The 48,660-nt window shown below is 58.8% G+C and carries 44 protein-coding genes and 3 tRNA genes; 28 read left to right on the forward strand and 19 right to left on the reverse strand.

Going from position 1 to position 48,660, the window contains the following annotated elements; all coding sequences use genetic code 11:
- Nucleotides 1-49: 49 nt before the first annotated feature.
- Nucleotides 50-121: transfer RNA gene (locus MHX65_RS09215), tRNA-Val, on the reverse strand.
- Between the two features lie 53 nt (nt 122-174).
- A tRNA-Gly gene (locus tag MHX65_RS09220) sits at nt 175-250 on the reverse strand.
- 257 nt (nt 251-507) lie between these two features.
- Here MHX65_RS09220 and MHX65_RS09225 point away from each other — a divergent pair.
- The 5 genes from MHX65_RS09225 to msrB all read left to right on the forward strand — a co-directional run bounded on the left by MHX65_RS09225 (nt 508) and on the right by msrB (nt 3,901).
- Nucleotides 508-582, forward strand: a tRNA-Val gene (locus MHX65_RS09225).
- Between the two features lie 87 nt (nt 583-669).
- A complete protein-coding gene (locus tag MHX65_RS09230; protein ID WP_239269816.1) occupies nt 670-1,572 on the forward strand; it encodes a DMT family transporter in 903 nt (300 codons plus the stop codon).
- A 45-nt stretch (nt 1,573-1,617) separates the two neighbouring features.
- Nucleotides 1,618-2,316 carry a pyrimidine reductase family protein gene (locus tag MHX65_RS09235; RefSeq protein WP_239269817.1) on the forward strand — a complete coding sequence of 233 codons (699 nt, stop codon included), beginning with the start codon at nt 1,618-1,620 and terminating at the stop codon, nt 2,314-2,316.
- 6 nt (nt 2,317-2,322) lie between these two features.
- On the forward strand, nt 2,323-3,474 hold the full coding sequence (locus MHX65_RS09240; protein WP_239269818.1) for a glycosyltransferase family 87 protein: 1,152 nt from the start codon (nt 2,323-2,325) through the stop codon (nt 3,472-3,474).
- A gap of 10 nt (nt 3,475-3,484) precedes the next feature.
- Nucleotides 3,485-3,901, forward strand: a complete 417-nt coding sequence (msrB, locus tag MHX65_RS09245) for a peptide-methionine (R)-S-oxide reductase MsrB (RefSeq protein WP_005283348.1) — start codon at nt 3,485-3,487, stop codon at nt 3,899-3,901.
- Nucleotides 3,902-3,992: 91 nt separating this feature from the next.
- Here msrB and hemQ read toward each other — a convergent pair whose 3' ends face one another.
- Nucleotides 3,993-4,694 carry a hydrogen peroxide-dependent heme synthase gene (gene hemQ / locus MHX65_RS09250; RefSeq protein WP_239269819.1) on the reverse strand — a complete coding sequence of 234 codons (702 nt, stop codon included), beginning with the start codon at nt 4,692-4,694 and terminating at the stop codon, nt 3,993-3,995.
- A gap of 150 nt (nt 4,695-4,844) precedes the next feature.
- On the opposite strand from hemQ, the gene MHX65_RS09255 reads away from it, so the two are divergent.
- Together MHX65_RS09255 and MHX65_RS09260 are read left to right on the forward strand one after the other, a co-directional pair.
- Nucleotides 4,845-5,519, forward strand: a complete 675-nt coding sequence (locus MHX65_RS09255; RefSeq protein ID WP_239269820.1) for a DUF3000 domain-containing protein — start codon at nt 4,845-4,847, stop codon at nt 5,517-5,519.
- A 1-nt stretch (nt 5,520) separates the two neighbouring features.
- Complete coding sequence (locus MHX65_RS09260) at nt 5,521-6,741, forward strand: HRDC domain-containing protein (RefSeq protein WP_239269821.1); 1,221 nt, start codon at nt 5,521-5,523, stop codon at nt 6,739-6,741.
- On the opposite strand, the gene dxs is transcribed toward MHX65_RS09260, so the two are convergent.
- The 5 genes from dxs to dut all read right to left on the reverse strand — a co-directional run bounded on the left by dxs (nt 6,738) and on the right by dut (nt 12,188).
- Nucleotides 6,738-8,636, reverse strand: coding sequence for a 1-deoxy-D-xylulose-5-phosphate synthase (gene dxs / locus MHX65_RS09265; protein ID WP_239269822.1), 1,899 nt, complete (start codon nt 8,634-8,636; stop codon nt 6,738-6,740). The two genes, MHX65_RS09260 and dxs, sit on opposite strands and share 4 nt — an antisense overlap.
- Nucleotides 8,637-8,742: 106 nt before the next feature.
- Nucleotides 8,743-9,999, reverse strand: coding sequence for a class I SAM-dependent RNA methyltransferase (locus tag MHX65_RS09270; protein WP_239269823.1), 1,257 nt, complete (start codon nt 9,997-9,999; stop codon nt 8,743-8,745).
- Nucleotides 9,992-10,699 carry a DUF3159 domain-containing protein gene (locus MHX65_RS09275; RefSeq protein WP_005278951.1) on the reverse strand — a complete coding sequence of 236 codons (708 nt, stop codon included), beginning with the start codon at nt 10,697-10,699 and terminating at the stop codon, nt 9,992-9,994. Before MHX65_RS09275 ends, MHX65_RS09270 begins: the two co-directional genes overlap by 8 nt.
- A gap of 29 nt (nt 10,700-10,728) precedes the next feature.
- Nucleotides 10,729-11,700, reverse strand: coding sequence for a DUF3710 domain-containing protein (locus MHX65_RS09280; protein WP_005278949.1), 972 nt, complete (start codon nt 11,698-11,700; stop codon nt 10,729-10,731).
- Nucleotides 11,701-11,714: 14 nt separating this feature from the next.
- Entirely contained in the window at nt 11,715-12,188 is a 474-nt protein-coding gene (gene dut / locus MHX65_RS09285; protein ID WP_023017381.1) for a dUTP diphosphatase, read from the reverse strand.
- A 103-nt stretch (nt 12,189-12,291) separates the two neighbouring features.
- Between dut and MHX65_RS09290 the strand changes: the two genes are divergently transcribed.
- Together MHX65_RS09290 and MHX65_RS09295 are read left to right on the forward strand one after the other, a co-directional pair.
- A complete protein-coding gene (locus tag MHX65_RS09290; protein WP_005278947.1) occupies nt 12,292-12,753 on the forward strand; it encodes a DUF3093 domain-containing protein in 462 nt (153 codons plus the stop codon).
- A 95-nt stretch (nt 12,754-12,848) separates the two neighbouring features.
- Nucleotides 12,849-13,091, forward strand: a complete 243-nt coding sequence (locus MHX65_RS09295) for a cell division protein FtsW (RefSeq protein ID WP_239269824.1) — start codon at nt 12,849-12,851, stop codon at nt 13,089-13,091.
- A gap of 190 nt (nt 13,092-13,281) precedes the next feature.
- On the opposite strand, the gene MHX65_RS09300 is transcribed toward MHX65_RS09295, so the two are convergent.
- Together MHX65_RS09300 and MHX65_RS09305 are read right to left on the reverse strand one after the other, a co-directional pair.
- Nucleotides 13,282-13,572, reverse strand: coding sequence for a DUF4193 domain-containing protein (locus MHX65_RS09300; RefSeq protein WP_005278945.1), 291 nt, complete (start codon nt 13,570-13,572; stop codon nt 13,282-13,284).
- 111 nt (nt 13,573-13,683) lie between these two features.
- Nucleotides 13,684-14,571, reverse strand: a complete 888-nt coding sequence (locus tag MHX65_RS09305; RefSeq protein ID WP_239269825.1) for an inositol monophosphatase family protein — start codon at nt 14,569-14,571, stop codon at nt 13,684-13,686.
- Here MHX65_RS09305 and ppgK point away from each other — a divergent pair.
- Both ppgK and MHX65_RS09315 read left to right on the forward strand, forming a co-directional pair.
- Nucleotides 14,570-15,328, forward strand: coding sequence for a polyphosphate--glucose phosphotransferase (ppgK, locus tag MHX65_RS09310; RefSeq protein ID WP_239269826.1), 759 nt, complete (start codon nt 14,570-14,572; stop codon nt 15,326-15,328). The genes MHX65_RS09305 and ppgK overlap by 2 nt on opposite strands.
- A gap of 197 nt (nt 15,329-15,525) precedes the next feature.
- A complete protein-coding gene (locus MHX65_RS09315) occupies nt 15,526-17,004 on the forward strand; it encodes an RNA polymerase sigma factor (RefSeq protein WP_239269827.1) in 1,479 nt (492 codons plus the stop codon).
- Nucleotides 17,005-17,152: 148 nt separating this feature from the next.
- On the opposite strand, the gene MHX65_RS09320 is transcribed toward MHX65_RS09315, so the two are convergent.
- Nucleotides 17,153-18,916 (reverse strand): DEAD/DEAH box helicase, encoded by a 1,764-nt coding sequence (locus MHX65_RS09320; protein ID WP_239269828.1) that lies wholly within the window; start codon nt 18,914-18,916, stop codon nt 17,153-17,155.
- A complete protein-coding gene (locus tag MHX65_RS09325) occupies nt 18,913-19,164 on the reverse strand; it encodes a DUF3039 domain-containing protein (protein WP_005278940.1) in 252 nt (83 codons plus the stop codon). Before MHX65_RS09325 ends, MHX65_RS09320 begins: the two co-directional genes overlap by 4 nt.
- Before the next feature lie 138 nt (nt 19,165-19,302).
- Here MHX65_RS09325 and MHX65_RS09330 point away from each other — a divergent pair, with 138 nt between their 5' ends.
- The 9 genes from MHX65_RS09330 to galE all read left to right on the forward strand — a co-directional run bounded on the left by MHX65_RS09330 (nt 19,303) and on the right by galE (nt 28,965).
- Nucleotides 19,303-19,686 (forward strand): DUF3099 domain-containing protein, encoded by a 384-nt coding sequence (locus MHX65_RS09330; protein WP_023028868.1) that lies wholly within the window; start codon nt 19,303-19,305, stop codon nt 19,684-19,686.
- Nucleotides 19,687-19,734: 48 nt separating this feature from the next.
- Nucleotides 19,735-21,312: a DUF7782 domain-containing protein gene (locus tag MHX65_RS09335; RefSeq protein WP_239269829.1), complete on the forward strand. Its 1,578-nt coding sequence runs from the start codon at nt 19,735-19,737 to the stop codon at nt 21,310-21,312.
- A 41-nt stretch (nt 21,313-21,353) separates the two neighbouring features.
- Nucleotides 21,354-21,797, forward strand: a complete 444-nt coding sequence (gene dtd / locus MHX65_RS09340) for a D-aminoacyl-tRNA deacylase (RefSeq protein ID WP_239269830.1) — start codon at nt 21,354-21,356, stop codon at nt 21,795-21,797.
- Between the two features lie 361 nt (nt 21,798-22,158).
- Nucleotides 22,159-23,553: an HAAAP family serine/threonine permease gene (locus tag MHX65_RS09345; RefSeq protein WP_239269831.1), complete on the forward strand. Its 1,395-nt coding sequence runs from the start codon at nt 22,159-22,161 to the stop codon at nt 23,551-23,553.
- 37 nt (nt 23,554-23,590) lie between these two features.
- Nucleotides 23,591-24,964 (forward strand): L-serine ammonia-lyase, encoded by a 1,374-nt coding sequence (locus MHX65_RS09350; RefSeq protein WP_239269832.1) that lies wholly within the window; start codon nt 23,591-23,593, stop codon nt 24,962-24,964.
- 128 nt (nt 24,965-25,092) lie between these two features.
- The gene (locus tag MHX65_RS09355; protein WP_023022681.1) at nt 25,093-25,857 is read left to right on the forward strand and encodes a helix-turn-helix transcriptional regulator; all 765 of its coding nucleotides are present in this window, start codon (nt 25,093-25,095) and stop codon (nt 25,855-25,857) included.
- Between the two features lie 193 nt (nt 25,858-26,050).
- The gene (locus MHX65_RS09360; RefSeq protein WP_005278926.1) at nt 26,051-27,064 is read left to right on the forward strand and encodes a sigma-70 family RNA polymerase sigma factor; all 1,014 of its coding nucleotides are present in this window, start codon (nt 26,051-26,053) and stop codon (nt 27,062-27,064) included.
- Between the two features lie 236 nt (nt 27,065-27,300).
- Entirely contained in the window at nt 27,301-27,978 is a 678-nt protein-coding gene (locus MHX65_RS09365; RefSeq protein WP_239269833.1) for a metal-dependent transcriptional regulator, read from the forward strand.
- 3 nt (nt 27,979-27,981) lie between these two features.
- A complete protein-coding gene (gene galE / locus MHX65_RS09370) occupies nt 27,982-28,965 on the forward strand; it encodes a UDP-glucose 4-epimerase GalE (RefSeq protein WP_237800525.1) in 984 nt (327 codons plus the stop codon).
- A gap of 9 nt (nt 28,966-28,974) precedes the next feature.
- On the opposite strand, the gene MHX65_RS09375 is transcribed toward galE, so the two are convergent.
- Nucleotides 28,975-30,060: a DUF4192 domain-containing protein gene (locus MHX65_RS09375; RefSeq protein WP_239269834.1), complete on the reverse strand. Its 1,086-nt coding sequence runs from the start codon at nt 30,058-30,060 to the stop codon at nt 28,975-28,977.
- A 260-nt stretch (nt 30,061-30,320) separates the two neighbouring features.
- On the opposite strand from MHX65_RS09375, the gene MHX65_RS09380 reads away from it, so the two are divergent.
- A complete protein-coding gene (locus MHX65_RS09380; RefSeq protein ID WP_239269835.1) occupies nt 30,321-31,340 on the forward strand; it encodes a PAC2 family protein in 1,020 nt (339 codons plus the stop codon).
- Between the two features lie 34 nt (nt 31,341-31,374).
- A complete protein-coding gene (locus MHX65_RS09385; RefSeq protein ID WP_239269836.1) occupies nt 31,375-33,918 on the forward strand; it encodes a DEAD/DEAH box helicase in 2,544 nt (847 codons plus the stop codon).
- Between the two features lie 120 nt (nt 33,919-34,038).
- On the opposite strand, the gene MHX65_RS09390 is transcribed toward MHX65_RS09385, so the two are convergent.
- Both MHX65_RS09390 and MHX65_RS09395 read right to left on the reverse strand, forming a co-directional pair.
- Nucleotides 34,039-34,563, reverse strand: coding sequence for a carboxymuconolactone decarboxylase family protein (locus tag MHX65_RS09390; protein ID WP_239269837.1), 525 nt, complete (start codon nt 34,561-34,563; stop codon nt 34,039-34,041).
- 104 nt (nt 34,564-34,667) lie between these two features.
- Entirely contained in the window at nt 34,668-35,261 is a 594-nt protein-coding gene (locus MHX65_RS09395) for a peroxiredoxin (protein WP_023017366.1), read from the reverse strand.
- A 162-nt stretch (nt 35,262-35,423) separates the two neighbouring features.
- On the opposite strand from MHX65_RS09395, the gene MHX65_RS09400 reads away from it, so the two are divergent.
- Nucleotides 35,424-36,371, forward strand: a complete 948-nt coding sequence (locus MHX65_RS09400; RefSeq protein ID WP_239269838.1) for a hydrogen peroxide-inducible genes activator — start codon at nt 35,424-35,426, stop codon at nt 36,369-36,371.
- Nucleotides 36,372-36,435: 64 nt separating this feature from the next.
- On the opposite strand, the gene MHX65_RS09405 is transcribed toward MHX65_RS09400, so the two are convergent.
- Nucleotides 36,436-37,368 carry a hypothetical protein gene (locus MHX65_RS09405; RefSeq protein ID WP_239269839.1) on the reverse strand — a complete coding sequence of 311 codons (933 nt, stop codon included), beginning with the start codon at nt 37,366-37,368 and terminating at the stop codon, nt 36,436-36,438.
- Nucleotides 37,369-37,489: 121 nt separating this feature from the next.
- Here MHX65_RS09405 and hrpA point away from each other — a divergent pair, with 121 nt between their 5' ends.
- Nucleotides 37,490-41,392, forward strand: a complete 3,903-nt coding sequence (hrpA, locus tag MHX65_RS09410) for an ATP-dependent RNA helicase HrpA (protein ID WP_239269840.1) — start codon at nt 37,490-37,492, stop codon at nt 41,390-41,392.
- Nucleotides 41,393-41,673: 281 nt separating this feature from the next.
- Here the strand turns inward: hrpA and nrdR are convergent, their stop codons facing one another.
- Nucleotides 41,674-42,132, reverse strand: coding sequence for a transcriptional regulator NrdR (nrdR, locus tag MHX65_RS09415; RefSeq protein ID WP_023017363.1), 459 nt, complete (start codon nt 42,130-42,132; stop codon nt 41,674-41,676).
- A 219-nt stretch (nt 42,133-42,351) separates the two neighbouring features.
- The gene (locus MHX65_RS09420; protein WP_239269841.1) at nt 42,352-42,756 is read right to left on the reverse strand and encodes a hypothetical protein; all 405 of its coding nucleotides are present in this window, start codon (nt 42,754-42,756) and stop codon (nt 42,352-42,354) included.
- A gap of 254 nt (nt 42,757-43,010) precedes the next feature.
- Here MHX65_RS09420 and lexA point away from each other — a divergent pair, with 254 nt between their 5' ends.
- Entirely contained in the window at nt 43,011-43,721 is a 711-nt protein-coding gene (lexA, locus tag MHX65_RS09425) for a transcriptional repressor LexA (protein WP_239269842.1), read from the forward strand.
- Nucleotides 43,722-44,204: 483 nt separating this feature from the next.
- Nucleotides 44,205-44,987 (forward strand): DeoR/GlpR family DNA-binding transcription regulator, encoded by a 783-nt coding sequence (locus tag MHX65_RS09430; protein ID WP_239269843.1) that lies wholly within the window; start codon nt 44,205-44,207, stop codon nt 44,985-44,987.
- Between the two features lie 79 nt (nt 44,988-45,066).
- Here MHX65_RS09430 and ptsP read toward each other — a convergent pair whose 3' ends face one another.
- Nucleotides 45,067-46,755, reverse strand: a complete 1,689-nt coding sequence (gene ptsP, locus MHX65_RS09435) for a phosphoenolpyruvate--protein phosphotransferase (protein WP_239269844.1) — start codon at nt 46,753-46,755, stop codon at nt 45,067-45,069.
- A gap of 209 nt (nt 46,756-46,964) precedes the next feature.
- Here ptsP and MHX65_RS09440 point away from each other — a divergent pair, with 209 nt between their 5' ends.
- Nucleotides 46,965-47,927 carry a 1-phosphofructokinase family hexose kinase gene (locus MHX65_RS09440; protein ID WP_239269845.1) on the forward strand — a complete coding sequence of 321 codons (963 nt, stop codon included), beginning with the start codon at nt 46,965-46,967 and terminating at the stop codon, nt 47,925-47,927.
- 18 nt (nt 47,928-47,945) lie between these two features.
- Nucleotides 47,946-48,660: fructose PTS transporter subunit IIA (locus MHX65_RS09445; RefSeq protein WP_239269846.1), on the forward strand; the 715-nt coding region annotated here is incomplete at its 3' end.

A 48,660-nucleotide genomic window follows, 5' to 3' on the forward strand; every position in this document is an offset into this window, starting at 1 on the left:
GCTACATCCGCATGCGAAACCAGGCCCGGTTTCTAGGACAAAGTCCTTGTGCGCGATACTGGGATTGAACCAGTGACCTCTTCCGTGTCAGGGAAGCGCTCTCCCACTGAGCTAATCGCGCGCTATTCATTTAGTTCCACTTTCCTCGGTGGCATAATACCCTCTAGAAAAGTGTGGAGCGGATGACGAGACTCGAACTCGCGACCCTCACCTTGGCAAGGTGATGCGCTACCAACTGCGCTACATCCGCATCGCGCCGCAGTGCTTCATGCTTTGCGGTGCGTGAACAAACATTATCGTGCTCCCTGCCAGTTTCCAAATCCCCAGCCCAGCACACCTATTGCGCGGCGTAAATCACTCACTTATCGGCGCTGTGAATTGCAGAGGTGTCATTTAACCCGCGCGTCAGCCTTACTAGGCCTTTCATCTTTAACCCCCATCTTCCACGCCCTCCATCCAGCCAATTAGGAAAATGGAACGCACCGGGTGTAAATTTATCCCCCGCAAGGTCCTATAGCTCAGTGGGAGAGCGTTCCGTTCACACCGGAAAGGTCACTGGTTCAATCCCAGTTAGGACCACCACCGCCCACTTAAGCTTAATTTTCTTCGCTTAGGTGGGCTTTCCCATTCAAGTGGGCTTTTTGTCTTATCTGAGTAAAGTGTCCACTCGTGTTGTGGATACTTTTGGGAATTCTTGCTGGTCTGGTCTTACCGATACAAACGCTGGTCAATACCCGCCTTCGCGCCTCCACCGGTACCCCGTTTTCCTCCTCGATGATTTCCTTCGCCGTGGGAACGGTCACCCTGCTTATCGTGGCCACGGCCATTACCGGCGGGGATTACGGCATTGCGCAGGCTTTTGATGAACCACTCTGGATTTGGTTCGGCGGTTTGCTGGGAGTTGTGGCTCTGACCGGAAATATTCTTCTCTTTCCACACTTAGGCGCGGTACAGACTGTGGTCTTACCCATTGCTGGGCAAGTCATCATGGGCCTTATAGTTGACCACTTCGGACTCTTCGAGTCCCCTCAATCTTCCCTCACGGCAGTGCGCGCCATCGGTGCCATTATCGTGCTTGTCGGCGTGATTGCAGTGGTAGCTACCCCGAGCGCGGCAACAAGTAGTGAGGATTCCGCGACCGCCCTGTGGCTCTGGCGGCTTGCCGGGTTTATCTTTGGCTGTTTTACCGCCAGCCAATCCGCTATCAACGGACATCTGGGCCAGGTCACGGGCTCTCCGGTCAGCGCTGCGCTGGTATCTTTCGCCGTCGGCGTTACCGCCCTGGTCATCGTCAATATCGTGTTGCGTTGGCGCCCCCGCATCGAGCGCCCAGAAGGAAAACCCAACCCGTGGTGGATGTGGATAGGCGGTGTATTGGGCGCGCTTTTCATCTTCGGCAACGCCGCCCTCGTTCCGCAGATTGGTACTGGCCTCACCGTCGTCGCCGGCCTGCTTGGCTCGATGTTGGGCTCGCTCATCATTGACCGCGTAAGCGGCGCCCCCATTAAATCCCGCCAGGTCCTTGGCATTGCCCTCCTCTTAACCGGTGTTGTACTCATTCGGCTGGTGTAATTAACGGGCCCCTTCAGGCTCGCACAACCATTACACTGGCAGGACATGGACATAGCTTCGCTTTTAGGGCCCGAGCCCACTGACCTACCCGCCCTCCGGGCCAATATGGTTTCTACCCTCACCGGGTCTGCCACCATCAACGACCTTTCTGAGGCCATGGGCAATGACACCGATGGAAAGCTTTTCCAGGCCCTGCGTGGCTGGGCGGACGTTGTTTTTGTGGGTGGGCAAACGGTCAGGTCAGAAGATTATTCGGGAGTAGAGCAACACTCTCCCGATTCGCCTCCCGCCCCCATTGCCGTACCCACGCAAAGCTTGAAGTTTGATCCGAACTCGAAATTCTTAACCTACTTCACCACCGCCCCGATCTTCCTTGTCCCCCACGCGGCGCTGCAGAACCCGGAGGTCTCCACAAGGCAAGGCCCCCTTGAGGCGGCAGGCGCAGAGGTAATCGATGCAGGTGAAGGCACCATGCAGGACTATCTCCGCGTATTGCGGGAGCGTGGATTTCAACGCATCCTCTGCGAGGGTGGGCCAGGAATGCTCGGCCAGCTGGTGCATATCGATGCCATCGACCAGATGTATCTCACCTTGGATCCCCACCTGTCCACCGGCGTGGAAAAGCCCGTGGCTACCTTTCATGGCACGCACTCCCACCGCCGAATGCACCTAGAAAATATTGCCGCAGATACTGATAGCACGGTGTTTCTGCGATACTCGCGCGCGTCTGAACCCGTAGACTAAAAGGTCGTGTCTGCTCGAATAAACGCCGCCGCATGGCCTATTGCCGTTCTCCTCGTCATTCAGCGCGTTTTCATCGTCGCGCGCAATGGGACGCTGACTGATGATTTCACCACGCTCTATAGCGCGCTAAGGCGCATGGTCGACGGTATTCCGGTGTATGAGCAGGCCTATAACCATGTGGATCCGTTGTATCTCTACACCCCGGGTGCAACGCTATTCCTATCGCCTTTAGCGTGGCTCGATTTTGGCCCAGCGCGCGGGCTTTTCATCGTGGTCAATGCCCTTGCCATCATTGTCGCATTAGCACTGCTGACCCACGTGGTGGGAAGAAAGCTCACCTCGCCGGTGTTTCCGGTCTCTATCGCTTTAGCCTTCGCCACCGAATCTGTCACCAATACTTTGGCGTTTACCAATATCAACGGTGTGCTCTTATTCTGCATGGTGCTTTTCCTGTGGGCTTTCTTAGAGGCTGAGCGCACCCCGCAGCTCGCGCGGGTTTCCGGCATAGCCATTGGGCTAGCCATTTTGATTAAGCCCCAATTCGCGCCCCTCCTCTTCTTGCCCCTAGTCAAGCTGCAGTGGCGCAACCTCCTCGCGGGGCTGGGGATTCCAGTGGTGCTTAACCTCCTCGCGTGGCCCCTGGTGCCCGGTGCAAGCGGTTACCTGGACAAGCTTGTGCCCTATCTGTCCACGACCCGCGATTATGCCAATTCCTCCTGGGCGGGATTACGCGCCTATGTGGAATTTGGACCAGTCCTCTACTGGGTGGTGTGGGTAATCTTCGCTGCCTTGATCGGCTGCGCGGTGCTTGGGCTATTGCGGTGGCGACAATCCGAACCGGTGTTTTGGGCGCTGACGACGAGTGGCGCGATTATGGTGGGGATCTTCTTCTTGTCCTCGCTAGGACAGCAATATTATTCAATGTGGCTATTCCCGCTGATATTCACCGTGGTCCTGCCGCGCTCCGTCTTTCACTCAGTGGGCGCATGGGTGGCCGCGTTCCTGTTCTTGGCGCCTGTGTCGTGGACATTGCACGCGCACCCGGACGCTGGGCGGTGGATGAACTTCTTCTCCGGCACCGTGGGATGGAGCCTGCTCATCGTCATCATCTTCGCCTGCGTTGCCGGATGGTGGCGTGCAACGCAAATAAAGGATTAAACTTAAAGTCATGACTGATTTTAAGCTCATTGCTGATGCCGACTGGCAAAAGCGCCTTAGCCCCGAAGAATATTACGTATTGCGCGAAGCTGGTACGGAGCCTCCGCACGTGGGCAAATACACCGATACCACCACAGAAGGTGTCTACTCCTGCAAGGCCTGCGGCGAGGAGCTATTCCGTTCCACCGAGAAGTTCGATTCCCACTGTGGTTGGCCTTCCTTCTTCTCCCCGCTAGCCGGTGACAAGATCATCGAGCGGGAAGATAACTCCTTGGGCATGCGCCGCATCGAGGTACTATGCGCCAACTGCGAGTCCCACTTGGGCCACGTTTTTGAAGGCGAAGGCTACGATACCCCGACTGACCTGCGCTACTGCATCAACTCTATTTCCTTGAACCTGGAAGAAAAGCCCATCGAGGAAAACTAGGATTTCACTACCACGCGCAGTGAGATCAAATGACAGCGCTGGGAGCTCGCTCCAGTAAAGGGTGCTCCCAGCGCTGTTTTTGTTTCACATCTTAAGGCAGAACCTTAATGAGTTCTGCGATGTCTTTTACGCGGCGTCCGGTGTGGAAAGGAATTTCCTCGCGGACGTGGTGGCGGGCTTCGGTATAGCGCATCTTATACATCAGGTCCACGATGCGGTGCAGCTCGTCGGCCTCAAAGGCTAGCACCCACTCATAATCCCCAAGCGCGAATGCCGGCACAGTATTGGCGCGCACGTCGGGGTAGTCGCGTGCCTGCATGCCGTGTTCCATCAAAATGCGGCGGCGCTTTTGTTCGTCCATCGTGTACCAGTCATAAGAACGCACAAATGGATAGACGGCAATCCACTCCTTGGGCTCTTCCCTCATGATGAAGGAAGGCAAGTGGGATTTATTGAACTCGGCCGGCCGGTGCAAGGCGTTTCCAATCCAGGTCACCTCGCTTACCTGGCCCAAGGTGGTCTCCCGGCGGAAATCGCCGAAGGCTTTTTGGATATCGGAAAATTCCTCAGCGTGCCACCAGATCATGAAGTCTGCAGAATCGCGCATCGCGGTCAGATCGTAGACGCCACGGACCGTGACCTTATTGTCCTTTTCTAGCTCCGCAAAGAATTCTTGGGCTTGGGAGATGACCTCCTCGCGCTCGGTACCCAGACCGCCTGGAATCACCTTAAAAACGGCGTGTTGGGAGTATTGCTGTACCTCGTTGAGTTCCTTGAAATCGAGCTTCGCCATTGCCTTCTCCTTTGCAGAAGCTTATTCGAATATTCGGACATATCCATCATAAGTTGGACTTACACCGATTGTCATCCCTCTCCCCTGTGTGCCTCCCACTATCGGCGCGCCTCCGCCAGCTCAAGGTAGCGAAACTATAGCTTTATCAAGGTGAGTAATTCCGAATCGACCACGCCCAGCGCCGGTAAGAATGCCGGAGCCAACTCCGGAGACGGCGCAGCCTTTACCCCCCTACGCCGCAACAACGAGGCACAGGAGCCAACGACGCCGCCGGCATTTACTCAGGCGGTAGAGTCCATGCATGCGGCCACTCTTCGCCCAGAGATTAACCTCGGGTCCATTCGCCCACCGCAGCGATTAGCGCCCTTTAGCCACGCCATTGGCCTCGAGGTGGGCACGGAAGAGGAGCCCGATATTATTGCCACCGATTCAGATGGCGATGCCTTCGGGCGACTCATCCTCCTGCATGACCCGGGCGCGGAAGAGGCCTGGGAGGGCGCGATGCGCCTAGTGGCGTATATCCAGGCCGATATGGATGATTCGGTGGCAGGAGATCCGCTGCTGCCGGACGTCGCCTGGCAATGGCTCAATGAAGGCTTAGAAAAAGAGGGCGCGGAGCTTACCAACCTCGGCGGCACCGTCACCTCCACCGCTTCGGTCCGCTTCGGAGAGATCGGCGGTCCCCCGCGCGCTTATCAGATTGAAATGCGCGCATCGTGGACCGCGGAGGGACTAGATTTAGCACCGCACGTGCAGGCCTTTGCACAAGTCTTAGCCAACGTCGCGGGCCTGCCGCCTGAAGGCGTTACTGAGCTCGGCCGCTAAGATGGTGGAATTTCGGAAGCGTCCGAAGGAGGGTATTCCGAAGGTCTTATCCACCCCGGCGGAATTTGCCGAGGCGGCCGCGCGATTGCAGGCGGGCACCGGGGCCTTTGCCATCGATACCGAACGCGCCTCAGGTTACCGGTACGATGACCGCGCCTTTCTCATCCAGATTCGCCGTAACGGCGCCGGGACGATGCTTTTTGCTCCAGAAGGCCACCGCGCGGAGTTAACCCAGGTGCTGGCCCCGGTGCTCAATGGTCAGCACTGGATCATTCACGCCGCCCCCTCGGATCTCCCCTCTCTTGGGTGGCTCGGGCTTTTCCCCGGCGCCCTTTTCGATACGGAATTGGCCGCCCGGTTTGCTGGCTTTCACCGCACCAATTTGGGCGCCATTATCGCGGAGCTTTTCGATGTCCAGTTAGAAAAGGGCCACGGCGACGATGACTGGTCCATCCCGCAGTTGAGTGAAGAAATGCGCGCTTATGCCGCACTCGATGTCGAGCTCCTGCTGGAACTAGCTACGACGCTGCGCGATATCTTGGCCGAACAAGAAAAGCTGGAGTGGATGCTGGAGGAGTGCGCGGCAATCGTCGCCAAGCATGCACATGACACCTCCCCACAGCCGGGCTCCTGGCGCGATATCAAGGGAGTATCGAGCCTAAAGAATGGGAAACAGCGCGCCGCGGCGCAGTCTTTGTGGAACCTGCGCGATGATATTAGCCGGCGAACCGATACCGCGCCTGGGCGGGTACTGCCCAATAAGGTGCTGGTAGAGATAGCCCGGGTTTTGCCCAGCACGCAGCCGCAGCTCACCCGCATCAAGGGGTTTCCGCGGCGGCGCAAGGGTGCCGCGCAGCGCTGGTTGCGGGCGGTGCAGCAGTCCCAGAAAATTCCACCGCGGGGGCGCCCGGGTTCGCTCCGTGAGGAAAGAACCGTTCCCTCCAAATCGGTGTGGTCCAGGGAGTATCCAGAACTGTGGGAGGGGTATCAGCAAATCCGCACCGCCGTTGGGGACATCGCCGAAGAGCTCGGGCTACCATCGGAGCTGCTACTGCGACCCGCTACCCTCCGCGCTGCCGTGTGGGCGGCGATTGGTGGGAGCGGAACCATCAGCCAGCCTGAAGACGTGCCCGCCTTCCTAGAAAGCGAAGGCGCGCGGTCATGGCAGGTCAACCTCGTTGCCCCAGCATTGATCGCGAGCCTATTTTCCCAGCCGCACTAATCGGTGAGGTTGTCTACCCACTCGGTAATCGATGCAGCAATGAGCTCTGGGCTTAGGCCAAACTCTTCCAAAACCTCGCCGCGGGAACCGTGCTTGGGGAAGTAGCCAGGAACGCCAAGGCGCCGCACCGGGGTATCCACCTCTGCGGCTCCGAGAGCCTCAGCAATCATGGACCCGATGCCGCCGCGAATGAGGCCGTCTTCTACCGTCACCACCAGATCGTGATCTGCCGCCATAGCGATGACGGAGCTTGCCACTGGCGCGACCCATCGCGGGTCAATGACCGTGACGTTGAGCCCCTGTTTCTCCAGCTCTTGCGCGGCCTTAATGCTCCGTGCGGACATCGCACCGATAGAAACGATGAGGACCTCGGGGGTATCCTCACCGGCGTCAGCCTCGCCGTAGTAGAGGATATCGACGCCATCGGCAAGCGTATCCACGGCTTCCATATCGGGCAGCAAGTTTCCCTTGGGGAACCGGACGACTGAAGGCCCAGAATCAATGTCCAGAGATTCGTGAAAGAGCTCGCGCAGGCGCGCACCATCGCGCGGGGCGGCGATGTGCATACCTGGGACAATGCTCATTAAGGACATATCCCAAATTCCGTTGTGGGAGGCGCCATCAGATCCCGTCACGCCCGCGCGGTCCAGCACGATGGTCACCGGCAGCTTGAGCAAGGCAATATCCATGATCACCTGATCCACAGCCCTATTCAGGAACGTGGAATACACAGCCACCACGGGGTGCATGCCGCCCAAAGCCAAACCAGAGGCAGAGGCCATCGCATGCTGCTCGGCGATGCCCACGTCAAAGAACCGCTCTGGGAAACGCTCCTGGAAGGGAGCCAACCCCGTAGGACCCGCCATGGCTGCGGTGATTGCAACGATGTCATCGCGCGTTTCCGCCGCCGCGATCAATTCTTCAGAAAATGCGGCCGTCCACCCCGGCTGCTTGGTGCCCTTGGCAACGCCGGTTACTGGGTCGATGGCACCGGTCGAGTGCATCTGGTCCTTCGGCTCATTGACCGCAGGCGCAAACCCGTGGCCTTTTTCCGTGACCACATGCACGATAATGGGGCCCTCATAATCGCGGGCATAGGAAAGCGCATGCACCAAACCATCGATGTCATGGCCGTAGATGGGGCCAATATATTTAATGCCCAGCTCCGGGAAAATCTCCGTGGGCAAGACCGTGGACTTGACGCCTTCTTTCATGGCATGGAGCGCATCAAAGGCGCGCTCGCCTACCCACCCCATGGATTTTAAGCGGCGCTTGCCCTGCTCCATGAGCTCGTCGTAGCCATGCTGGGAACGAATGCGCCCCAGGTTTTCAGAAATGCCGCCGATCGTGGGCGAATAGCTGCGGCCGTTGTCATTGACCACGATGACCGCATTGCGCTTTTTATCTTCAGAGATATTATTGAGCGCTTCCCAGCACATGCCGCCGGTCAAGGCGCCATCGCCGACGATGCCGATGACGTTGCGGTGGCCTTCCCCGCGAATCTTGAAGGCCTTAGAGAGTCCATCCACAGTCGATAGCGAGGCGGAAGCATGCGAGGATTCCGTCCAGTCGTGCTCGGACTCACCGCGGTCCGTATAACCGGACAGGCCACCCTTTTGGCGCAGGGTATCGAATTGGGCCGTGCGGCCAGTGAGCATTTTGTGCACATAAGACTGGTGGGAGGTATCGAAGATGATGGGCTCGCGCGGGGAATCAAAGACCCGGTGCAGCGCAATGGTCAATTCCACCACGCCCAAATTGGGCCCCAAGTGCCCACCAGTCACCGATACCTTATCGATGAGGCGCTGGCGAATATCCGCCGCAAGTTCCTCCAACTTATCTGCAGGCAGTGCCTTCAGGTCTTGCGGCGAGTTTATGGTATCCAAGATAGTCATGGAGCGGCCTTCAACTCCTTCTGTGCTTAATTCTTCCTATCCACCGTACCCGTGGTCCGTATTTTCTTTTATATCGGCTCATTACTTCAGGCGAGGTATTTTCGCGTTAAACGGAACTCTGCGCCGGCTTATCTGCTTCCTTATCTGGGGTAATAAGAGCGATAACCTCAAAGTGATGGGTGCCAGGAAAGGCATTGATTAGCGCCATTTTCTCAGGCTTGTACCCAGCGCTGTGCCACAGGGATAGATCGCGGGCAAAGGTTGCGGGATCGCAGCCCACATGAACCACGGCCTGCGGCTTTGCCTCCGCCACGGCGCGGATAACCTGCTCGCCCGCCCCGGTTCGCGGCGGATCGAGCACCACGGCACCAGGTTGGGGCAATTGCGCAGCAACCTGTTCTACCTTCGCGGATTTGACTGCAATATCGATATCACGCAACCCCGGCTGCGTAGTCGCCGTTGCCGCGGGCGAATAGTCCACGGAAATGACTTTTCCGCCGGTGGCTTCTGATAGCGCGGGCGCGAATAAACCGACGCCGCCGTACAAATCCCAGGCAATCTTCTGCTGGTAATTCCGGCCGGCCAGCCACTGCCCCGCCACAGCGCTATAAATCTCCGGCGCCGCAACATGCGCTTGCCAAAAGGCCGTAGCAGGGAAGGAAAACTCGCGGCCATTGACGTATTCGACCACGGTGCCAGAGCCCTCGATGACCTCGCGAATGGTCTCCACGCGCCTGCCCCGCGGTGCCTTGCGCGTTTCCACCACATGCCGGTTACCCGCGCCATCGAGAACCGCGACGATTTCGGCCCCCGGGGTAAAACGCCGCGCGCCGTCGCCTACCAAACCATCAGTCAGGCCATCGACCAATTGGGTACACCCGACGGACGTGACCAGCTCATTCGAGCGGTACTTCCGCAATCCGGCGCGGCCTTGCTTGTCGACGCCCAACCTGACCCTCGTCCGCCAGCCCCGTACCGGCGGCAAGTCGTGTTGTTCAATAGCGAGGGACTCGAGCCCATCTATGCCGCTGCGTCGCAGCTGTTCGCGGAGAACGTCCATCTTGATGGCTGGTTCCGCTGCGGGATCCAACTCGGCAAAATCGCAGCACCCGGCGCCTAGCTCTGCGGCGGGACAGCTACTGGGTACGCGCAGCTCACCCGCAGTCACGATGCTGTCGAGCTCGCCCTTGATAAAAGACTTTTTCACCTTACCCGCGGTTGCGCGAACCGTGTCCCCCGGAAAAGCCCGAGGGACAAAGACGACGCGCCCGTCTGGAGCGTGGCCTATGCCAAGTCCACCATGCGCCATGCGGTCGATGGTGACTTCCATGGTGTCTCCGCGAGATAGAGCGGACTCATTCATTTTCTGCCTCAAACTCTTGTGTACTGCGATCTGAACTTGTGGCAAGCCCGGCATTTTCTGCTGCTTCTACCGCGGCATCCGCGCGGCGCACCATCCACACGGTCAATGCGGTCACCAATAGCGTCAAGGGCCAACCCATGACGATCCTGGTAATGCCCAAGGCGGTCGTCTCCCCGGCATCATAAATCGCCCGCTGGATGATAAACCGCGCTAAGAAGATAACGGCCCACCCGGCGGTGGCAATGGAATAGGCCCTGCGCGCAAGCTTTACCTTCTGCCAGGCCATATCATCGCCGTTCAAGCCCTTCCAGATAACGCCAACGGCCGGCCACCGGAAGAGAATTGATAGCGACGCGGCGATAAACAGGGCCAGTGACATCCAAATGCCGTATAGGAAGTAGCCTTTGGCATCGCCGGTAAACCAGGCGATGGCGGCGCAAATGGCCACCCCGATAAGGCCAGAGATGGCCGGCTGAATGGTCTGTTTGCGAACGATGCGCCATATGGCGATCACTACCGCCACACCCAGCGCGGAGATGAGCGCCGGGGTTAGGCCGTAAAGGCTATTAACTGGAATAAGGACGACGATGGGCAAGGTGGCCGCAACCAGTCCGGGAAGGCCTCCCATTTGTTCCAACAGAGTTGGCTCAGTATCGCGGTCCTGGTCGTCGCCTAGCTGTGGAGCCTGCGGCTCCGGCAAAGAGTTACTCACGTAGCGTTCTGCTTTACTTACTTATCGGTATCGGGGTTAGACCCCTTGTCTTTGTCATGTGCGGGAGATTCATTGTCCCCCTTGGGTGGCTGCGCGCCCAAATCGCGCAGTTGCTGTTCGGCTTCCGCCTCAGCTGCGGGATCGGGGCCGCCTACCCCGTTTTCTGGGTGACCTTGGGCCGCCTGCCCCTGGGAATTTGCGCCTGATTGGTCCTGCTGACGCTTTTCCATGGCTTGTTTGACCTGCTCCACCAGCTGCTTGGGCATGATGACCGGCAGTGCATTGCCCGCCAAAATGGGATCTTCACCGCGGTAGACAAAGGTTCGCGATGCTACGTCGCGCGCGATCTGCGCTAAATCTTCTTCAAGGCCGGTAGGTGCTGCAAGAGTTAAGCGCAGCATCCACCGCGGGCCTTCGGCGCCAATGACGCGCAGTTGGCCGTTGTCATTTTTGCCAACGATTTCCAGCCCCCAAGGGCCTTGCTCCGTGGTGACGGATAGCCCATCGCGGCTCATGCCTTCCTTGATTTCTTCCACGGATTCAGCCCACTGGCCAGGCTTGCGTGGAGCTGCGAAGGCAACGGGAGTAATACGGCCCGCCTTGGTGACAATGTGCAGCATCTTCGGGCCTTGTTCGCCCATTTCTACCTGGACCTGGGAATCCTTGGGCAGCGGAATGCGCATCGAGCCAAGGTCAAGGATGCCGATGGAAGAATCAGAAAAGTCAAAGTCTTCGATATTGACGGAATCGCCATCGAAGGGGCCGGTTTCGCCATTTACGGCGTCGTGGGCAAACTCCGTTGGCACCTGTCCCGAAGCTGCGGCGGCATCGGCAGCCGTATCTTTTACGGATGCAAAGGAATTCGATTCAGCCGAAGCCGATCCTGCGGAATCAGCGGCAGGCTCTTGCGGCTGCGATTGCCGTGAGGCCTCCGGCTCTTCCTTCCGGTTGTCATCGTTTTTCTTTTTGCCAAATGGCCAAATACCCATGTGTTTAAACCTTTCTATACCCCGGTTGATCCGTAGCCGCCGGTACCGCGGTCGGTCTCATCCAAGTCTTCTACTTCGCTAAAATCCATTAGTTCTACACGCTGTACCACGAGTTGAGCGATGCGCATGCCGCGCTCGATCTCGATCGGGGTGTGGGAATCGTGGTTGATCAGGCACACCTTGATCTCCCCGCGGTAGTCAGCATCCACGGTACCCGGCGTATTGACAATGGACAGCCCGTGTTTAGCTGCTAGGCCAGACCTCGGATGGATTAAGCCGACGGTGCCCAGCGGCAAGGCCATGGCTATACCGGTGCCAACGAGGGCGCGTTCGCCAGGTTGGAGGGTAAGCGCCTCGGCAGCATAAAGATCGGCGCCGGCGTCACCCCGATGGGCCCGAAATGGCATCGGCAGCCCTTTATCGAGGCGCTTAATTTTGACGTCTCCTACTGGCGTTAGTTCCTGCGGTAGCGAATTCGAATCAGTCACTTAGCCAATCCTACCTGCCCCAGCCGGTTCATTCTGCGCCTGGAGTGGACTAGACTGCCTAGACGTGTCTGATATTTCTGCTCCTCAACCCGCTGACCCGAAAGTGTTGTATCGCGAACGCCAATGGGTGCCGTGGTACTTCTGGATTTTTGCAGCAATCGTTGTGGCTTTAACCTCAGCTACGGCCGGACTCAACCGCTCTGTGTGGTGGACCATCATTCCCGCGGTCCTGCTCGGAGCCATCGCTATCTGGGTGCTCATCACGTGGTCTGGGACCGTTGTTCAAGTAGAGCAAGATGAAGATGGCACGCGGTGGCTGCTCGTCAAAGACGCACAGCTACCCAATGAGGTTGTCTCTCGTTCGATTACCGTTCCAAAGTCTGCGCGCCATAACGCACTGGGCCCGCAATTCGATCCGGCCGCATTCTTGGTCTCTCATGCCTGGATTGACGAGCACGCCATGATGGTCCTCAATGATCCTGAGGATGACACCCCATATTGGCTCATTGCCTCGAAAGATCCAGACCAACTGCTCCGCGCCTTCCTACCGGAGCAGCACGCTTAAGCTTCATGGGTTTCGGAGGAGCTTTAGGCAGAACTCAGAAAGATGGGAAACCCTGGATACCTCCGTGGTGGTTTTCCTTCGTGATACTGCCGCTCATGGTCATCGCTGAATTCTACGTCAGTCAAGTAACCGGTTGGCGGGGAGTGTCCTCCTCCAACGTGGAAGGAGTCTCTTGGAGCGAAGTGAGCTCTGACGGCATCGTCCTTCATGTAGTGGGATACATGGCTTTTTACTTCGTTCTAGTGCTGCCCATCTTCTTGGTTCGTCGATATCTATGGGAGAAGCGACGAAAGCAAGGGAGCACACCGGATAAGAAGAGCAATGACGAGCAGCCTTAGATAGAACAGGATAGCTGAGGGGGCCTGCCCCCGAAAAGAGAAGTCCCAGGGAGTTAGGTCCCGCGCACATTGGGTGTCTGCTAAAAAGGAAAACTTCACCCCCGCCGCGTTTGCCTGTGCAAACTGCGGCGGGGGTGAATCTTTATTTGGGTTGTGCGCAGTAACGGCTAGCTAGGCCAATACTGGCTGCTTAGGCACAATCCTTACAGATGGGCATGCCATCTTCTTCGTGCGAATAACGCTTATTGGACTGGACCAAAAAGCAGGAGCCGCAGGTAAATTCGTCTTCTTGACGGGGAACGACCTGTACGTTGAGCTCTTCGCCGGTGAGGTCAACTGATGGCGGTTGGAATGCTTCGACGATTTCGCCATCGTCATCCATGCCGTTGCTTTCGGGTTCAGCTGCTTTCAGTCCCTCTAAAGAGTCAGTTTCAAGTTCGTCTTCTGCACCGCGGCGCGGTGCGTCATAATCGGTGGCCATACTGCACGCCCCTATAAGTCGATTTGCTTTAGGAATAGTTGTTTATCGATCGCGCATAGTAAAGGACAAACACCGATATGTCATCCCGCTGCTAAGAAATTCTAAGATCCTTCACCCCCGCATCGCTTCCTTAGCGCCATGTCCTGCCAAAAGATCCTCAAATGCGGGTGCCAAATTCACCCCCGCGGCCCAGGTTAATTCACCATCAGCGGACCCCTTGTCCAGCCCTGGGTGATGGACCTTCGCACCCGCCTCGCGGGCAATGAGAGCACCGGCGGCAAAATCCCAAGCGTTAATGCCGTGCTCAAAATAGGCATCTACGCTCCCCTCGGCCACGCGGCACAGATCGAGGGCGGCTGCTCCAATGCGGCGGATATCGCGGACCTGCGGCAGCAACTTGGTCAGCAGCTCCGCCTGTTGCTTGCGCCGCTGTGCGCCATAGCCAAATCCCGTCGCAACCAAGGAAAGCGCGGGGTCATCTTGTTCACCGCACCGTAGCGAAGACCGCGTGCCATCCGCAGTGGCAACCGTGGCACCTTCGCCGGCCGCTGCGGAATACACCTGCCCCCGCGCCACATTGACCACAGCGCCTGCTACCAGGCGGCCATCGTATTCCGCGCCGATGGAGACCGCGTAGTCCGGAATGCCGTAAAGGAAATTGACCGTGCCGTCGATGGGGTCCACAATCCACCTGACCCCGGTCGTCCCGTCGAAGCTCGCGCCTTCCTCACCTAATAGGCCATCGCCAGGGCGGCTTTCCTTAATCGTGCGCGTAATAAACTCCTCGGTGGCGGTATCGACCTCCGTCACCGGGTCGACGGCGCTCGATTTTGTCTGGGTATGTGCCGCAATACCGTCTCCAGCAACCAAGTCGGCGCGGTGCGTGCGGATAAGTGCGGCCGCGCGCACGGCGGTAGATTCCGCAAAATCTCGCAGCTGCAGAAAATCTATGTCATGATCCATGCCAACCATTGTGCCTTCTTCTACACTTGCGAGCATGACTACTCATACTGGCCACTCATTTGGCATCGATATCGGCGGCTCAGGCATTAAGGGCGCAGAAGTCGACCTCAAAAACGGTGAATTCGTGGGCCCGCGGCTGAAGATCCCTACCCCACAGCCATCCACACCACATGAGGTAGCCACGGTGGTCGCCCAAATTGTGCGCGAAAAAGAGTGGGACAAGCCCGTCGGCATCACCTTGCCCTCGGTGGTGTCGAACCACACGGTGCACTCCGCTGCCAATATCTCACCTGAGTGGATAGGCGTGGATACCACCGAGTTGTTTTCGCGTTATCTAGACGTTGACTTTGTGGTCTTAAATGATGCCGATGCCGCAGGCCTTGCGGAAGTCGCGTATGGAAACGAGTTGGCCAAAACCGGATCCGTCATCTTTTTGACGCTGGGAACCGGCATCGGGTCAGCCTTCTTCCTCAACGGTCAGCTCTTCCCCAATACTGAGCTTGGCCACCTCATGGTGGGAACTGACGAGGCCGAGGCGATTGCGTCCTCCGCCGCCAAGGAACGCGAAGGACTGAAGTACAAGGAGTGGGCGCCTCGGCTCAATCGTGTGCTGCAGGAATACGAGAAATTATTTAATCCCCAGGCTTTCCTCATCGGGGGTGGCATATCTCGCAAATTCCACAAATGGGGCCCCCACTTAACTATTGATACCCCCGTAATGCCTGCACAGTTGCAAAATCGTGCGGGTATTGTAGGTGCAGCGATGGCGGTATTAGAAGGCCTAGAGCCATAAAATCGCCGTTGCAGTAACCCTATCTACCGGCATTGTGCAAAAATCGCCTATACTGGGCGGTCGATCCAAAATTGCATGGCTCTCGGGCGTGTCTGACCTGCATAAGGCCTACACCCGCTAGCATTTCTTAATGCTATTGCCACCCTGTGCGGGTGCGGTGAGCTATTCCCATCAAGTAGTAAGTCGAAAGGGCGTACGTGGCAGCCACTGATTCTTCAGACCAGGCACTCGGCGAGGACGATAAGTCTGTCGAGGCATCTACTCCTGCAAAGAAGACCGCCAAAAAGACGGCAAAGAAAACGGCGAAGAAAACCGCCAAGAAGACAGCTAAAAAGACGGCGAAAAAGACTGCCAAGAAAACGGCTAAGAAGACCGCCAAGAAGTCAGCGAAGAAATCAGCCAAGAAAGCTGTCAAAAAGACCGTGCGAGCCTCTGCGGCGGAACCGCAAGACTCCCCCGCAAACTCCGCGGAGAAAGCACCGTCGGAAGCTGAGGACGCAGAGGATCAGCTCGACGCCGTTGAGCAAGACACCCCTGCGGAAGACGTCGACTTCGACCCCACCCATGAGGACATCGAAGAGGACGAATTCGATGCCCCCACTGACCTCGATGAAGACGATATTCAGGAAGAGTTGGGCGAAGAAGAAGACGAGGACGAAGTAGAAGATACATCCTCGGTCTGGGATGAGGAAGAATCCGTCGCCCTGCGCCAGGCACGCAAGGATGCTCAGCTGACCGCCTCCGCCGACTCCGTGCGTGCGTACCTCAAGCAGATCGGTAAGGTTGCCCTGCTGAATGCTGAGCAGGAGGTCTCTTTGGCAAAGCGCATCGAGGCTGGCCTGTACGCGCAGCACCGCATGGACGAGATGGAAAAGGCTCGCGCGGAGGGCGATAAGGCTGCCAAGCTCTCCCCCATGGAAAAGCGCGACCTGCGCAGCATCGCAAGGGACGGGCGCAAGGCTAAGAACCACCTGTTGGAAGCCAACCTTCGCCTTGTGGTCTCCTTAGCCAAGCGCTATACCGGCCGCGGCATGGCTTTCTTGGACCTTATCCAGGAAGGCAACTTGGGCCTTATCCGTGCGGTGGAAAAGTTCGACTACACCAAGGGCTATAAGTTCTCTACCTACGCCACGTGGTGGATCCGCCAGGCCATTACCCGCGCAATGGCTGACCAGGCCCGCACCATCCGCATCCCGGTTCACATGGTGGAGGTCATCAACAAGCTGGGCCGCATCCAGCGCGAGCTGCTGCAGGACTTGGGCCGCGAGCCCACCCCGCAGGAGCTGGCAAAGGAAATGGACATCACCGAAGAAAAGGTGATGGAAATTCAGCAGTATGCGCGTGAGCCCATCTCGCTGGACCAGACCATCGGTGATGAGGGCGATTCTCAGTTGGGTGACTTCATCGAGGACTCTGAGGCCGTCATCGCCGTCGATGCCGTGTCCTTCACGTTGCTGCAGGACCAGCTCCAGGACGTGCTGACCACGTTGTCTGAGCGCGAAGCTGGCGTCGTGCGCCTGCGCTTCGGGCTTACCGATGGCATGCCGCGCACTTTAGACGAGATCGGCCAGGTCTACGGCGTTACCCGCGAGCGCATCCGTCAGATCGAGTCCAAGACGATGTCGAAGCTGCGCCACCCCTCTCGTTCGCAGGTATTGCGCGATTATCTCGACTAACTAGATCGCCCGCCCCGCACAGCATTAAGGCCGCACCACCGTGGTGCGGCCTTTTAATGTGCCTACTACCCTCCTGCGGGGCTGGCGCGGCGACAGCGGCGCGCCGCCAGCTAGCCGGCCAGCAGCCAACCAGCCACAAGGAGGCACGCTACCACTTGCGCAAGTAATTGATGCGCTCGCGCAGTTGGTCCGCGCTGCATAACGCGGTGGGCGGCCCACCGCAGGCCTTGCGGACCTCGGTATGGATGGCACCGTGCGGCCGGCCAGAGCTTTGCGCAGCGATGGAGACCACCGTGTTGAGCTCCTTGCGCAGCGCGCCGAGCTCATCCACCACACCGGTTTCCTCTGCGGAATCGGACTCTTGCTGCTTCGCGGCGGGCGCATGACCCATGCCGTAAATCTTGCGGCGGTGGGCCTCTTCTGCCTCGGCTGCCCGGCGCGCTTTTTCCTCAGCCTCGCGACGGTCCATTTCCTCGGATTGCTTCTTGCGCAGTAGGTCTTTGACCTGGTCGGCATCGAGGAGCCCGGGGATGCCAAGGAAATCGGCTTCTTCATCAGAGGTCATATCGCCGGTATTAAACTGCGATCCGTTATAGAGCAGGCCAGAGAATTCGGCTTCGGCGCCTAAGGACTCGTAGGACTTTTCCAGCATGTCCGGTTCGGTCTTTTTCTGGTTTGCCTGCTCGAGTAGCTCGTCGTCCCAGCCTTCTTTCTCGGTCTTTTCTTTGCCCAGGACGTGGTCGCGGGATTTTTCCATGTGCTCTGCAAGGCCGAGCAGCACGGGGACGGAGGGCAGGAATACCGAGGCGGTTTCACCCGGCATGCGGGAGCGCACGAAGCGGCCGATTGCCTGGGCGAAGAACAAGGGGGTTGACGCGGAGGTGGCGTAAACGCCCACCGCGAGGCGGGGCACGTCAACGCCCTCGGACACCATGCGTACGGCAACCATCCATTCATCGGTGGAGTCCGCAAATTCTTGAATGCGGTCCGAGGAGCCTGGGTCATCGGACAAAATGACCGAGACTGGGGTATTGGAGAGTTGCTTGAGGATTTTCGCGTAGGCGCGGGCGGTGGTGGTATCGGAAGCGAGCACGAGCCCGCCGGCATCCGGCATATTGCGCCGCATCTGCATGAGGCGGGTGTGCGCCGCCTGCAGCACGGCGGGGATCCATTCGCCCTTGGGATCGAGCGCGGTGCGCCAGGCGCGCGCGGTTTGTTCCACGTTCATGATGTCACCCAGGCGCGCGGAGTGCTCCTCCCCGGCGGAGTCCCGCCAGCGCGCCTCGCCGGAGTAGGACAAGAAGACGACGGGGCGCACGACGCCATCGGCAAGCGCATCGCCGTAATCGTAAGTGTGGTCGGCGCGCGAGACCTTGTGGCCTTCCCCATCGTCCTCATAGCGCACAAAGGGGATGGGTGATTCATCGGAGCGAAACGGCGTACCGGTCAGCGCGAGGCGGTGGTTGACGTCGTCGTAGGCCTCCTTGACGCCATCGCCCCAGCTTTTGGCATCACCGGCGTGGTGGATCTCGTCCAAGATCACCAAGGTGCGCCGCGCGGAGGCAACGGCGCGGTGCTTGAATGGGTGCATGCCCACTTGGGCATAGGTCACCACGATGCCATCCATGCTGGGGTTGACCGCAGAGGAATTCGTGAAGGCAGGATCCAAGGCCAAGCCCACCCGCGCGGCGGCGGCAGACCACTGCGTCTTCAGGTGCTCGGTCGGCACCACAACGATGACGCGCTCTACCGTGCGATCTTCCATGAGTTCCGTCGCGATGCGCAGAGCAAAGGTGGTCTTACCCGCACCTGGGGTCGCCACGGCCATAAAGTCTTGTGGCTTGGTGGCGAGGAATTTATCGAGGGCTGATTGCTGCCACGCGCGGAGGTTCGTCTTCTTAAACGTCCTCACTTGCGGCGGAGACCCTTAAAAACGCGTTCGCAATCGGGGCATACCGGCGAGCCCGGCTTTGCTTGTTTGGTTACCGGGAAGGTCTCACCGCACAGGGCAACGACGTACTTGCCGTTGACCGCGGAATCGAGTATCTGATCCTTTTTGACGTAGTGGAAGAACTTCGGCGTGTCATTATCCGTCGTCGAAGTGTCTTCACGAATATCTGGCCGTTCAATTGTCTTCGTAGTCGTAGTCACGCACCCCATTTTGCCGCATCTGCATCGAACTTTGCGAGTCATGCGTCTACTCTTGGAGAATATGCACACTCTACGCACTCCATTGCCGGCTCTCCTCTCCCCTCTTGTAGGGTTACGCGCCGCGCTCCAGGGAGGTGCGTAATTTAAGTGTTTGGCAAAAAGGAACGTTTTCTCATCACGGATGCCAAGCTCTCGCCCGCACAAGATCGCAGGCGCCGGGAGCTGTGGTACGGATTTTTCCAATTCCTGCGCGTGCCGTCCCTGCTCATTGCCGGGGTCTTTTTATACCTGCATTGGTGGCTGCTCGCGGCGATTATCGTGGGCGTGACCTTTCCTTTGCCGTGGATTGCCGTGGTCATTGGCAATAGCCGCGGGGAGAAGAAGGACAAGCGCGATAAAAATGTCTATAAACCCGCGATGAATCGTCAGCTATATTCGCAGTATCAGAACCAACAGATTTCCCGCGGCGGCTCCAAGGCAATCGAATCTCAGCATTCCGTTATTGACCATGACGATACTGCCTCCGATTAGGCGCATAACCCGCATGAATAGCACGACTGGAAAGGATCTTCTCCCAGCATGACGTCCTTTGGCCCTCATTTCGATGCCGCCGCGGTGCGCGATCTTGCCCCAGAGCTAGCGGAGGCTTTTTCGCAGGCCGGTTTTACTACCGATGGTTTAGCGGGGCATTTGGGCCCGGAGCTTACGGAGGCCCTCTACCGCGGTGAGCCTGCCGCGGTGGCGCGCGGCACCGCCGGCAATACCAAGCTGGATACGCTCATCCGCTTCTTCCTGCTGCATGAGCATCTGCCTGCCACGCTGCTTGCCGATGCCCTCGGGGCCCGCCTTGCCGCCAAGCTCCTAGATGCCGGCGTGGCGCTTTCCGATGATTGCGGCAGCATCTACATTGCCCTCGATATCCGGCCCCATATCATCGTCGGCTCCAACCGCCTCGTCTTTTCCGATGTCGATGCCTCGCTGGTGAGCCACGTCCCCGGCGCGGATCACGTCTTGGGTGTCGGGGCGGCAAGCCTCTCACTCTTGCAATCGACGCCGGTAAGCCCGGTATCAACGGTGCTCGATCTGGGCACCGGTTCGGGAGTGCAATTGTTGGGTCAGCTCGAGTGCGCGCGCAGCATTACCGCGACAGATGTCCACCGGCGCGCGCTTGATTTGGCCGGCGCCACCGTCGCTGCCGCGGGGGCTAGTACAGAGGTAGAGCTTGTAGAGGGCTCGTGGTTCGAGCCCGTTGCGGGGCGCACCTTTGACCGGATTGTTGCCAACCCACCATTCGTCGTCGGGCTTCCCGAGGTGGGCCATGTCTACCGCGATTCTGGCTTGAACTTGGATGGGGCAAGCGAATTGGTGGTTTCTCAAGCCGTTGACCACCTCGCCCCGGGCGGAACCGGGCATTTGCTCGCCGCCTGGGTGCATACCGGTGGGCAGACCTGGCAACAGCGCGTGGCCTCGTGGCTGCCGGATAAGGGTGTGGCTGCCTGGATCATTCAGCGGGATGTCGCCGATCCTTCCCTCTACGTATCCACCTGGCTGAAGGATGAATCGTTGGATGTGCGCAGCGACGAGGGCAAGGCGCGTTCTAAGGCCTGGCTGGATCATTTCCACCACCACGATGTCACGGGTATCGGGTTTGGGTTCGTCGCCATTCAAAAAATTGCCGAAGACGCGCCCTCCGATATCTTGGCCGAGGAAATGCCGCAGCACTTTAGTGACCCATTGGGACCCGAGGTGGAAGAATACTTCGCTCGCGTGGCATGGCTGCGCGACTTGGTTCCTGGTGAGCTGGAGGGAAAGCACTTCCGGGTGCGCCCTCAGGTAGCCAAGGAAGAAGTCAGCGTGGCCGATACCGATAATAAACAAGGCTTTAACCGGGCGGTTATCCGCCTAACCCGTACCGATGGTCCCCGGTGGAGCCACGAAGTCGATGAACACTTGGCAGCAATCGTAGCTGGCCTATCTCCCCACGGGCTTAACCTTGGAGAGACCGTTGGCCTGTATGCGGTAGCGCACGGCTTCGATGAGGCAGAACTGACCGCGGCCGCGCTTCCCGCCATTATCGATATGGTTCGCCATGGCCTGCTCATCCCGGCCGATCTGCTGCTCGAGGACGATGCTTCCCCGGCTGCCCACACTGAATAACACTGAAGAGCACCGAATAGTCAGGAAAGGAAGATACAGGCATGCGCGCAGTTCTAACCCGCGTATCCGAAGCAGCTGTCACCGTCGCGGGCGAGACCGTCGGCGCCATCGACTGCCCTGAAACGGGCGGGCTTTTAGCCCTCGTCGGTGTCTCCCGGGAGGATTTAGCCGATTGGAAACCGCGTGCAGAAAAGATGGCCCGCAAGATAGCGGAGCTGCGCATCCTAGACGGTGAAGTATCGGTCGCCGATGCCGGAGCGCCGGTATTGGTAGTCAGCCAATTCACGCTGTATGGCCGCACAGCCAAGGGTCGGCGCCCGTCGTGGGCCGATGCGGCTCCAGGAGAAGAGGCCGAGCCGGTCATCGAGTACATCATCGATCTCCTCCGCGAACGCACTATCGCGGTCGAATCAGGCCAATTCGGGGCTATGATGCGCGTATCGTCCGTCAACGAAGGCCCGTTTACGGTTTTGGTAGAGACCTAATTTCCTCTCACGCATTTTCCCTTCATCCGGCGTTTACCTGCACGAGCGCCCACTCACACCCATGATTATCTATGAGCTAGCTCGCAAAGAGGCCGATATTGTTCAATAATGCATATCGCTGGGCACCGCGCAAGCTTTTTCAGAGTGATAATTAACCCACCCCAAAATGTAATAAATTATTATCACGTGGCATTACTGCGGGCTTATACTTAACGCGTAACGAAGCGAATGGGCTGGATACAAGCTGAAAGTTTAATTTCAGACCCTTGCCCGCGCACGCTGGTGAGAGAAAATATTTTCTCACTCCAGGGTGACAGGAGCCCTCAAGCTTCGGTCAACCCCATGCAGAGGAGGAAAGAAGATGTCCCACAAGCTCTTGCGCCACGGACAAGTCGAACACCCGGAACACAGTGCGCATATTCCGGAACAACCACCCGCAGAAGAAAAGCCACCCGCTGACGGCATAGAAACCCCATTTGCGGGCCAAGAAGGCGCCCCAGCGTGGAACAAGGAAGACACCGTATGGATGCTCTCGCTATTCGGCACCGCCATTGGCGCCGGCGTACTCTTCCTGCCTATCAACGCTGGCATCGGCGGCATCATCCCGCTTCTTATCATGTCCGTCGTCGCCTTGCCGATGACCTATTGGGCCCACCGCGGCATGACCCGCCTGGTCCTCTCCAGCTCAAAGCCAGACGGCGATCTCACCGACGTCGTGGAGGAACACTTCGGCGTTAAAGCCGGCGTGTTGATGAATATCCTCTACTTCCTCTCCGTCTACCCCATCCTGTTGGTGTACTCGGTAACCATCACCAACACGGTGAACTCCTTCCTGGAACACCAGCTAGGTATCACCCCTCCAGATCGCTGGCTTACCTCGCTTGTCCTCGTAGGCGGCCTCATCCTCGTTGTGCGCATGGGCAAAAACGTGGTCGTCCACGTCATGTCCTACTTGGTCTACCCGTTCATCGGCATCTTGGTGCTGCTCTCGCTGTACCTCATCCCCAAGTGGAATACCGCACTCTTTGACAGCTTCGACCTCAGCGTCGCACGCGAAGCCTCTGGACACAGCATGGGCATTACCTTGATGCTCTTGGTCCCAGTCATGGTCTTTTCCTTCAACCACTCGCCCATGATTTCTTCCTTCGCCGTCGACCGCCGCCAGACCTACGGCAAGTACGCGGAATACAAGTCCCGCAAGATCTTGCTCCGCGCGGAAATCCTCATGGTCGTCGTCGTGATGTTCTTCGTCTTCTCCTGCGCGCTGAGCCTATCGCCTGCGGATATGGCCGAGGCCAAGGAACAAAACATCACCATCTTGTCTTACCTGGCCAACCACTTTGACAACCCCGTCATCCAGTGGATTGCCCCCATCATCGCCATGATTGCCGTAGCCAAGTCCTTCTTGGGCCACTACTTGGGCGCTGCAGAAGGCTTCGAAGGCCTCCTTGTCAAAGGCAGCAAGAATGCTAATAAAGATGATGCAGAATCCAGCCACAAGCTCGACACCATCACGCTCGTCTTCATGCTGGTTACCGCATGGCTCGTTGCCTGGGCGGATCCTTCCATCCTCGGCATGATTGAGACCCTATGCGGCCCGACCATCGCCATCATGCTGTTCCTTATCCCGATGGTCGCCATCCACAAGGTCCCAGCGCTCGCCCGCTTCAAGGGCAAGGCCTCCAACTACTTCGTCTTCATCATGGGCCTCGTTGCCCTCGCCACCATCATCTACTCCATCGTGCAGGCTTTCTAAGCAGCACCCGCTTCTCAGGATTTTCCAGGAGAAAACCATGTTCATCAGCATCTTCGATATGTTCAAGATTGGTATCGGCCCCTCAAGCTCACACACGCTTGGGCCAATGAAAGCCGGCAAGGCCTTCGTCGATGAGCTCAAAGAAAAAGGCCTCATGGATAAGGTCACCCGCGTCCAGGCTAACGTCTACGGCTCCCTGTCCTTGACTGGTGTGGGCCACTCCACCGATAAGGCCATCCTGTTGGGCCTGGCCGGCGAAGAACCAGAAAGCGTCGATATCGACGGCATCTCCGCCTTCATGAAAGAGGTCAACCAGAGCGAAACGCTCCTGCTCGGTGGCACGCACACGGTGAGCTTCCCCAAGGACGGCGGCTTTTACTTCCACGATGAATACCTCCCCATGCATGAAAACGGCATGTGCCTTATCGCCTTTGCCGGCGAGGAAGACATCTTGCACAAGACCTACTACTCGGTGGGCGGCGGGTTCATCGTCAAGCAAGAAGACTTCGCCATGCGCGGACAAGATACCGTGGACGTCCCATTCGCTTATGCCAGCGCGGAAGAACTACTGGCGCTGTGCGAAACCAATAATATGACACTCCCGGAGCTCGGCAGGGCCAATGAAAAGGCGCTGCACAGCGACGAGGACATCGACGAGCACCTGCGCAAAGTCCGCGATGTCATGTACACCGGCATTAAGCGCGGCTCCACCACCGATGGCCCACTCCCCGGTGCGCTACTCGTACCGCGCCGCGCCGCCTCGCTGAAGCGCAGGCTGGAAGAATCCGATCCGCACGATGGCCTCAACATTTTGAGCTGGGTGAATATGTTTGCCCTGGCCATTTCGGAGGAAAATGCTGCCTGCGGCCGCGTCGTCACCGCACCTACCAACGGCGCATGCGGCGTCGTGCCTGCGGTCCTGGCCTATTTCGATGAATTCGTCGAGCCGGTTACCCCAAGCATGTTCGCGGACTATATCTTCGCCTGCAACCACATCGCCGCGCTCTACAAGATGAACGCCTCCATTTCCGGTGCGGAAGTTGGCTGCCAAGGAGAAATTGGCGTCGCCTGTTCCATGGCCGCGGCCGGGTTGGCCCAACTGATGGGGGCAACGCCGGAACAGGTGTGCGTGGCGGCCGAAATCGGCATGGAACACAAATTGGGCCTGACCTGTGACCCGGTCCTCGGCCAGGTGCAAGTCCCCTGCATCGAGCGCAACGCCGTAGCTGCGGTTGATGCCATTACCAGCGCACGCATGGCCCTAGACCGCGAAAGCAAACCATGCGTCAGCCTCGATGAAGTCATCTGGACCATGTACAACACTGGCAAGGACATTAACGCCAAGTACAGGGAAACCTCACAAGGCGGCCTCGCCCTAGCCGTCCACCCGCCCATCCCGGTATGTGGTTAATGCCGGCAACCTAGGCTCCGGAAAGAGCGCCATATAAGGAGGTGAGTACTTGGGCACGGCCGGGTACTCGCCTCCTTTGTCGTTACTTTGTGGTACCTTATCAATAATCTGACAGGAATTATAAGGACATGCTTCAGCTAATGAACCTTTCTAGCAGCCATGCCCCCGAAGAAAACTTCCTCGAGCAGTACATACCACTCGTCGATTTCCTCGGTCAGGCCATGGGCCCTAACACCGAAATCGTGCTCCATGATCTCGATGTACCCGATAAATCCATCATCGCCATTGCCAACGGTCACATTTCCGGCCGCGAACTAGGCGGCCCGGTTACAGACTTTGCGCTCTGGTTCATGAAACAGGGCGACGCCGCTGCCGTTCCTATGATGACCGGGTACCGCGCGGTCAATAGCGAGGGAAAAGTCTGCCGCTCCTCGAGCTATTTCCTGCGCGATGCCACCGGGCATATGCGCGGCATGCTTTGTATCAATGTGGAATTATCCGAGCTTATCCAGATCCGCGATGCCGCTAACGCGTTGATAGGCGGTACCGAGCCGGCCATCGATAAGGCGAAGGCCTTCGGCGGCTACCCCGGCACCACCGCACCGCAGCGCACTCCCGCACCGGAAGCGCCCGCGCAGAAAAAGCCGGAGGCACCCTATAGCGAATCGCTGCGTTCCAACGTTGAGCACCTTTTGGACTCCATGCTGGATTCCGCGATTTCCACGCACTCCACCCCGGTCGAGTCGATGCAGCGCCACGAACGGCTAGAGGTCATCGCTTCCCTCGAGGATGCTGGCTTCTTCCTCCTCAAAGGCGGCATTGCCGCGGCGGCCACCCGGCTCGGAGTATCTGAACCCACGGTCTATCGCTACCTCGTACAGGTCCGCGGCTAAGACTTCCCCGCCACCTGGATGTAGCAGTTTTACTGCATCCACGTGGCGCATGCGCTTGCCGACGCCCCCAAAAAGGTGGGGCACAGCGGCCTGCACGTCGCCGTTTTAAACATTTCAGGATGCGTGGGAACTAAATGCGTCCTCACACCGTTGTACTTTTTGAAACAGGCGACAATTTCAGGAGGCTGAAAAGATGACGAATCCATCTGCCAACACCGCCAATGGCACTTCGACTGCCACTACTGATGAGGAACAGGAAGTAGACCGCGGGTCTCGCCGCAATCAAACCAATGACAATCCCTCTGCGGACTTGGTACGCGTCTACCTCAACGGAATCGGTAAGACCGACCTGCTCAGCGCCGAGGATGAGGTCGAACTCGCGCAAACCATCGAGGTAGGCCTGTACGCAGAATACAAGCTCAATAATGCAGAGAAGCTAACGCGCGCAGAAAAGCGCGACCTGAAGATCTTGGCCCGCGAAGGCAAGAAGGCCCGCTCCCACTTGCTGGAGGCAAACCTTCGCCTCGTAGTCTCCCTGGCTAAGCGCTACACCGGCCGCGGCATGCCGCTTTTGGACCTCATCCAAGAGGGTAACCTTGGCCTTATCCGCGCCATGGAAAAGTTCGATTACGCCAAGGGCTTTAAGTTCTCCACCTACGCCACGTGGTGGATCCGTCAGGCCATTACCCGCGGCATGGCCGACCAGTCGCGCACCATCCGCCTACCGGTCCACCTGGTGGAACAGGTAAATAAGCTCTCCCGCATCAAGCGTGAGATGTATCAGTCCTTGGGCCGCGAGGCGACCAATGAGGAGCTGTCGGAGGAATCCGGCATTGATGAGAACAAAATCGAGATGCTGCTGCGCCAGTCGCGCGATCCCGTCTCGCTCGACATGCCCGTCGGCACCGATGAGGAAGCCCCATTGGGTGACTTCATCGAGGATGCTGAGGCTACCGATGCTGAGACGGCCGTCGTGGCCTCTATGCGGCACTCCGATATCCGCGGTGTCATTGACACGCTAGAAAAGCGCGAGCAGGACGTCATTCGCCTGCGCTACGGCTTGGATGACGGCGTTCCACGCACCCTTGACCAGATTGGTCGCCGGTTCGGGCTCTCCCGCGAACGCGTACGCCAAATCGAGCGTGAGGTCATGGCCAAGTTGCGCGATGGCAACCGCGCCGACCGCCTCCGCGAGTACGCGCTATAAAACTTTTCGCCTCCTGAACCTTCTTTAATCGCGACCTCGAACGTGCCGCCGAGAATTTTTTCCAGTGTGCTTTCGAGGTCGCGTTCTCTATGCAAGCGGCGAGCTCGAACTCGTCTCCTTAAAATCTCTCCAGCAAACTTAGGGGAACTTAAGCTAGTCTGGATACAGAATGTAAAAAGCGCTGTCTGCTTTGAGCACGGCACGCATTACTGTTTCTCAAAGAAAGGTATGCCCACGTGAGGGACCTCGTTGATACTACTGAGATGTACCTTCGAACCATTTATGAATTGGAAGAAGAAGGCATCACTCCCCTGCGCGCCCGGATTGCGGAACGCCTAGAGCAATCCGGACCTACCGTATCCCAAACCGTTGCCCGCATGGAGCGCGATGGTCTCCTCCACGTCCGTTCGGATCGGAGCTTGGATCTAACGGAAAAGGGACGCGAATTGGCTACGGCGGTCATGCGCAAGCACCGCCTTGCAGAGCGTTTGCTTACTGATGTCCTCGGGCTCGATATCAGCAAGGTCCACGATGAGGCCTGCCGCTGGGAGCACGTGATGAGCGAAGAGGTGGAAAAGCGCATGGTCACGGTCCTCGACGATCCCAGCCGTTCTCCTTTTGGCAATCCGATTCCGGCGCTGGCGGAGCTGGGCTTCCAGGTCCCCGAACCATCAATTGGGACGCGGGCTATCGATCTCCCCGATGGCGAAGAAAAATCCGCCAAGATTATCCAGATCAATGAGATCCTGCAGGTAGATGAGGCTACCTTCCGGGACCTTGCTGAGGCTGGAATCCGGATCGGTACCGAGGTCACCGTGGTCAATAATGGCGGTACGATTTCGCTTACCACTCCCTCGGGAAAGGTCATCACCTTGTCAGATGATCTCGCACACGCCGTGCGCGTGGAGGTCTAGGCCATGAAGCTTTTGGTTACTGGCGGTGCCGGCTATGTCGGCAGCGTGTGCTCCGCAGTCCTCGTTGAGCAAGGCCACGACGTCACCATCATCGATAACTTTTCCACGGGAAACCGGGATGCCGTGCCGCCCGCAGCCCGCGTGGTAGAAGGCGATGTGGCCGACAAGGCTGCAGAAGTACTGGGCGAAGGCGGCTTCGAGGGCGTCCTCCACTTCGCCGCCCGCTCGCTCGTCGGTGAATCCGTGGAAAAGCCGGACGAATATTGGCAGCACAACGTCGTGACCACGCTGCGCTTGCTCAACGCCATGCGCGATAACGATGTCAAAAGCCTCGTCTTTTCTTCTACCGCAGCCACCTACGGCGAACCGGAGCAGGTCCCTATTACTGAGGACATGCCGACCCAGCCCACGAATCCCTATGGCGCTAGCAAATTGGCTATCGACTACATGATTACCTCTTTTGCACAAGCCTTTGGGCTCGCGGCAACGTCCCTGCGCTATTTCAACGTCGCTGGTGCCTACGGCTCCATCGGCGAAAACCGCGAGATTGAAACCCACCTCATCCCCATTGTGCTGCAGGTTGCTCTGGGGCACCGCGATAAGATTTTCATGTTTGGCACGGATTGGGATACCCCGGATGGCACGCCGGTGCGCGACTACATCCATATCCGCGATCTTGCCGATGCCCACGTGCTTGCCCTCCACAGCAATGCCCCCGGCACCCACCGGATCTATAACTTGGGTTCCGGCGAGGGATATTCCGTCAAGCAGGTCATCGAGATGTGCCGGAAAGTCACCGGCCACGAGATTCCGGCGGAGATCGCCCCGCGCCGCGCCGGAGATCCAGCCACGCTGATTGCGTCCTCAGACAAGATCAAGCGGGAGCTGGACTGGAATCCTCAGCGCACCGACTTGGAAACCATCGTGACCGACGCGTGGAATTTCACTCGGCAATTGGGCGACCGGGCGCATTCGGCGCGGCGCTAAAACGCGGGGCTACACAAAGCCATCGGCATCAATCCCCGCTGCCTCCCGCGCCGCGTCGCAACCGCGGCTCAGGCTGGTAATGAGGCGTTCCCCCATTCCGCTGCGATAGGCTTGGGCAATGAGCTGGCTCAAATTGTGACCCGGTGCCTCATCGAGGGCGACGGTAAGCGCTGGGCCGGCATAGAGCCCGAATTTCTGCGCCACCTGGGTCGCTGCAAATAACGCCAGCGCGTTATAACGGATGGTGCCGCCAAAGGTGCGCGCCGTGGCTAGGAGCAAGGTACCGGCCGCGTGCGGGGATTCGACGAGGTCTCGGATGACCAAGTCGCGCATCCACGTCGTCGACATCCACATCGCTCCCACGCAGAGTAATTCTTCGTTGTCTAGGGTCTCTTCCAGCGTCTCTACCTCGCTTAATACATACTGCACATCCGCGATGAGATGTTGGACCACCCGCGTTGGATCCGTTGTGCCGTAGCCGTGGCCGGCGCGCATCTGCCGCGACAATTCCTCAGCGCAGCGCTGCATGGACCCGATTTCTTCGTGCCCGAAGTAAGGGTTGTGCGGGGCGAATTGTTGGACGAGCTCGTCGCGGGAAAGCTCCGGCAAGGTGCCGTTTTCTACGCAGGCGCGCATAGAGGAACTGGTGGAAATAGCGGGAATGGTCCCTTCGGTCCAAGCGTGCATAGGGCCCTTGCCGTTCCCAGTGCTAAAGCCAAAGACGAGGTCGTAGGCGGTGGACGTTGCAATTTCTTCTACCAACCAGCAGGCATCGATTCCGGTGCCCTCGTCATCTTCGAAGTGGTAGAGCGACTCGATCATCTCCCAGAGCTCTACTTCCTCGCGCTGGGAAATGATAAAGCCTAGGACTACTTCCGGGTTGCCGCAGTGAAAGGCGCTCATGATTTCTGGCAGGGCGGCGGGGACATCGGACAAGTCTATGCGCGCGACTGGCCCCATGGTGCGGCCCGCTGGGGTTGGTTCGATGGAGATAAGGACGATGGACTCTGCTGGGAAGAATCCGAGGATTCCTGGAATATTGGCAAGGATATCGCCGGGTGTACGGATGGGCTGTTGTGGTGTTGTGATCTTCATGGCTTCTAGCTTCGAGGCCTGCGGCAAGTGCCGAAAGCCCAGCGCGGGCAGAGGGCCAAAATCTGTGGATAAGGTGGGTTGAAAGGGGCATCGGCAAGCAGTTATGCACAGGCCCATCGCACCGACCCTAGCGCCGGTTGCCTCGTTAGGGCATAATGGGTTATTTAACTACTCCGCGAACACTGAAGTAAGTGCGTGTGGGAATAGTGCGGTCCTGGCGGTCGTTGATCTAGATTAAGAGACCAAGGAGGTAACACATCATGCACGAAGAAGAGCGCAGCATGTACGAATTGGAGTACCCCGCTCCGGTGGTCAAGGACAATTCCGGTGAAGGAAAAGGCCCCACCATGATTGTTGCCATGCACGGCTATGCCGATGCGGGCCAGGCTATTGAGTCGAGCGCCGATCACCTCAAGGCGGCGCTGGAAAACCGCCAGCTAGCCTCCTTTAACTCTGATGAGCTCATCGATTACCGCTCGCGTCGCCCCGCCGTCACCATCGATAATGACCGGGCACTCGAGGTAGAACCCATGGATTTGGGCTTGAAGGTGCTCCGGGATAATTCCGGCAAGTCCTTCCTCCTTCTGTCTGGCCCCGAGCCGGATATGCGCTGGGAAGCATTTACCACGGCGGTGGTCAAGCTGGTGGAGAAATTTGATATTGAAGATACCATCATGCTCTACGCAGCGCCGATGCCCGTACCGCACACCCGCCCCACCGTGGTCACCGCACACGGTACTTCCTCCCGCCTGACGGACAGCATGGTCAAGATGGATTCGACCATGATGGTTCCGGGCGCCGCGGCGCTCTACATAGAAAAGGCCCTAGCGGATAAGGGTCGCACGGTAGCGGGCTATACCGCGCACGTGCCGCACTACCTGGCAGCCTCCCCCTACCCGCAGGCGACGCTGGAGCTCCTCGATTCCGTGGCTAAGGCCGCCCAACTCAATATCCCGCTGGGCAGCATCGAGGCGGATATTTCCCGCGTCGAGGGTCAACTGGATGAGCAGGTCAATGGCTCCGAAGAGATTGAGGGAGTGGTCCAGCAATTGGAGCAGCAGTACGATGCCTTCATGGAACGCTACCGCCAGGAGCACCCGCAAGCCATCATGCCGGGCGAAGAAGCCGTGCCCAGCGCTGAGGAAATCAGCGAGGAGTTCGAGGCATTCCTCGCCTCGCTCGATGAAGATGATAGCGAGGAGATTATCCACACGGATATTGATGACCGCGAAGACTCTGCCGACGATGACGATGACAGAGACTTAGGCGACGATATCTAACGAACCCGCCCCCATCGCCGCTAAGGTGGTGGGGGTGAACTTATCTCAACAGCTGCCAGATTTAACGGAAGTCCCCGAGTCCCTCATTGATGAGGCCATTTGGGATACTTTTAACTCGTGGACCACCAGCAAGGGAATCAATCTATATCCCGCGCAGGAGGAGGCCTCGCTCGGCATCTTGGCCGGAGATAATGTCATCCTCGCGACCCCTACGGGTTCGGGCAAGTCCATGGTGGCCAACGCCGCCCACTTCATCGCCCTCGCGCGCGGGCAGCGGAGTTTTTATACCGCACCCATTAAGGCGCTGGTAAGCGAGAAGTTCTTTGCGCTGTGTGAAATTTTTGGCGCAGAGAACGTAGGCATGATGACTGGCGATGCCACCGTAAACGGCAACGCCCCCATCATCGCCGCCACCGCCGAGATCGTTGCGAATATCGCGCTTCGCGATGGCGCCGAAGCCAACATCGACCAGGTGGTCATGGACGAATTCCACTACTACTCCGATCCAGATCGCGGCTGGGCCTGGCAGGTGCCGCTCTTGGAGCTACCCAAGGCGCAATTCCTCTTAATGTCCGCCACGCTCGGTGATACCGACTGGCTGCAGGAGGACCTCACCCGCCGCACGGGGCGCGAGACTAATCTGGTAGCCGGCTCCACTCGCCCGGTGCCGCTGGATTTTTCCTATGTTTTCAGCGCGGTGCACGAAACCATCGAAGAACTGCTCGCCGATAATAAGGCACCCATTTATGTCGTGCACTTTTCCCAGCGCGAGGCGGCCGAGCGGGCCCAAGCCCTGACCTCGCTGTCTGGCATTATTAGCAAAGAGGAAAAAGAGGACATCGCTGAAGAAATCGGCGGGTTCCGCTTTACCACTGCTTTTGGCAAGGACCTCTCAAAGTTGCTTCGCAAGGGCATTGGCATCCACCACGCGGGAATGCTGCCCAAGTACCGACGACTTGTGGAGCGCCTTGCGCAACGCGGCCTCCTCAAGGTTATTTGCGGCACCGATACCTTGGGCGTGGGCATCAACGTGCCCATCCGCACCGTCTTGATGACTGGCCTGGCCAAGTTTGATGGGCAACGCCAGCGCATCTTGAAGTCCCGCGAATTCCACCAGATTGCAGGGCGCGCTGGGCGAGCGGGCTATGACACGGAAGGTACCGTCGTCGTCGAGGCCCCGGAGCACGAGATTGAAAATGCCAAGGCCCGCAGGCGCATTGGCGATGACCCGAAGCGGCTGAAAAAGCTGAAGAAGAAATCCGCACGCGAGGGCGAAGTCTCTTGGTCCGAGAAGACCTTTGCGCGGCTCACAGAAGCAGAACCGGAGCAGTTGACCTCGCAATTCCGGGTGTCGAATTCGATGCTGCTGAATGTCTTAGCCCGCCACGGCGACGGCTATGCGCATATGCGCCACCTCTTGCGCGATAATCACGATCCCCGCAGCAAGCAGAACAAGGATATCCTCACCGCCCTCGACCTCTTCCGCGGATTGCTAGATTCCGGTGTGGTCCAAAAATCCACCAAGGGGCTCGATATCTACGGCCGCCCCTACCACCTCGTGCGGGAATTGCCGCGCGACTTTGCCCTGAACCAGCCCCTCGGGCCCTTCGCCTTGGCCGCGCTCTCCCTGTTGGACCCAGAGGCGGACAGCTATCACCTTGATGTAATCTCGGTCTTTGAGGCGATCCTCGATGATCCCCGGCAGGTGCTGCAGGCCCAGCAGAAGAAGCGGCGCGGGGAAGAAATTGCCGCACTCAAGGCGGATGGAGTGGACTACACCGACCGCATGAATATCGTGGAGGATATCACCTGGCCCAAGCCCCTAGAGGAGCTACTCGAGCAGGCCTACGATACCTTTGCGGAAACCAATGCGTGGGTAAAGGAATTCGAGCTGCGGCCGAAATCCGTAGTGCGCGACATGGTGGAAAATGCCATGACCTTCTCGGACTTGGTGGCCACTTACGGCTTAGCCCGCTCTGAGGGCGTTATCCTCCGCTATCTCACCGATGCCTGGCGCACCCTTAAACAGTCCATCCCCGATGAATATACGACGCCCCAAATTGAAGACATCATTGTCTGGCTAGGCGAACTTATCCGCCAGGTGGATTCCTCGCTTGTCGATGAATGGGCGCAGATGGTCGGCGAGGACTCCCCCATCGATCAAGATACGCTCGACCGCGAGCTGGCCTTCGGCGTCGAAGATCCTACTGCGCTTACCGCTAACCGACGCGCCTTTGGCATCATGGTGCGCAATTACATGTTCCGCCTCGCGCAACTCTTCGCGCTGGAGGAAGAAGACCGCCTGGCCGAGGTATTGGATTATCTGGACGAGGTCCCCGATTTTGGCGCCGTCTTGGATGACTACTTTGACGAATACGACGATATTGATACCGGCCCTGAGGCGCGCGGCCCGGAGTACTTCCGGTTGGAAGAATCCAGCTCCCGCAGCTGGCCCGTGCGGCAAATTATCAAGGACCCGGCAGGAGATCGCGCCTATCAATTCGTCGCCACGGTCGATCTGGATGCCTCCGATGAAGCCGGTGAAGTCCGCCTGTCGGAGTTGCGCGTCGAGTATTAATCACACGCGGGTTAGCTAAAACGATAAAAGCCACCCCCCTGCGCTGCACCCGGAATCCTATGGGAAACCGAAAGCAGCGCGCGGGGGTGGCTTATTCTCAAGGCTAATTAAGCAGCGCTTTTAGCGTGCAGCCTCAATCTGGACGGCCTGTGCGACTGCCTGAATGACAGAAGCAACCTTGATGGCCTCCCAGACCTGCTCCTTGGTCGCGCCAGCATCGTTGATCTTCTGGGTGTGGGCGCCCAAGCAGTGCTCACAGCCGTTGATAGCGGACACGGCGATATTCCACAGCTCGAAGTTAGCGTCTTCCACGCCCGGCTTGGAGATGAAGTTCATCCGCAGGCCGAACTTAACCTGTGCGTAGTCATCGCCCAACCAGCTCTTGGCGCGGTAGGCAACGTTGTTCATTGCCATCACGGTGGCAGCGCCGTAAGCGGCGTTGATGGCTTCCTCAGAGAGGTGCTCTTGCGCCTCTTCCGCGATTTCAGAAATCACGGTGTCATTGCGGGTAGCTGCCGCCGAGGCCAGCAGGGTGCCCCACAGCTGCTCTTCATCCAGCTCGGTGGTGCGGGTCAACGCGCCGAGGTTGAGCTTCTGATCCTTGGCGTACTCAGGCAGTGCTGACTTCAAGTTCTCGATAGACACAGTCTTTCTCCTTCTCAATCTTTTCTCAGTAACTTAAATTGCAAGTCGGGTGCGGGCCCTCCCCGCCTCATGGGGCGGGGACAGCGCTCACGCGTAACTAATGCTTAAAGCTGGGACTGAACGACGTCCATCTTGTCGATGTTCTTCGTTGGGTCATTCTTCTCCCAGTTGCAGGCGCAGACCTCTTCGGACTGCAGTGCGTCGAGGACGCGCAGGACCTCGTCAACGTTACGGCCCACAGCGTCCGGGGTAACGGAGACGAACTGGATGACACCATCTGGGTCGATGATGAAGGTTGCGCGGTCAGCAACGCCGTCAGCGTTTTCTACGCCCAGTGCGCGAATCAGGTCGTGGCGCACGTCGGAGAACATCGGGAACGGAACGTCCTTCAGGTCCGGGTGGGTTGCGCGCCAGTTGAAGTGAGCGAACTCGTTATCGGTGGAGCCGCCCAGCACCTGGGTGTCGCGGTCCTGGAACTCTTCGTCCAGCTTGCCAAAGGCAGCGATCTCGGTCGGGCACACGAAGGTGAAGTCCTTGGGGTAGAAGAAGACGACCTTCCACTTGCCCTCGTACTTGTCCAGAGAAACCTGCTCGAAGTAGTCCTCTGGCTGGCTAGCGTTAACGTTGTGCAGGTCGCCGCCGGTTAGGGCGGTGAGGTCGAATTCTGGGAACTTTTCGCCAACGGTCATGATAGGCATGTTCTTCAACTCCTTCTTAAAAGGGTAATCTTTTTTAAGTTTCCGACAGTCCTGCGCCAAGGACCACGGGCCGGACCCTCTCCGGCCCAACACCAAAGACAATACCATTAATTCCGGTCACGTCAATAGCTAATCCTATAGATAAATGTTAGAGTGATAGGCATGCATAATAAAGAGTATCGACCAACACTTGCCCAGCTGCGCACGTTTGTCACCGTGGCGGAAAATAAGCACTTCGGCACCGCTGCCGCGAAGCTGGAGATCTCTCAGCCTTCCCTCTCCCAGGGCCTGGTAGCGCTCGAGCAGGGGCTCGGCGTGCAACTCATCGAGCGCTCCACCCGCAAGGTCATCGTAACCTCGGCCGGCGAAACGCTATTGCCCTATGCCAAGTCCACCCTCGAGGCCGCCGATACCTTCCTCGCGCACGCCCGCGGCGCCCATGGCACGCTGTCCGGCCCGCTGACCATCGGCGTCATCCCAACCATCGCCCCGTATATCCTCCCGGACTTGCTGGCGATGATTACGGAGACCTACCCAGAACTTGAGCCGCGCTTTGTGGAGGAGCAAACCCAGCACCTCATCGCGCGCCTGCGCAACGGCAACCTCGATTTAGCCGTCCTCGCCTTGCCTTCAGAGGCCACGGGCATGGTCGACAGCCCTCTGTACACCGAGGACTTCGCCCTCGTCAGCCCACCCGATCACCCCATCGCCGGGCGTACGGACGTCCAGGTTGCGGAGTTGCGGGACTTGGATTTGCTGCTGCTTGACGATGGCCACTGTCTCCGCGACCAAATCGTCGATCTCTGCCGGCACGCCCACGTCAACCCGGCAGAGGCAACGAATTCCGTCACGCGCGCCTCATCACTGACCACTATTATGCAGTTGGTCATGGGCGGGCTCGGCTGCACCCTTATCCCCAAGTCCGCTTTGGCCACCGAATGCCACGGCAAGAACCTCGGCATAGCTTACTTTGACCCCGATGTCACCGCCGAGCGCGAAATCGGCCTCGTCTTCCGCTCCTCTGCCGCACGCAGTGAAGAGTTCCGCGAATTCGGTACCCTGATTACCGCCGCTTATGAAAATGCCCTCGCCCGCTCGCTCGAGCACTAAATCGCCACACACGTTGAAGGCCACCGAAGCAATACCTCGGTGGCCTTCAACAATAGTTAAGCGCTTACGCAGCTTGGCCGGTCGCGCGGCCCGCACACTGGCGGAACAGATAAGCCGTAGACAGTACCGTAACCGGTACGGCGACAATCAAGCCAACCAGTAATAGGATGCCGCCGGCAATCGTGATCAGCGCGTTGAGCACCGTCAGCAGCAAGAGCTGGCCGTAGTTTCCTTTACCGGCCTTAAACCCGTTCTTAATGGCCTGGCCAACCCCGTCACCGTCGGCTGCAAACCACTGCATCAGCATATAAAGCGGCTGGATGAATAGGCCGATGAGAGCCACTACAGCCATGACTCCGAAAAATCCCGCCATGGCTTCCAATGCCTCGTCCTCGGTGGCGTTGGTGCCCGCGTCTGGGCCGAGGAAAATCGAGCCACCAACGAAGATGAACATTACTACCGAGGTAATAATGCCGATGATGATCATGATCGCCAGCGGCTGCCACCACCGCACTTCCTTGCCCACATAGCTCCACCCAGTGCGCGGATCATCGATCTGGAAGAGCGCCAGCCGCATCACCAACAAGGTGACGACGGCCATGATCACGTAGGACACGATCTGCACAATGGATCCCGCACCGGAGGCATCCGCACCCTCTGCGGGAGCAACGGCTATGCTTACGCCGGAAAAAGCGATGACAATGACGCCAACGAGCAAGGCACCGAGGATCCACAATTTCCAATTCTTAGATACCGTGCGAAAGGCCCACGAAATCGAATCAATGGCCGAGGGCTTTCCGGTAAACCCGCCGGAATTTACGGTATTATCCTGTGCTTGGTAGCCCGCATATCCTTGGTTTCCGGAGCTTTCGTGACTGCCACTCTCGTGGCTGCCGCCATAGGACGGCAGGCTTCCGTAGCTCGGCTGATCTTCTGGGTGGTCAGTCGGTTCATAGCGCGGAAAATCGTCATTTCCACCGGATTTATCGTCGTTCATCAGCGGTGCCTTCCTTCTGCATTCGGGTTGGGCGCAACGAGAAAAGTATCGTTGAGATAAGTGCTTTCACAATAGCAACTTTTTCCACTCCACGTAACCGGGGTAAGCTCATAGATTAGCCATGACACAGCATGAAACCACGACGTCGCAGGCTCCTAGCCGCGATGAACTTTTTGCAGCATTAGACAACGTCACCATCGCCGAGGCCCGCAGCTTCCGCCGCCGCCTGTCGAAGGCACGCGCCCCCAAGGCCCTGCGCGAAATCGGCCAGGATATCCAGGCTGCCGCAGATCGCCTCGCGCTTGTCGATGCCGCCGTCCCCCAACTCACCTACCCCGATTCCCTGCCAGTCAGCGCCCGCAAGGACGATATCGCCGCAGCGATTGAAGAAAACCAAGTCGTCATCATCGCTGGCGAAACCGGTTCTGGTAAGACCACGCAGATCCCCAAGATCTGCCTCGACATCGGCCGGGGCCGCCGCGGCCTTATCGGCCATACGCAGCCGCGCCGCATCGCCGCGCGGACCGTCGCCGAGCGCATCGCCTCCGAGCTCGACCAAGACATTGGGGAGTCGGTGGGCTACGCCATCCGCTTCGATGACCAGGTCTCTGATAACACCGCCGTAAAACTCATGACGGACGGCATCCTGCTAGCGGAAATGCAGCGCGATCGCTTCCTTAATAAATACGACACCATCATTATCGATGAGGCGCACGAGCGCTCGCTGAATATCGATTTCCTCTTGGGGTATCTCAAGAGGTTGCTTCCCAAGCGGCCCGATCTCAAGGTGATCATCACCTCCGCAACCATCGATCCGGAAAGTTTTGCCGAGCACTTCGCCCAACCCAATGGCACCCCCGCGCCCATCATTGAGGTCTCCGGGCGCACGTACCCGGTAGAAATCCGCTACCGTCCCCTCGAATTCGAGGCCGGTGGAAAGCTGGTGGATCAAGACCCGCTCGATGGCTTAACCGAGGCCATCGAGGAGCTCATGGCAGAAGGCGACGGCGATATCCTCTGCTTTTTCCCCGGCGAGCGCGATATCCGCGATGCCATGGAAGCCATCGAGGCCAAAAAATGGAAAAACGTCGAGGTTGCTCCCCTCTTCGGGCGCCTATCCAACCAGGAACAACACCGCGTATTTAGCAATCACCGCGGGCGGCGCATCGTTTTGGCCACCAATATCGCCGAAACCTCGCTGACCGTACCCGGGATCCGCTACGTCGTGGATACCGGCACTGCGCGCATCTCGCGCTATTCCACGCGGACCAAGGTGCAACGCCTGCCCATCGAGCCGATTTCGCAGGCCTCTGCTAACCAGCGCTCCGGTAGGTGCGGCCGCGTCGCCGATGGCATCGCCATCCGCCTCTATAGCGAGCAGGACTTTCAAAGCCGTCCGGAATTTACTGACCCGGAAATCCTGCGTACCAACCTGGCCAGCGTCATTTTGCAGATGGTCTCGCTCAAGCTCGGCGATATCGAGCAATTCCCCTTCCTCCAGCCACCCCAGTTCAAGGCCATTCGCGATGGCCTCAACCTCCTCCACGAGCTCGGGGCGCTCCAGGATAAGCACGAGAAGCCCACGCTGACCGAAACCGGCCGCAACTTGGCCCGCATCCCACTCGATCCACGCATGGCGCGCATGCTTATCGAGGCCCATACCAACGGCTGCCTCCACGATGTCATCATCATCGTTGCCGCCATGACCATCCAAGACGTGCGCGAACGCCCGCTGGACTACCAAGCGCAAGCCGATCAGGCGCACGCGCGCTTTAAGGACAAGACCTCTGACTTTTTGTCCATGCTGAAGTTGTGGGATTACATCAAGCAGACCCGCAATGAGCAATCGGGCAATAAGTTCCGCAAGCGCATGAAGCAGGAGTTCCTCCACTACATGCGCATCCGCGAGTGGTTCGACTTGGTCCGCCAGCTCAAAGACGTCTCCAAGCAGCTGGGGTGGGATTACCAAAAAGCCACCGAGCGCCGCTCCGACGATATTCACATCGCGCTGCTATCCGGACTGCTATCCAATATCGGCGCCCGCGACGGTAATTCCAAGGAGTTCCACGGCGCGCGCAATACCCGCTTCCTCGTCTTTCCAGGTTCCGCCTTATCCAAAAAGCCGCCGGAGTTCCTCATGGCGGCTGAGCTCGTCGAAACCTCTCGGCTTTGGGCCCGCGACGTCGCCGCTATCGACCCATCGTGGGTGGAAAAGCTCGGCGCCGACCTGCTCAAACACAACTATTCCGATCCCACGTGGTCCCGCAAGCGCGCGGCCGCCATCGCACACCAGAAGTCCACGCTCTACGGCGTGCCCATCGTCGCGGATCGCACCGTGCCCTATCACCGCGTGGATCCCGTCGCTGCGCGCGATATGTTCATCCGCAATGCGCTTATCGCCGGCGAGTGGAATGCGCATCATGACTTCCTCAAGGCAAACGCGCAGGCCCTTGATGAGGCCGCCGAGTACGAGGAAAAGGCCCGCCGCCGTGGCCTCATCGTGGATGAGGATACCCTCTTTGATTTCTATGACCAGCGCATTCCAGACAAGGTCACCACGGGCCGGCATTTCGATTCCTGGTGGAAGAAAAAGCGCCGCCAGAAACCCGATCTGCTGAATTTCGACCCAGCCACGCTTGTCGATGACTCCCACGACGTCACCGAAGTCTCCTTCCCCGATCACTGGCGCAAGGGCTCCATCGATTACGAGCTGACCTATAAATTCGAGCCCGGCGATCCCCTCGATGGCGTCACCGTCATGGTTCCCGTTCCCATGCTTGCCGGCCTCGATACCGAAGGCTTCGATTGGCTCGTCCCCGGCCTGCGGCTCGAGCTCGTCAACGAGCTTATTCGTTCCCTTCCCAAGGCCCTGCGGCGCACCGTCGTGCCCGCCCCAGAATTTGCCGAACGCGCCATGGAACGCCTCATCCCCTTCGAAGGACCGCTTACCCAGCAGCTTGCCGATGTCCTGCGCGAGCTCGGCGGCCACGGCATCAACGCCTCCGACTTCCAACCGGACAAGCTGCCGGAACATTTGCGGATGAATTACGCGGCCATCGACAAGCGTGGCACCATCATCGATTCCGATAGGGACCTTGCCGCCCTGCGCGAGCGCCAGGCCGGCCACATTAAATCGTCCGTCTCGCGGGTAAGCCGCACCGCCGAATCCACCGCGGTCAGCGAGTGGACCGACGATACCCTCGGCACCGTTGACGAGACCGTCACCACCACCGTCGATGGCCACGAGGTCACCGCCTACCCAGCATTGGTGGCTACCAAGGAAGGCGTCGAGCTTAAGGCTCATCCCACCAAGGCGGCTGCCGATGCCGCCATGGTCACCACCACCCTCACGCTTTTGATGCGCGAGATTTCCGTCTCGACCGCGCAAATGGTCAAGGGGCTTCCCTTGCAGCAACGCGTTGCCGTGGATTCTTATCCGCATAGCGGCGCAGACGGGCTGGTGAATGACGCCCGCGTAGCGGCAATCCGCGACCTCATGCTCGAAGCCGGCGGCCCCGTGCGCTCGCCAGAGGCGTTTTCCGAGCTCAAGGATACCGTGAAACCGCAGGTCCCCGGCCGCGTGCGACAATCAATCGTCTCGATCGCGCCTGGCTTGGCTGAGTACTCCAACCTCCGCGCCGAGCTTTCCCAGTGGGACGGTCCCGCCATCAACGATATGGAAAACCAACTTAATTTCCTTCTTCCGCCGAATGCCATCACCGTGCACGGAGCCGCGCACCTGCGCCACCTTCCCCGCTACATCCAGGCAATGCGCATCCGCTTGGAGGACATGTCGCTCGATCCGGATCGCGATGCGGACCGCCAAGCAGAGGTCGATAATGCCAAGGCCTACCTAGCAAACCGCCTCCGAAACCTTCCCGCGGGCCGCGAAAAGACCCGCGAGGTCAAGGACATCCACTGGATGATTGAGGAATTGCGGGTCTCGCTTTTTGCCCAGCGCCTCGGCACGGCCCACGCAGTATCCCTGCGGAGGATTCAAAAAGCGGTGGATAAGCTGCGCTAGTCTCCCCAACGTCACGGTCCCACCGCCGACCGAGGACCCCGGCTCCCCGCTACGGACGCCCGGTCCGCTGGCTAGCCGTCCGGCCTGCTGGCCGCTCGGTCTGCTGGCTGGCCACCCGGCCGGCCGTACCTAAGCTAAAAATCTGCTTACTCGGCCGCCGGCGGCGTGAACATTGGGCAGGCTCTAGCGGAATCATGCGCACAAAATGCCATTTAAGACTGCTTCGATCCTGCGCAGGAACGGCCGTATCACGGCTGAGAAATCGTCCTACACTGCGCAGTTTAAAGGTCCCCGCGATCGCGGCGCCGCATCAAACGAATCTCCGATTCAAAGTCATCCGCGCTCTCGAATGATTTATACACCGAGGCAAAGCGCAGATATGCAACCTCGTCTAGGTCACGCAGCGGCTCGAGAATCGCTAGCCCGATTTCGTTGGCATTCACCTGCGAGGAACCATGCCCCCGCACCGTTTCCTCAACCTCTTGGGCCAACTTTTTTAAGGCATCATCGCTAACGTCACGACCCTGGCACGCGCGCCTAACGCCCCGAATGAGTTTATCCCGGCTAAATGGCTCAGCAAGGCCATTTCTCTTAACAACCAGCAGTACGGCCTTTTCCACAGTGGTGAAGCGCCCCTTGCAGGAAGCACACTCCCGCCGGCGCCGTATCGATGCGCCAGCATCAACCACGCGCGAGTCAATAACGCGGGATTGTTCGTTATGGCAAAACGGGCAGTACACACTAGTCCTTTCGCTAATTTAGCTTCTCGGTTTAGTTTACCTCCCAAGGCCAAGCCAAAAACCTGACATCATTGCGAAAGACCTCTCCTGCTCGCGTGCCGGTCTCCGTGAAGCAAGCAGGCCCTATCTGCCGCTGGTAAACAAGCTGCTGCCTAACAAGGCTCCAAGCCTTAAACCCCGAAGTGCCTGCTTTAGTGGCCTGCTTTAGTACACGCAGCGCTACTGACCGATCGCTGCTTCTACTTGCTGTACCGAAGCGCCAGGATCAGTCGGCGTTTCAGCATTCGTACCCATCAGCCCGCCGGCAATCGTGCCGAAAAATACGGCAGCGCCAAATACTGCACCAAGGAGGTAATTCTTGCGCGAACTTTGCGCATCGTCTTCTTTCATCGGCCTGTTCGCGAAATCAGGTAAGAAACTTTCATCAGTCCACGTATTCGAATAACCTTCACGATTCGTTCGATATACGGAATTTAAAGTCCTGATTTCCCTCTTTTCGGAAGGAGAATGCTGCACGCCCCAGCTTTGATCATCAATATCCCAAATGGCGGCTGAAGGGACGATCTGTGGACGTGCCGCGCGTTGTTTAACCATGTTATTGCGAGAGTTAAGTAGTTGAGACATTGCTTTCCTTTCGACGACCGCCGTAAGTCTAAAGCGGCCCCTTGACACAGCAAGAGCTCAATGTCGCTCCTGTGTTCGAGACTGTTTCTATGTTCGATTTATAGCACCCCTTCGAAAACCTGTCCAGTTTTTCGCGTAAATCTCGAACGCTTGTACTTTTCGTGCTACAAATGAGTTATGGCACGCAGGTGTCACCCAGTCCCTTTTCAAGCTACGAACGCAGAAACCTCAGACCCCCTAGCTAGGAGCCGCACATGGGCCGCAAGAAAGCAAGCACCGCAAAGAACGATTACGCCTCCCTTTCCGAAAGGCAACGCCGCATCCTTAACGTCATCAGCGATGCAGTGATGCTCCGCGGTTACCCGCCCAGCATCCGCGAAATTGGTGACGCCGCCGGCCTGCAATCCACCTCATCCGTGGCCTATCAGCTCAAGCAGCTTGAGGAAAAGGGCTTCTTGCGCCGCGATCCCAATAAGCCCCGCGCGGTCGACGTACGCCACCTCAACACTGACGACGCCGAAAAGAAGCCGGGCCGCAAGTCTAAGGAGATCCCCGATACCTCTGCCCGCGGCCCTGAAGAGTCTGCCGCCGTAGCTTATATTCCCGTCGTTGGCCGCATCGCCGCCGGTGCACCAATCACCGCAGAGGAAAATATCGACACGTATTTCCCCATGCCAGACGAGGTCGTCGGCGGGGGCGAGCTCTATATGCTGCAGGTCGTGGGCGATTCCATGCAGGATGCCGGCATCCTCAACGGCGACTGGGTCATCATTCGGTCGCAATCGGTGGCTGAGGAAGGCGAGTTTGTCGCCGCGCTTCTCGATGGCTCCGAGGCCACCGTCAAGGAATTCCACCGCGATTCCTCTGGCGTATGGCTCCTTCCGCACAACGATGCCTACCCGCCCATCAACGGCGATGATGCGGAAATTATGGGCAAGGTAGTATCCGTCTTCCGCAAACTCTAAGCCCCGGCAAGCTACGTTAACCAAGCCGCACGCGAGTTTTCGCCTGCGGCTGTTGTCGCCGCCTGCACTCTGCGCCCGCTTTCTTGAAACCCGCTCTTTGCACTTAGTACGCTGCCCTGTTTCCCCTGCTTGGGGAGCAGGGCCTACGAGTTTTAACACATTCCATGCCTTTCTGCCTCGCAATCGCGCCCCAAAAGCCAACTTAAGCGCGCGGGACTTATTGAAAAAGCACCCCCGAAATAACGGATCTGTAAGTTAAGCGCTACTAGGGTTGGCTTTCAACTAGGGCAAATATAGCTGACTGACCTGCGGCTTTCATCCCAAACCAGACAACGGCGCACACCCTAATTTTTGTTTTCGTCCGATTACCGCCGAATTTTGACACAATGGAGGGAGAAATCCCACATCAGTTAGCTTTCACCGAACGCCTGCATTCGCAGATGGAGTAACCGCCCGGACGAAGGCAAGGAGCAAGGAGGGTCTGTGTACGCAGAGGAGCGACGCCGCCAGATCGCGTCCCAAACTGCCGTCGAGGGTCGCGTGAACGTCACCGAATTATCGGAGCGTTTCGACGTGACTGCTGAAACCATTCGCCGCGACCTAGCCGTGCTAGATCGTGAGGGCGTTGTCCACCGCGTTCACGGTGGCGCCGTGGCTTCGCAGGCGTTCCAGACCGCGGAGCTCACCCTCGATACCCGCCAGCGTTCCGCATCTGGGGCCAAGGCTGCCATCGCGCACGCCGCGCTCGATTTCCTTCCCCCTGGCGGCGGCAGCATCTTCTTGGACGCCGGCACCACGATTAATACCTTTGCCGAGCTCATCAGCCAGCAATACCCGCAGGCGCAGTTCAATATCGTCTCCAATAGCCTGCCCATCGCGCTGTCGCTAGCCAATAGCGGCGTTCCCGATGTCCAGCTCCTCGGCGGCACCGTACGCGCTATCACCCAAGCCGTCGTCGGCGATACCGCCTTGCGCACCATGGCGCTCATGCGTGCCGATGTCGCCTTCATCGGCACTAATGCCCTGACCCTCGACCACGGCTTGTCGACGGCCGATTCCCAAGAAGCAGCCATCAAATCTGCCTTCGTCACGAATGCCCACAAGGTCGTGGTCATGTTTGATTCCAGCAAATTGGGCAACGACTATCTGGTGAGCTTCGCTTCCATTGCCGATATCGATGTCGTCATCACCGATTCCGGCGCACCGGAATCCTTCGTTGACGCCCTGCGCGAGCGAGAGATCGATGTCGTGCTCGCCAGCGAATAGCTCCAACACGCGCACGACTTCGCCCTCCCTACTCCGGTGCCATTTCTCACCGAGGTAGGGAGGGCGAAACCTTTGGCCGTTAGTTGAACTTTTCTATCTGCTCCATCGCTGCGGCGCGGGCGGCGGAGGGGCCTTCGGAGTTGAGGGCGGCATCGGCAAGCTGTTGGCACTGGTCAAAGGTCAGCTCGGCCAATTGGGCGCCAACGCCGGCGACTGCGGTCGACGCAGCCGACAAGGAATTGACGCCAAGGCCGGTCAATACGCAGGCCAATAGCGGATCGGCTGCAGCCTCGCCGCACACGCCAACCGGTACGTTGTATTCGTGCCCTGCAATGCAGGTGTGCTGGATAAGCCTCAGCACGGCCGGCTGCCACGGGTCGGTGAGGTACGCAAGCTGAGGCGACAGGCGGTCAGCGGCCATCGTGTACTGGGTGAGGTCATTGGTGCCGATGGATACGAAGTCCAGATGCGGCATGATCTTATCCGCCATCAGCGCTGCTGCGGGCACCTCAATCATCGCGCCCGCGGTCAGTCCGCGCTCCCGGCACAGCTCCGCAAACCACTGGGCTTCCTTCGACGTCGCCACCATCGGTGCCATGACCCAGGTTTCGGCATCGTCGCCGCGGGACTCCGCGGCCTGGGCGATGGCGTCCAACTGGCGCGTCAACAGGGACTCGTTATCGCGGGCAATGCGCAGACCGCGCACACCCAACGCCGGGTTCTCTTCCGAGGACAACGTGGCATAAGAAATCGGCTTATCGGAACCAGCGTCCAAGGTGCGCACCACGACCTTGGAATTGGGGTAGGCGTTAAAGACCTTCTTGTAGATTTTTGCCTGCTCGTCAACGGAAGGCTCCTCGCTCGCGGACAGGAACGACAGCTCCGTGCGGTAGAGGCCAATGCCCTCTGCCTGCGAGTCGGAGGCGATGCGGGCGGCGTTGCCATCAGCCACGTTGGCCAAAAGCTGCACGCGGCGGCCATCCTTGGTTTGCGTCGGCCCAGTCCATTCGGCCACGCGGGCGGCGCGCTCGCGGTATTCCTCGACCGCCTTAGTGGATTCTTCCTCGTCCGCGCCCAGCGTCACGGTTCCTAGGGCACCGTCGACGAAGACGAGCGTGCCGCTTTCAATCTCCCGCAGCTTATTTCCCACGGCGACGATGCACGGAATATCGAGCTGGCGTGCGATGATCGCGGTGTGGCTGGTGGGCCCGCCCAGTTCGGTGACGAGCGCGCGAATATGCGCGGTATCCAGGGTGGCGGTATCGGCGGGCGCGAGGTCATCGGCAAAAAGCACCGCTTGGCCCTCCACCATGGGCAAACCGGGCTCCTGCTCGCCGCGCAGCTGGGCGATGACGCGGTCGCGCACGTCCTTCAGGTCGGTGGTGCGCTCGGCCATGACGCCGCCGGCCGCCTCAAACATGGTGACGAACTTATCCGTGGCTCCCACCGTGGCGAACTCGGCATTCTTGCCCGAGCGAATGTTCTTGCGCACGGCCTTGTGCCACCCGCGGTCCTTGACCATGCCGGCGGTCGCCGTCAGTACTTCCGAGGCTTGACCCTCGGCGGCTGCGGCGCGGTTTTCCAAGCGGCTGGCGACGACATCGACTGCCTCGAGGAAGCGATCGTATTCGGCTTCGCTGCTGGCCTCTTGGTCAATACTTCCTTCAGTAGGCAGCTCCGGGCGGGGGCGCACCCATACGGCTTCTGCATAGGCAACTCCAGCAACAACGCCGGTTCCTTTAACAGTGGACTGAAGCGTATTTTCCATGGCGATACTTCCTTCGAAGATAGCGGCTTATTTATTTCCAGATCATCACAAATCCAACAGAAATGCAATGTATGCCACACGGTTTCTATTGACTTTCCAACACAATCGGGCAAGAATAAACATTAACGGCGGGCTTAACCGCGAGTTCTAACCGGACCGACTGCGTGTGGCCCCCAATATACGCACTCTGCGAAAGGGATAAGTTCTCGATGATCCTCACGCTCACCCCAAACCCAAGTATTGACGCCACCCTGGCGCTCAATCAGCCACTAACCTCAGGCGATGTCCACCGCGCCGCCAGTGTTACCCAGGTTGCCGGCGGCAAAGGCGTCAACGTCGCCCACGCCGTGCACCTCGCCGGGAAAGAAACCCTCGCCCTCTTCCCCGCCCGCGCGGCCGATCCATTCATCAACCTCATCCAGGAGGTCCACCTCCCCTATGCCCACGTGGACATGGATGGCGGCGTGCGCGTCAATACCACCATCACCGAGCCAGATGGCACGACCACCAAGGTCAACGGCCCTGGCCCGCTGCTTTCCGATGCCACCCAAAACCACCTCATTTCCATCCTTACCCACCATGCCCAATCCGCTGATTGGGTAGCCCTTGCCGGATCGCTGCCCAAGGGCGTTGACGCCGGCTGGTATACCGACCTCATCAAGGAGATCCGCAATGCCGCCCCGCAGGCGCGCATCGCCGTGGATACCTCTGATGCCCCGATGAGGGCCATCGCCATGCAGCTCGCTACCACCGCCCCGGATCTCATCAAACCCAACGGCTTCGAATTAGGGCAGCTAACCGGCCAGGATGGCCTCGCCCTCGAGCGCGCCGCTGCGGCCGGGGACTACAGCCCGGTCGTGGAGGCTGCAAGGGATGTCGTGGGTCGCGGCATCAAGGAAGTGCTCGTCACCCTCGGCGGCGCCGGTGCCGTACTGGTAAACGCAGAAGGCGCATGGGCTGCCACCCCGCCTCCCGTCACGGTGAAATCGACCGTTGGCGCAGGTGATGCTGCATTGGCCGGATACCTCCTGGGGCGCACGCAGGGGCAAGGACCGGCATTCTCCCTCGCGCTCTCGGTGACTTATGGCACCGCCGCGGCCGCCAAACCCGGCACCCAATTCCCCCGTCCCGAAGAACTCGATACCGCCCATACCTCCATCTCCGCTCTATAACTAAGGGAGCCTTCCATCATGGCATCCGATCTCATCACCACAGAACTGGTCGCGCTTGACGCCGACTTTGGCGATAGCGTCGACTCCGTTATCACCAACCTCGCCACCTTGGTGCACGATACCGGGCGCGCAACCGAGGTCACAGGCCTCGCCCAGCCCGCCATAGACCGCGAGGCCAAGGCCGGCACCGGCGTGCCAGGCGGCGTGGCCATCCCCCACTGCCGTTCCGAGGCCGTCACCGAGCCGACCCTGGCTTTCGCCCGCCTTACCCGCGGCGTGGATTTTTCCGGCCCCGACGGCGATGCCCAGTTGGTCTTCCTCATCGCGGCACCCGCCGGCGGTGGCAAGGCCCACCTGCAGATTCTTTCTAAGCTCGCCCGCGCCCTCGTGCGCAAGGACTTTTTAGAGGCCCTGCGCACCGCGTCGACGAAGGAGGAAATCGTCAAGGAAATCTTAGCCGTCGTCAACGCGGAAAAGCCGAAGAAGAAAAAGCAGGACGCCGCGGAGGCTGCAGCTGGGGCTGCGGAAGGGGCATCGGCAAGCGCGGGTGCTTCGGCGCAAGCTACCCGCATCGTTGCCATCACGGCCTGCCCAACCGGAATCGCACACACCTACATGGCTGCCGATGCCCTCACCCAAACCGCCGGCGAGCGCGACGACGTCGATCTCACCGTCGAAACCCAGGGCTCGTCCAATAATGAATCGGTCTCGCAGTCCACCATCGACGCTGCCG

Source organism: Corynebacterium sp. ACRPS (genome assembly GCF_022346005.1).
In the GTDB taxonomy this organism is placed as follows: Bacteria; Actinomycetota; Actinomycetes; order Mycobacteriales; family Mycobacteriaceae; genus Corynebacterium.

Bases quoted from the DNA above. Each gene is read 5' to 3' on its own strand.
- MHX65_RS09235 (WP_239269817.1), top strand. From the start codon at position 1,618: ATGGACATAGCTTCGCTTTTAGGGCCCGAGCCCACTGACCTACCCGCC.
- msrB (WP_005283348.1), top strand. From the start codon at position 3,485: ATGACTGATTTTAAGCTCATTGCTGATGCCGACTGGCAAAAGCGCCTT.
- hemQ (WP_239269819.1), bottom strand. From the start codon at position 4,694: ATGGCGAAGCTCGATTTCAAGGAACTCAACGAGGTACAGCAATACTCC.
- MHX65_RS09260 (WP_239269821.1), top strand. From the start codon at position 5,521: ATGGTGGAATTTCGGAAGCGTCCGAAGGAGGGTATTCCGAAGGTCTTA.
- dxs (WP_239269822.1), bottom strand. From the start codon at position 8,636: ATGACTATCTTGGATACCATAAACTCGCCGCAAGACCTGAAGGCACTG.
- MHX65_RS09270 (WP_239269823.1), bottom strand. From the start codon at position 9,999: ATGAATGAGTCCGCTCTATCTCGCGGAGACACCATGGAAGTCACCATC.
- MHX65_RS09280 (WP_005278949.1), bottom strand. From the start codon at position 11,700: ATGGGTATTTGGCCATTTGGCAAAAAGAAAAACGATGACAACCGGAAG.
- MHX65_RS09295 (WP_239269824.1), top strand. From the start codon at position 12,849: ATGGTCATCGCTGAATTCTACGTCAGTCAAGTAACCGGTTGGCGGGGA.
- MHX65_RS09300 (WP_005278945.1), bottom strand. From the start codon at position 13,572: ATGGCCACCGATTATGACGCACCGCGCCGCGGTGCAGAAGACGAACTT.
- ppgK (WP_239269826.1), top strand. From the start codon at position 14,570: ATGACTACTCATACTGGCCACTCATTTGGCATCGATATCGGCGGCTCA.
- MHX65_RS09305 (WP_239269825.1), bottom strand. From the start codon at position 14,571: ATGCTCGCAAGTGTAGAAGAAGGCACAATGGTTGGCATGGATCATGAC.
- MHX65_RS09325 (WP_005278940.1), bottom strand. From the start codon at position 19,164: ATGGGGTGCGTGACTACGACTACGAAGACAATTGAACGGCCAGATATT.
- MHX65_RS09335 (WP_239269829.1), top strand. From the start codon at position 19,735: ATGACGTCCTTTGGCCCTCATTTCGATGCCGCCGCGGTGCGCGATCTT.
- dtd (WP_239269830.1), top strand. From the start codon at position 21,354: ATGCGCGCAGTTCTAACCCGCGTATCCGAAGCAGCTGTCACCGTCGCG.
- MHX65_RS09345 (WP_239269831.1), top strand. From the start codon at position 22,159: ATGTCCCACAAGCTCTTGCGCCACGGACAAGTCGAACACCCGGAACAC.
- MHX65_RS09350 (WP_239269832.1), top strand. From the start codon at position 23,591: ATGTTCATCAGCATCTTCGATATGTTCAAGATTGGTATCGGCCCCTCA.
- MHX65_RS09355 (WP_023022681.1), top strand. From the start codon at position 25,093: ATGCTTCAGCTAATGAACCTTTCTAGCAGCCATGCCCCCGAAGAAAAC.
- MHX65_RS09360 (WP_005278926.1), top strand. From the start codon at position 26,051: ATGACGAATCCATCTGCCAACACCGCCAATGGCACTTCGACTGCCACT.
- galE (WP_237800525.1), top strand. From the start codon at position 27,982: ATGAAGCTTTTGGTTACTGGCGGTGCCGGCTATGTCGGCAGCGTGTGC.
- MHX65_RS09375 (WP_239269834.1), bottom strand. From the start codon at position 30,060: ATGAAGATCACAACACCACAACAGCCCATCCGTACACCCGGCGATATC.
- MHX65_RS09380 (WP_239269835.1), top strand. From the start codon at position 30,321: ATGCACGAAGAAGAGCGCAGCATGTACGAATTGGAGTACCCCGCTCCG.
- MHX65_RS09395 (WP_023017366.1), bottom strand. From the start codon at position 35,261: ATGCCTATCATGACCGTTGGCGAAAAGTTCCCAGAATTCGACCTCACC.
- MHX65_RS09400 (WP_239269838.1), top strand. From the start codon at position 35,424: ATGCATAATAAAGAGTATCGACCAACACTTGCCCAGCTGCGCACGTTT.
- MHX65_RS09405 (WP_239269839.1), bottom strand. From the start codon at position 37,368: ATGAACGACGATAAATCCGGTGGAAATGACGATTTTCCGCGCTATGAA.
- hrpA (WP_239269840.1), top strand. From the start codon at position 37,490: ATGACACAGCATGAAACCACGACGTCGCAGGCTCCTAGCCGCGATGAA.
- MHX65_RS09420 (WP_239269841.1), bottom strand. From the start codon at position 42,756: ATGTCTCAACTACTTAACTCTCGCAATAACATGGTTAAACAACGCGCG.
- lexA (WP_239269842.1), top strand. From the start codon at position 43,011: ATGGGCCGCAAGAAAGCAAGCACCGCAAAGAACGATTACGCCTCCCTT.
- ptsP (WP_239269844.1), bottom strand. From the start codon at position 46,755: ATGGAAAATACGCTTCAGTCCACTGTTAAAGGAACCGGCGTTGTTGCT.
- MHX65_RS09440 (WP_239269845.1), top strand. From the start codon at position 46,965: ATGATCCTCACGCTCACCCCAAACCCAAGTATTGACGCCACCCTGGCG.